38 protein-coding genes and 1 pseudogene (1 of these 39 only partly in view) are annotated in these 57,671 nt (G+C 34.7%); 33 read left to right on the top strand and 6 right to left on the bottom strand.

Annotation, left to right across the window (positions count from 1 at the left end):
• The 14 genes from nrfA to C1H87_RS02265 all read left to right on the top strand — a co-directional run.
• On the top strand, positions 1-148 hold the end of the coding sequence (gene nrfA / locus C1H87_RS02330) for an ammonia-forming cytochrome c nitrite reductase (protein ID WP_102754275.1). The gene continues 1,349 nt to the left of window position 1, outside the view; the window shows 148 of its 1,497 coding nt (coding positions 1,350-1,497); its start codon lies off the left edge, out of view; its stop codon occupies positions 146-148.
• A 130-nt stretch (positions 149-278) separates the two neighbouring features.
• On the top strand, positions 279-3,431 hold the full coding sequence (ccsA, locus tag C1H87_RS02325) for a cytochrome c biogenesis protein (protein WP_102754274.1): 3,153 nt from the start codon (positions 279-281) through the stop codon (positions 3,429-3,431).
• Between the two features lie 321 nt (positions 3,432-3,752).
• Positions 3,753-4,511: a Crp/Fnr family transcriptional regulator gene (locus tag C1H87_RS02320; RefSeq protein WP_102754273.1), complete on the top strand. Its 759-nt coding sequence runs from the start codon at positions 3,753-3,755 to the stop codon at positions 4,509-4,511.
• Between the two features lie 393 nt (positions 4,512-4,904).
• Positions 4,905-5,327 (top strand): globin family protein, encoded by a 423-nt coding sequence (locus C1H87_RS02315; RefSeq protein WP_102758147.1) that lies wholly within the window; start codon positions 4,905-4,907, stop codon positions 5,325-5,327.
• An 18-nt stretch (positions 5,328-5,345) separates the two neighbouring features.
• Entirely contained in the window at positions 5,346-6,170 is an 825-nt protein-coding gene (locus C1H87_RS02310; protein ID WP_102754272.1) for a c-type heme family protein, read from the top strand.
• A gap of 333 nt (positions 6,171-6,503) precedes the next feature.
• A complete protein-coding gene (locus tag C1H87_RS02305) occupies positions 6,504-6,983 on the top strand; it encodes a hypothetical protein (RefSeq protein ID WP_102754271.1) in 480 nt (159 codons plus the stop codon).
• Positions 6,984-6,995: 12 nt separating this feature from the next.
• Complete coding sequence (locus C1H87_RS02300) at positions 6,996-8,024, top strand: ferredoxin--NADP reductase (protein ID WP_102754270.1); 1,029 nt, start codon at positions 6,996-6,998, stop codon at positions 8,022-8,024.
• 223 nt (positions 8,025-8,247) lie between these two features.
• The gene (locus tag C1H87_RS02295) at positions 8,248-8,961 is read left to right on the top strand and encodes a cytochrome c3 family protein (RefSeq protein ID WP_102754269.1); all 714 of its coding nucleotides are present in this window, start codon (positions 8,248-8,250) and stop codon (positions 8,959-8,961) included.
• A gap of 292 nt (positions 8,962-9,253) precedes the next feature.
• A complete protein-coding gene (locus tag C1H87_RS02290; protein WP_102754268.1) occupies positions 9,254-10,639 on the top strand; it encodes a CmpA/NrtA family ABC transporter substrate-binding protein in 1,386 nt (461 codons plus the stop codon).
• 70 nt (positions 10,640-10,709) lie between these two features.
• Positions 10,710-11,816, top strand: coding sequence for an ABC transporter permease (locus tag C1H87_RS02285; RefSeq protein ID WP_102754267.1), 1,107 nt, complete (start codon positions 10,710-10,712; stop codon positions 11,814-11,816).
• Positions 11,817-11,911: 95 nt separating this feature from the next.
• Positions 11,912-12,757, top strand: coding sequence for an ABC transporter ATP-binding protein (locus C1H87_RS02280; protein ID WP_102754266.1), 846 nt, complete (start codon positions 11,912-11,914; stop codon positions 12,755-12,757).
• A gap of 14 nt (positions 12,758-12,771) precedes the next feature.
• Positions 12,772-13,599, top strand: coding sequence for an ABC transporter ATP-binding protein (locus C1H87_RS02275; RefSeq protein ID WP_102754265.1), 828 nt, complete (start codon positions 12,772-12,774; stop codon positions 13,597-13,599).
• 148 nt (positions 13,600-13,747) lie between these two features.
• Entirely contained in the window at positions 13,748-15,028 is a 1,281-nt protein-coding gene (locus C1H87_RS02270) for an alginate export family protein (RefSeq protein ID WP_102754264.1), read from the top strand.
• A 273-nt stretch (positions 15,029-15,301) separates the two neighbouring features.
• Entirely contained in the window at positions 15,302-19,132 is a 3,831-nt protein-coding gene (locus C1H87_RS02265) for a M48 family metallopeptidase (protein WP_102754263.1), read from the top strand.
• A 255-nt stretch (positions 19,133-19,387) separates the two neighbouring features.
• On the opposite strand, the gene C1H87_RS02260 is transcribed toward C1H87_RS02265, so the two are convergent.
• From C1H87_RS02260 to C1H87_RS02245, 3 genes are all read right to left on the bottom strand, one after another.
• Positions 19,388-20,029, bottom strand: coding sequence for a response regulator transcription factor (locus tag C1H87_RS02260; RefSeq protein ID WP_102754262.1), 642 nt, complete (start codon positions 20,027-20,029; stop codon positions 19,388-19,390).
• 2 nt (positions 20,030-20,031) lie between these two features.
• A complete protein-coding gene (locus C1H87_RS02255; RefSeq protein ID WP_102754261.1) occupies positions 20,032-20,781 on the bottom strand; it encodes a sensor histidine kinase in 750 nt (249 codons plus the stop codon).
• 622 nt (positions 20,782-21,403) lie between these two features.
• Positions 21,404-21,895: a hypothetical protein gene (locus C1H87_RS02245; protein ID WP_102754259.1), complete on the bottom strand. Its 492-nt coding sequence runs from the start codon at positions 21,893-21,895 to the stop codon at positions 21,404-21,406.
• A 322-nt stretch (positions 21,896-22,217) separates the two neighbouring features.
• On the opposite strand from C1H87_RS02245, the gene C1H87_RS02240 reads away from it, so the two are divergent.
• The 6 genes from C1H87_RS02240 (at position 22,218) to C1H87_RS02215 (ending at position 33,094) form a co-directional block, all read left to right on the top strand.
• Positions 22,218-22,961, top strand: a complete 744-nt coding sequence (locus tag C1H87_RS02240; protein ID WP_102754258.1) for a hypothetical protein — start codon at positions 22,218-22,220, stop codon at positions 22,959-22,961.
• A 694-nt stretch (positions 22,962-23,655) separates the two neighbouring features.
• On the top strand, positions 23,656-26,376 hold the full coding sequence (locus C1H87_RS02235; protein ID WP_102754257.1) for an Ig-like domain-containing protein: 2,721 nt from the start codon (positions 23,656-23,658) through the stop codon (positions 26,374-26,376).
• Positions 26,377-26,420: 44 nt separating this feature from the next.
• Positions 26,421-28,898: a CBM96 family carbohydrate-binding protein gene (locus C1H87_RS02230; RefSeq protein ID WP_102754256.1), complete on the top strand. Its 2,478-nt coding sequence runs from the start codon at positions 26,421-26,423 to the stop codon at positions 28,896-28,898.
• 290 nt (positions 28,899-29,188) lie between these two features.
• Positions 29,189-30,721, top strand: coding sequence for a T9SS type A sorting domain-containing protein (locus tag C1H87_RS02225; RefSeq protein WP_102754255.1), 1,533 nt, complete (start codon positions 29,189-29,191; stop codon positions 30,719-30,721).
• Between the two features lie 169 nt (positions 30,722-30,890).
• On the top strand, positions 30,891-32,426 hold the full coding sequence (locus C1H87_RS02220; protein WP_102754254.1) for a YifB family Mg chelatase-like AAA ATPase: 1,536 nt from the start codon (positions 30,891-30,893) through the stop codon (positions 32,424-32,426).
• Between the two features lie 125 nt (positions 32,427-32,551).
• A complete protein-coding gene (locus C1H87_RS02215) occupies positions 32,552-33,094 on the top strand; it encodes an REP-associated tyrosine transposase (RefSeq protein WP_102754253.1) in 543 nt (180 codons plus the stop codon).
• Positions 33,095-33,446: 352 nt separating this feature from the next.
• On the opposite strand, the gene C1H87_RS02210 is transcribed toward C1H87_RS02215, so the two are convergent.
• Entirely contained in the window at positions 33,447-35,984 is a 2,538-nt protein-coding gene (locus C1H87_RS02210) for a M14 family zinc carboxypeptidase (protein ID WP_102754252.1), read from the bottom strand.
• 326 nt (positions 35,985-36,310) lie between these two features.
• On the opposite strand from C1H87_RS02210, the gene C1H87_RS23640 reads away from it, so the two are divergent.
• Entirely contained in the window at positions 36,311-36,445 is a 135-nt protein-coding gene (locus C1H87_RS23640; RefSeq protein WP_262497900.1) for a hypothetical protein, read from the top strand.
• A gap of 259 nt (positions 36,446-36,704) precedes the next feature.
• On the opposite strand, the gene C1H87_RS23705 is transcribed toward C1H87_RS23640, so the two are convergent.
• On the bottom strand, positions 36,705-36,914 hold the full coding sequence (locus C1H87_RS23705) for a helix-turn-helix domain-containing protein (RefSeq protein ID WP_158655101.1): 210 nt from the start codon (positions 36,912-36,914) through the stop codon (positions 36,705-36,707).
• Between the two features lie 215 nt (positions 36,915-37,129).
• Here C1H87_RS23705 and C1H87_RS02205 point away from each other — a divergent pair.
• A pseudogene (locus tag C1H87_RS02205) lies at positions 37,130-37,825 on the top strand (ATP-binding protein); the annotation flags it as partial.
• 83 nt (positions 37,826-37,908) lie between these two features.
• Here C1H87_RS02205 and C1H87_RS02200 read toward each other — a convergent pair.
• Positions 37,909-39,855 carry a hypothetical protein gene (locus C1H87_RS02200; RefSeq protein WP_102754251.1) on the bottom strand — a complete coding sequence of 649 codons (1,947 nt, stop codon included), beginning with the start codon at positions 39,853-39,855 and terminating at the stop codon, positions 37,909-37,911.
• A gap of 707 nt (positions 39,856-40,562) precedes the next feature.
• Here C1H87_RS02200 and C1H87_RS02195 point away from each other — a divergent pair.
• From C1H87_RS02195 to C1H87_RS02140, 11 genes are all read left to right on the top strand, one after another.
• On the top strand, positions 40,563-43,373 hold the full coding sequence (locus C1H87_RS02195) for a TonB-dependent receptor plug domain-containing protein (protein WP_102754250.1): 2,811 nt from the start codon (positions 40,563-40,565) through the stop codon (positions 43,371-43,373).
• Positions 43,374-43,383: 10 nt separating this feature from the next.
• Positions 43,384-44,805: a hypothetical protein gene (locus C1H87_RS02190; protein WP_102754249.1), complete on the top strand. Its 1,422-nt coding sequence runs from the start codon at positions 43,384-43,386 to the stop codon at positions 44,803-44,805.
• A gap of 796 nt (positions 44,806-45,601) precedes the next feature.
• On the top strand, positions 45,602-47,143 hold the full coding sequence (locus tag C1H87_RS02180; RefSeq protein WP_102754247.1) for a sulfatase-like hydrolase/transferase: 1,542 nt from the start codon (positions 45,602-45,604) through the stop codon (positions 47,141-47,143).
• A 351-nt stretch (positions 47,144-47,494) separates the two neighbouring features.
• On the top strand, positions 47,495-48,367 hold the full coding sequence (locus C1H87_RS02175; protein WP_102754246.1) for a hypothetical protein: 873 nt from the start codon (positions 47,495-47,497) through the stop codon (positions 48,365-48,367).
• Complete coding sequence (locus C1H87_RS02170; RefSeq protein ID WP_102754245.1) at positions 48,367-48,702, top strand: hypothetical protein; 336 nt, start codon at positions 48,367-48,369, stop codon at positions 48,700-48,702. Before C1H87_RS02175 ends, C1H87_RS02170 begins: the two co-directional genes overlap by 1 nt.
• Positions 48,703-49,046: 344 nt before the next feature.
• Complete coding sequence (locus tag C1H87_RS02165; RefSeq protein ID WP_102754244.1) at positions 49,047-50,180, top strand: DUF2891 domain-containing protein; 1,134 nt, start codon at positions 49,047-49,049, stop codon at positions 50,178-50,180.
• Positions 50,181-50,277: 97 nt separating this feature from the next.
• On the top strand, positions 50,278-53,511 hold the full coding sequence (locus C1H87_RS02160) for a S41 family peptidase (RefSeq protein WP_102754243.1): 3,234 nt from the start codon (positions 50,278-50,280) through the stop codon (positions 53,509-53,511).
• A gap of 34 nt (positions 53,512-53,545) precedes the next feature.
• Positions 53,546-54,775, top strand: a complete 1,230-nt coding sequence (locus C1H87_RS02155) for an Nramp family divalent metal transporter (RefSeq protein WP_102758146.1) — start codon at positions 53,546-53,548, stop codon at positions 54,773-54,775.
• Complete coding sequence (pxpA, locus tag C1H87_RS02150; RefSeq protein WP_102754242.1) at positions 54,775-55,515, top strand: 5-oxoprolinase subunit PxpA; 741 nt, start codon at positions 54,775-54,777, stop codon at positions 55,513-55,515. Before C1H87_RS02155 ends, pxpA begins: the two co-directional genes overlap by 1 nt.
• A complete protein-coding gene (gene pxpB / locus C1H87_RS02145) occupies positions 55,512-56,243 on the top strand; it encodes a 5-oxoprolinase subunit PxpB (RefSeq protein WP_102754241.1) in 732 nt (243 codons plus the stop codon). The genes pxpA and pxpB overlap by 4 nt, the downstream gene beginning before the upstream one ends.
• Positions 56,236-57,102, top strand: coding sequence for a 5-oxoprolinase subunit C family protein (locus C1H87_RS02140; protein ID WP_102754240.1), 867 nt, complete (start codon positions 56,236-56,238; stop codon positions 57,100-57,102). Before pxpB ends, C1H87_RS02140 begins: the two co-directional genes overlap by 8 nt.
• Positions 57,103-57,671: the final 569 nt, after the last annotated feature.

Genomic DNA, 57,671 nt, shown 5'->3' with positions numbered 1-57,671 from the left:
AAAAGCTCAAGAATATATTGGTTTAGATGTTGAAAAAATGAAAGCAGATAAAGAAGCATTTAAACAAAACTTAGTACCACAATGGTTAGAAGAAGCGAAAACACGTGAAGCTGGCTATGGTGCTCAAAAAGTATCAATGAACAAGTAAGGTTTTTATAACCTGCCTTTGTTGTAATTAATATTAAGAGGCTGTCTCTAAAGTCGTTGTAGTTTAATTTGTCAGGAAATGACATTGTACTTACTTTTGGAGACAGCCTCTTCTTTTTTAAGATAATCTCATGCAAAAATTATATAAATTACTATCATCATCAAGTTTAGCATTATTGCTATTGTTAGTTTTTGCAATTGCCATGGCAGTTGCCACCTTCGTAGAAAATGACTTTGGTACAGCAACTGCATGGGTTGCTATTTATGATGCCTGGTGGTTCGAAGTTGTTATGGCAGGACTAGCTATCTCGTTTGTAGCTAACATTTTTAAATATAATTTATTGCGTAAAGAAGCATGGGCAACATTATTGTTTCACTTAGCCTTTATTGTTATTATTTTAGGGGCTGGTATTACAAGATATTCCTCTTATGGAGGTATTATGAGGATTAGAGAGGGCGCATCATCTAACATCATAATATCTGATACCAATTTTTTATCGGCAACCATAAGTGATGGCACCACTACCAAGACCGTAAAAGAAAAATTAGCGTTTACACCTATAAGTAATAATGACTTTACTATAGAAACGCGTTTTAATGATAAGCCTATCATTATTTCATATAATAACTTTATTGCAGATGCTGTTCCAGAAATAGTTAACGATAGTGTTTCGGGCGAACCGCTTTTAGAAATGGTTGTAACCGTTGGTAATGGTAGAAATACAGTGTACCTTAAAAAAGGTGAAATTGAAAAGATAGGTCAACATCAACATGAAATAGGCTTTAATTCCAATAAGGAAGGCATTATTAATATTTTAGAAAAGGATGGCGCATTTAGTATTAAAACACCGCACGATTTAGACTTTTTTATCATGTCTTCGCAACAAGCAGGGAAAGTTGTTAAAGATAGCTTGCAGCCCATTACATTAAGAACTTTATATAGAGATGGCGATATTTCTTTTGTGCCACTGGTTTATCACGAAAAAGGAAAGTTTCAATTAAAAAGTGTGTCAGATAAACCTAAGGACAACGATAAAACTAAAGATGATGCGTTAATTGTTAACGTATCTGTTGATGGTGAAAAACAGCCCGTAAATATTCTATACAGGCAAGGCTTTTTACCGACGCACCACGATATAGAAATTAATGGAACAAAAGTCGTGCTTTCTTATGGTGCAGCAGCTATAAAAACACCTTTTTCAATTCAGTTAGACGATTTTCAATTGGAAAGATATCCTGGGTCTTCAAGTCCTTCGGCTTATGCTAGCGAGGTTACCATTCTAGATAATAACACGAAAACACCTTTCAGAATTTTTATGAATAATGTTCTAGATTATGAAGGCTTCCGTTTTTTTCAAGCCAGTTACGATACCGATGAAAAAGGAACTGTACTTTCTGTTAACCACGATTGGCTAGGCACCAATGTAACCTATTTAGGGTATTTGTTAATGATCGTTGGTATGTTTTTTACCTTTTTTGGAAAAAACTCAAGATTTAAATTCATCAATAAAAAATTAAAACAACTCAAAAAGAAATCTGTTGTAACGGCTTGTCTGCTTCTTTTTGGCGCAACCTATGGTTTTACACAAACGCCAACAGATTCGTTAACTATAGCAGTTGAAAAGGCTTTAGAAAGTCAGGAAATTGATAAAAATCATGCCGATTTCTTCGGCAGGCTTTTGGTACAGGATTTAGATGGGCGTATAAAACCTATAAACACTCTGGCATCGGAATTTCTTAGAAAAATCTCCAGAAAATCTAAATTCACTTATCCTCTCGATAATAAAAAAATAGTGCTAGATGCCAACCAAACCTTTTTGGCCATGCACATGTTGCCTCAAGTATGGCAGCGCGTACCCATTATAAAAGTAGATTTTGCTAAAACAGGAACCCTGTTCAATAACATTCCTAAAGGTAAAAACAACTTAATAGCCTTTACCAATTTGCTAGATGAAAACGATGCGTACATGTTAACCAGTCAAGTTGAAGCGGCTAATAAAAAGAAACCCTCGGAGCGTAATGAGTTTGATAAAGAAGTTTTAAAAATTGACGAACGTTTCAATATTCTTTACAATGTTTTTATAGGGAATTACCTGAAAGTTTTCCCTAACAAAAATGATGCTAATAACACTTGGTTTAGTTATACACATCATTTTAAGGATTTTCCAGATGAAGATGGTCAGTTTGCAAAAACAATTATCCCGACATATTTTAATGACATAGCTATTAATGACTATGAGAGCGCTCACGAAAAACTAGAATATATTAAAAAGTATCAAGAGGTTCTAGGTGCCGAGGTTATACCAACACCAGAGCGTATTGAGGCTGAGTTATGGTATAACAAAGCAAATATAAACTTCTGGCTGTTTCAGGTGTTTTTTACCTTAGGTTTTGTTCTGTTGGTTTTAGCCATTATTAGAATGTTTTCGCAGAAAAAATGGACAGAGGTTTTAAATAATATATTTATTATTTTAACATTGGTGTCCTTTTTATGTTTTACAGGAAATATTTTGCTGCGTTGGTTTGTAGCACAACATGCGCCCTGGAGTAATGGATATGAAATGCTCATTTTTGTAGCTTGGGTATTGGTATTATGCGGACTAATTACATTTAGGAAATCAGATTTTGCGTTGCCTCTATCAACGCTATTCTCAGGAGCTTTACTGCTTGTTAGTTATTTGGATTGGTTAAGTCCGGAAATAACCAATTTAATGCCCGTATTAAAGTCGTACTGGTTAAAAATTCACGTGGCTACTATTGTGAGTAGTTATGCGCCTTTGGCTTTATCTGCTATTTTGGGGCTTATGGCATTGTTGCTCTTAATCTTTAAAACACCCAAAACAAAAGCCATTATAGATATTAAAATCAAGGAGCTTACTTATATTAACGAAATAGCAATGACGATTGGTTTGTTTGTATTGGCAGTAGGAACGTTTTTAGGTGGTGTTTGGGCAAACGAATCTTGGGGACGCTATTGGGCGTGGGATCCGAAAGAGACCTGGGCACTAATAAGCATTATCGTATATGCCATTGTTTTACATTTACGTTTTATTCCAAAATTAAATAACAGTTATGTGCTTAATGTAGCCAGTATGTTTGCCTTTTGGGCTATTATAATGACGTCGTTTGGTGTAAACTATTATCTCTCCGGTTTACATAGTTATGCAGCAGGAGACCCGTTGCCTATACCGTCATTTGTTTACGTTTTAGCAGTATTTATGATCCTTGTGGCTGTTGTAGCAGCTGTTAGAAATAAAAAGGAGCAGGTCGTTTCTACTAAATAAAAATTAACGTAAATCTTGCTTTAGAGCTCAAGTTGAGCTCCCAACTAAACGAGTTTCTTCCTTTTTTAAAGGGAGGTGGATTCCGATGAAATCGGAATTCGGAGGGTTAAAACAACTCTTTTCCAATTTTAATTTATTATTAACGTTTTATTCTGAGAATATGATAATTATCCATAACCGAAATTACCTACTTGTGAATTTGAATAGCGATTTTTGGTTATCTCTCAAAAGTGCATGTCTAGGTTAAAAACATAAGTATTAATACTTATATTTGTTTTAAAGACCAAAAGATTTTTTAATCTTAAAAGATACTTTTAAAATATGCAAGCCAGAGAAAAAACAACATATAACGCTAAGTCAAGAGCAAGGTTGTTGTCTGGTGTAACTTGCAGTTCATGCGATAATTCTAACTGCTTAATAAAAAGAAATTTACCAGTTTTAGAAAGTTCAAATTTCCCCGATCATAAGAATAATATTAAATGTAAAAAAGGACAACAGTTTATTATTGAAGGTGCACATGTAACCGGGCTGTTTTTCATTTTAAAAGGAACTGTTAAGGTATTCAGGACAGGAATTAATGGAAAAGAGCAGATCGTTAGGTTTGCTAAAGAAGGTGAGATTATAGGACATCGTGGTTTTGGTACAGAGGAGTATTATTCTATTGGAGCTATTGCTATAGAAGATACTACATTGTGTTATTTTTCAAAAAATATTTTACAGGAAACCTTGCATAAAACTCCTGAGTTTACATACGATTTAATGCTTTTTTATGCCAATGAGCTTAATAGAAGCGAATCTAAAGTGAAGTCGTTATCTCAAATGACGGTTCGGGAACGGGTAGTAGACACCTTACTTTATATACACAGAAAGTTTGGCGATGTTAGAGGGTTTTTAAACCTTCCGTTAAGCAGAAAAGAATATGCCGATTATGCGGGTACTTCAGAAGAACAGGTTATTAGGGTATTTTCAACTTTAAAAAAGGAAGGGCTTATATCTGCCAGCGGTAAAAAAATAGGTATTATAAATATCAATCTTCTTAAAAAAGAGATTAGCGAGCATAACTTTTTCTTAGACAGCTAATCATGAGGTGTTAAGACACGAATTAACACCAATAAAATCTCAATATGATGGAAATTCCCCCATACTTACCTTTACAAACTTTATTTACTAATCAATAAACTTGTTTTATTTTTTAGTAAACAACTAGTATCTGTTACAATTAGTGATAATTCGTGAAATTAGTGTCTTTCCTTATTATATTTCGGTTAAGGTTGAAATCTAAAATAAAACCTGTTGTAAACGCAGTTTTATTTATGTTGTTTTTTTAGGTTTTAAACTGTTCTAAAAAGAGGTTTTCTTCTGTTATTAACCATTTTTATTCCAATAGAGTCGTAGTAGTTTTGCTTTGTATTTAAGTATTAATACTTACATGAGTTTGTAAGTATAATGTATAACAAAACAACTATATGGATTATGGAAGAAAAAACAATTACTCTTGTACAAGATTCTTTTGAAAAGGTAAAACCAATAGCACCGGAAGCTGCCGAAATATTTTACTCTAAACTGTTTGAATTGGATCCGGCCTTGCAATCATTATTTCCCAATAGTGACGAAGACATGAAAATACAGGGTAATAAGTTAATGTCTATGCTGGGATCGGCCGTAGCAGGATTGAACAACTTAGACGCCTTAATACCGATTTTACAAGATTTGGGAAAACGTCATTTAGACTATAAGGTAGAGGAGTTCCATTACCAAACAGTTGGAGAAGCGTTGCTAAAAACCTTAAAAACAGGCTTGGGAGATGCTTTTACACCAGAAGTAGAAGAGGCTTGGGCAACAGTATATAACACTATGGCAGATGTTATGATACGCGCTTCATATGTTAAACTATAAACCATTAAAAGTAAGATTATGGAAAAGATTATAAAAATTTATAGTGTTATATGTATCATAGCTATTACCATGAGTTGTTTTTTTTCCTGTGGCGGCGTACCAGAAGATAAAAAAGCTTCAGCAGGTACAGAGAAAGCATTTTCGGTAGAAGAAGTACTCGAAATGGTAGCAAAAGAAAATGATGTTACACGTACCCTATATACAAAGGCCATAGTTGGAAAAGGAAAGAAACAGGGGATGAAGTTTGATGAAGACTGGAGAAAAGATGATGTTGAAGCAGGACCGTTACCAGCTTTATTTTTAAGAGGTGTAGCAACAAGTATCAAGAAAAGTCCTGTGCCACTGGGACTTTACCTAGGGTCTGACTTTCCTATTAATGCCGCTAATAAATTTGAAGGACAACAAGCTGTTTTATTCGAGCAGATCAAAAAAGACCAAAAGCCTCAATTCTTCTATGATGACGACCAAAAGTTACACACGGCCATGTTTGTCGATTTAGCAAGTGCGGGTGCGTGTGTGACTTGCCATAACGATCATGCTCAAACTGCAAAAAGCGATTGGAAGCTTGGAGATGTTATGGGAGCTACAACATGGCAATACCCTAAGGACTCGTTAAGCTATAAAGAAACCGTAGCAGTATTAAACTCTTATGCAAAAGGTACAGTAGATATTTATATGGAATATCTGGATGAAATAGAAGCTTTTGAAAAAAGCGAAAAACCGGTTATTGGAGATAAATGGCCGGAAGAAGGAAACTATTTGCCTACAGCAGAAGTTTTTCTAGATAGTGTTAAAAAGCTATCGTCTTACGAAACAATGAAGCATTTAGTAGCAGCGAAATAGTAAGTTTAGTTTTTGTTAGTTACAATTATGTCCATAACTAATGCCCCATATTATTTACGGTTATGGACTGGTTGTAATGAAAAGCAAATCAGATTATAAAATACCCTTTGGGTTTACCAAGGAGGTTCAAATTGTCGTTTTTCATATAGTCGAATAACCAAAGTAAACTACAAGGAAGCGATAATATAAGATATAGATTTAGGTATTTGAAATTGAGGAGTTAATAATGAAACCTGAAACCAACAAGCCTAGGTTTAGCATGGTTGGAGCTTATTTTATGATTTCGCCCCAAATAGTTGGTTTCAGGATTTTCTCAGAATTTAACATTAGTTTATGGTAACAAGCAACAAGTCCACCATTTTAGGTGTAGCTTTTCTAGCGCTTTTTTTTCTTCAGTATTTTTTACAACTGGAATGGAATTGGTTATTAGAAAACCAACAAGACGAAATGTATAAACGTTGGTCTGGATTAGCGATTGCTTTATTAATAACATGCCAATGGTTGTTAACCGTAACTAGAGTTATTAATAAATGGCGGCCTTACTCAATAAAAATGGCAACAATGCATAAATGGCTTGGTGCTTTAAGCCCTGTGTTTTTTTATGCACATAGTATGCATCTGGGGTATGGATATTTGCTTTTATTATCCTATGTATTCCTTTCAAACGCCCTGTTAGGTTATATCAATCTGGATGTTATTAAAAATAATAGTGATTGGCTGTTTAAAGGATGGATGATTGCTCATGTGGCATTTTCCATAATAGTATCCATACTCATGTTTTTCCATATAGGAGCGGTTTTCTATTATAAATAAATATTAACGCATATGAAACTACAGATAAAAGATATTATAAAAGAAACCAAAGACTCGGTAAGTCTGAGTTTTAAAAATGGAAATTTATTTAAGAAGGTATCCTACAAACCGGGGCAATTTTTAACAATTCATGTGCCTATCGATAATGTGGTACATAAAAGAGCTTATTCATTTAGCAGTAACCCATACACAGAGAAGGATTTAAAAATAACCATTAAGCGGGTTGAAAAAGGTTTAGTGTCTAACTACGTACACGACCATCTTAAAATTGGGGATAAATTAGAAATTGATAAACCCACCGGATCGTTTTATGTAGAGCCCAGACCAGAATTAAAAAAACAATATGTTCTATTTGCAGGAGGAAGCGGTATAACGCCTATTTATTCCATAATAGAAGCCGTTTTGGTAAAAGAAATTCATTCTAAAATTTTATTGGTATTTGCCAATCAGAATATAGAGTCTATTATTTTTCATAATGAAATAGAAGCCTTAGCAAAGCAATACCCGGATCGATTTTGTGTCGAACATATTTTGTCTACAAACATAAAAGAAGCGGAGAACTACCATGCAGGTTTGGCAAATAAGACATTGTTGGATAGTATCTTTTTAAAGCACGAGCTTAAATATGAAGATCATACCTATATGATTTGCGGGCCTTTCGGGTATATGGAAAAAATAAAGGAACTATTAAAAACAAATGGTATTTCCCGCGAACAAATTAAAGTAGAAGTATTTAAAAGTCCGGAAATAAAGCTATCGGGCAAAGACCTTATAAGCGATGTAACCTTAAAAGTAAATGGAGAATCGCATCAAATGAAGGTTAGGGGAGATAAGTCCATATTATGGCAAGCCATGTCCGATAATATTGTATTACCCTATTCATGCCGATCTGGTATGTGTTCTGCCTGTAAAGCAAAATGTGTTTCTGGAGAAGTGAAAATGGTTGAAGGCCATTTACTCTCTGAAAGTGAAGTCGCTAACGGCCATATTTTAACCTGTGTGAGCTATCCGGCAAGCGAGCAGGTTGTAATTGAAGTTTAATCGTAATAGAATTAAAGTACTGTGATGATACATAAAAAGTATTTAATAATTTGATTTTATGATCAATTGAGACCTGTCAGGTTTTTAAAAACCTGACAGGTCTGACTAAAGTACTAAGAAGTAAAGAAATTTTTATTAGTAATTCCCTGGAGTGAGATGAACTCTTATTTTGAACATAATCAAATTATGTTTCAGTAAAACTGGGAATCTAAAATTTAATCATATGTTTAAAGTAGGTTCGTTAAGACAAAGACAGTATATAGGAGGTATTATAGGTTTAGTATCCGGTGTTTTGCTATTCTATTTTTTAACGTTGGATACCTCAGAATCATATCGATCTATAGGCCCTATGAATGCAGGACATCAGGATTTAACTTGCGTGGCATGTCATGCAGATGCCAAAGGGAACCTAATGCAACAAATACAATCAAATATATCTCATGCTGTCGGCACCAGAGAAAACGGTGTTGATTTCGGAACTCAAGATGTTACGGTTACCAATTGTTTAGAATGTCACGATAGACCAAATGACAGGCATCCTAATCATCGCTTCTCTGAACCCAGATTTAAAGAAGCGATAAAAAATATCGACGCAACTACATGTATTACATGCCACTCTGAACACCATGAAGAACGCGTAACCGTAGCATCAATTGATTATTGTATGAATTGCCATGGAGATCTGGTTGTTGAGAACGATCCGTTGGATATATCTCATAAAGACCTCATTGCAAAAGAAGAGTGGTTTACTTGTATACAGTGCCACGATTTTCATGGAAACCACAAATACGATGTTCCAACAGAATTAAAAGATACCATCCCAATGAAAGTTATTCAGGCATACTTTAAAGGTGGTGAAGATCCATATGGTACCAATAAGAAATATATTGGCTTATCTCAAACCGAATGGATGAAACAATTGGAAAAAAACCAATAGTTTTTTTGACGGATAGTTACTAATATATTGAATATTTCTGGCTTTCACTAAAAATTTTTCATTAAATACCTAGTATTAATTAGTAGCTATCCGTCTACTTTATCCCAATTAAGTATATTTTAAATTGTTGTTTTTCAGCCTCTTATTATGCTAACCTGTTTTTTAGCAGGTTTTGTTATGGTGTAAAAAGTGTTACGCATATGCTGTTAATCATGAGCGATAAGTGTTTGTACTTATATATTTGTCAAAAAATAAGTATTTATACTTAGTAATCATCTAAAAGAATTAAATTATGAGGACACTAATAACAAAAACATTGTATGCTGTAGCACTTTCTTTACTACTAGTTGGTTGTGGAGGAAAAGAAAAAAAGAAAGCCAAAGAGGAGGTTGCTGCTCTAGCGACTCCAACCTTAGAAATAGAAAAGCCACAGTTAACATTTGGTTTTATTAAACTAACAGATATGGCACCTTTAGCTATTGCTAAAGAAAAGGGTTTTTTCGAAGACGAAGGTTTATTCGTATCCGTAGAAGCACAATCGAACTGGAAAAACATTCTGGATCGGGTAATTGATGGTCAGTTAGATGGTTCGCATATGTTAGCAGGTCAACCTATTGCTGCTGGTGCCGGTTTTGGTAGACAAGCAGAATTAGTGACACCATTTTCTATGGATTTAAACGGTAATGGTATTACAGTATCTAACGATGTGTGGTCTAAAATGAAACCTAACGTACCAAAAGGCGAAGATGGAAAACCAATACATCCTATTAAAGCAGACGCTTTAAAACCAGTAATTACAGAATATAAAAATTCAGGAAAAGCGTTTAAAATGGGTATGGTATTCCCGGTATCAACACATAATTATGAAATTCGTTATTGGTTAGCAGCAGCAGGTATTCATCCTGGTATGTACACAGCCGAAAACGTACAGGGACAAATTGATGCAGAAGTTTTATTATCTGTAACACCGCCACCACAAATGCCAGCGACTTTAGAAGCAGGAACTATTTATGGTTACTGTGTAGGCGAGCCATGGAACCAACAAGCCGTGTTTAAAGGAATTGGGGTACCGGTAACAACGAATTACGATATCTGGAAAAACAATCCGGAGAAAGTTTTTGTAATGACTAAAAAGTTTATCGAAGAAAATCCAAATACAGCAGTAGCAGTAACAAAAGCCTTAATTCGTGCGGGTAAATGGTTAGACGAACCAGGAAACAGAAAAGAAGCTGTTAAAATACTTTCTATGCCACAGTATGTTGGTGCAGACGAAGTGGTATTAGCAAACTCCATGACAGGAACGTTTGAATTCGAAAAAGGTGATAAACGCGAGATGCCAGACTTTAATGTATTCTATAAATACCATGCAACATATCCGTTTTATTCAGATGGTATCTGGTTCTTAACTCAAATGCGTCGTTGGGGACAAATACCAGAATCTAAACCAGCAACATGGTACGAAGAAACCATTAAAGATATCTATCGTCCGGATATTTGGAAAAAAGCAGCCGATATTTTAGTATCCGAAGGAAAAATTCCAGCATCAGATATTCCAAATACCGATGGCTATAAACCAGCAACTACTGATTTTATTGATGGCAATTCATACGATGCCAAAGATCCTATAGGCTATATAAACAGCTTTACTATAGGAAATAAAGATGACAACTCGATTTAATAAAATCAGTTTAAACAGAAATTCACCTTAAACAAAAACTAATAACAAAAACTATTAAATCTATAGAGCCATGAAGCAGAGTGTAACATTAAACAAAGTAACCAAGTTTATAGGTCTTGGCTTTTTTTCCACACTAAAAGCACTTTTTACAGGCAAATTAGAAAAGGAAGATTTTAGAGATTTCTTGCGTAAAGTAGTCGTACCTATTCTTTCTATAATTTTATTTATAGGGCTGTGGCATGCGGGCGCTAAGAAGCTCTATAATATTGAAGCAGAGTACAAGATCAATAAAGCTTTAACAGAGCAGGGGCAAGCAGAAGCAGACGCTATGGCAGCATGTATTGCTTCAGGCGATGTTAGTTGCCAGCCTAACACATTACCTTCTCCAGTACAAGTTTGGGAATCTTACAGATCCTTGCTTAGAGACCATAATATTATTAGTGCAGACAAGGCAGCTTTTAAAGAAAAAACAGCTGCTTTAAATGCCAAGCGTATTGCAGATGGTAAAGATCCTATAACCTATACGGGAAGACCATCGTTTGTCGATCAAATATTTACAAGCCTTAAAACCGTATTTGCAGGATTTCTATTAGCCTTGTTAATTGCTGTTCCTATTGGAATTATTATTGGGTTGAGTAAAACACTTCGAAGTTCTTTTAACTGGCTCATACAGATTTTTAAACCTGTATCTCCAGTAGTTTGGTTGTTATTAGTGTTCATGATTGTTAAAACCATGACCAAAGATTCAAATTCGGATAGTGCATTCATTATCTCGTTTATTAGTGTTGGTTTATGCTCTATGTGGGCAACATTGGTAAATACGGCCATGGGTGTAGCATCGGTAGATAAAGACTACATTAACGTTGCTAAGGTTTTAAAATTAGGAGCATTCCAAAAGGTATTTAAAGTCATACTGCCATCGTCATTACCATTAATATTTACTGGTTTACGTATTACCTTATCGGTAGCATGGATGGTATTGATCGCTATCGAACTATTGGCGCAAAGCCCAGGGTTAGGATCTTTTGTTTGGGAAGAATTCCAGAATGGTGCTAACGATTCGAATTCGAAAATAATCGTTGCCATGTTTGTTATAGGAATCATCGGATTTTTATTAGATAGATTGATGTTGACCGTTCAAAATATGGTGTCGTTTAATAAGAATGATGGTATATAATTATGTTGAATCGCTGAACCGTTGAATCGTTTATTTGTTGAATTTAGCAAATAAACGAATCGACAAATCAACAAATAACAATTAAACAACAAAAAATGGCTTATCTAGAATTAAATAATATATGTAAAACTTACGGTCAAGGCGATTATGCTACTGAGGTGCTTTCAAACATCAACTTATCTATTGATGAAGGAGAGTTTGTAGCTATAGTAGGGTTTACAGGAAGTGGAAAAACAACCTTGGTGAATCTAATAAATGGTTTATTACTACCCACTAGTGGCGAAGTATTGTTTAAAGGGGAACCAGTGGTTGGTACCAGTCATGAACGAGGTGTTATTTTTCAAAATTACTCATTGCTTCCATGGTTAACAGTAGGACAGAATGTATATATGGCAGTTAAAGAAGCTTTTCCAAAAGAGAAAAAATCTGTTTTAAACGACATTGTTAAAAACTATGTAGAAATGGTAAGCTTAACACCAGCTATAAACAAACGTCCTAAAGAATTATCTGGAGGAATGAGACAGCGTGTTGCCGTGGCAAGAGCATTGGCCATGAAACCCGAAATGATAATTATGGATGAACCCTTGGGAGCATTGGATGCTTTAACCCGTGGGAATTTGCAAGACGAGATTTTGAATATATGGAATAAAGACAAGCGTACTGCTTTGTTAATTACCAACGATGTTGATGAAGGGATTTATATGGCAGACAGGATTATTCCGTTGCGTCCGGGGCCAAATGCTACATTAGGACCAGAGTTTAAAATTGATATCGAACGTCCAAGAGATAAAACAGAGATGAACGATAACCCTAATTACAAGCAAACTCGAAATGCTATAATTGAGTATTTAATGGATATTGGGAATGAGCGTAAGTCGGAGTCTCAAGAAGAATACGTTTTACCAGATTTAACCCCAAAAAGCTTTGTTGGACGCTTTTAAAAAAACGAATAAGTATGAAAACTATAGATTATAAAGCAACAGATATCCAAGCAGAGAATGGCATTGTTTACCCTTCCAGAGTTATGTTGGATCTAATTAACATTAAAAAAGTGTACCCAACGCCCAAAGGTGATTACACCGTTTTGGAAGATTTAAACCTTCAAATAATGAAAGAGGAGTTTGTAACTATTATTGGGCACTCTGGTTGTGGTAAAACAACCATGCTTTCTATGATAGCCGGACTTAATGCTATTTCTGGAGGTAATATATCGGTTCTGGGAAATCATATTAAAGGACCTGGACCCGATAGAGGTGTTATTTTTCAATCTCCTAGTTTAATGCCCTGGATGACTTCGCTTCAAAATGTTTTACTGGGTGTAAATCAGGTGTTCCCAGACGCTACCAAAGCACAGCGTAACGATATCGCAAAATACTATTTACAAAAAGTAGGATTAGAAGATGCCTTTAATAAAAAAGCATCCGAATTATCTCAGGGGATGCAACAACGTGTTGGTATTGCCAGAGCTTTTGCTATAAAACCCAAGGTGTTATTGTTAGACGAACCTTTTGGGATGTTGGATTCTTTAACAAGAGGGGAGCTTCAAGATATTCTTATTGAAATCTGGAACAAGGAAAAAATTACTGCGGTTATGATTACACACGATGTAGATGAAGCTATTTTTCTGGCAGATCGTGTAGTAATGATGACCAGTGGTCCAAAAGCAAAAATAGGAGATATATTGGAAATAGATTTTGAAAGACCACGAACAAGAAAAGCTGTTCTGGAACACGAAAACTATTATAAATATAGAAAGCATTTAATAGACTTTTTAGAACATTAACCAATAAAATAATTCAAAAAACCATAACTTTTAAAAAGTTAGGTTATATGAGATTTGTCATAAATAAGATGTTTTTGTCTTTTTAAATTTGACAAACCTAAATTTGAAAGTAAAATTAAATTCAAAACAAACTTAAAAACAACTAATAATGAAAAAACAATATTTATTACTAACCATCTTAGCTTTAACAATTCAATTTGCTCAAGCTCAATTTACACTAGATGGCGAATTTCGCCCACGTACTGAATATCGTAATGGTTTTGGAAGCCTAATCGCAGACGATGCAGATGCTGGGTATGGTATATCTACAAGAATACGTTTAAATGCTGGGTATAAAATAGATGCTTATAAAGTGTACATAAGTTTACAAGATGTTATGGTTTGGGGTGAAAACAGACAAATTTTACCTTACGACCAAAACAACTCATTTGCTGTTTTTCAGGCTTGGGCAGAAATTAATTTAGGAGAAGGTTTTTCAACAAAATTAGGACGTCAGGTACTATCTTACGACGACCAACGTATTTTAGGGGGATTAGATTGGGCGCAACAAGGTCGTAACCACGATGCTGCATTACTTAAGTATAAAAAAGGTAATTTTATGCTTGATTTTGCTGCAGCCTTTAATCAAGATTATTCACATCCAACAGGCTTTGTTTCAACGGGAACGGCTTATAGTACAAGAGGTTTCTTTTCATATAAAACCATGCAGATGCTATATGTAAAACAAGCATGGGAAAACTTTACAGGAAGTTTATTGTTAATGAATAACGGATTCCAAAAATTAGATACTAATAATGATCCTATCGATGGCGTAAACAATTTACAAACATTAGGAACACACTTAAAATATAAAAAAGGAAGTTTTGGTCTAGCTGCAAATGCATTTATACAAACTGGAAAAAGACAAACAGATGTAGATGTAAAAGGAGCGTATCTTTTAGGTTTGGATGCAACGTATAAAGTATCACCTAAAGTTACTTTAGGAGCTGGTGTTGAAATGATTAGCGGAAACGATGCCGATCCTGGAGAAACAGGAGCTTTCTTCCCGTTATACGGAACCAATCATAAATTTAACGGATTCATGGATTATTTCTACGTAGGAAACCATGCAAATTCTATTGGTTTATTTGATGTACATGCAAGCGCAAACTTTAAATTTACCGATACATCAAACCTTATGGTTAAGGTTTTAAACTTTAGTGGAGAACAAGATTTACCTAGCGGTGAAAAATCATTAGGAACAGAGGTAGATTTGGTTTTCAAAAAGAAGTTTAAAGGCTATGCCTTAGTTGTTGGATATTCACACTTATTCCCAGCAGATGGTATGTATGAGTTAAAAGGTATTACAGAAGCTGCAGCTTCTGATATTCAAAATTGGGGATGGGCCATGTTAGTATTGAAACCTAAATTTTTAAATGGAACTAAATAAAACTAGATAAAACTGGCTATTTCAATTTTTAAAGTCCCGCCTTGGCGGGACTTTTTTTATTAGTCACGCTAAAGGCTTGGCAGGAAAATTCAGTTTTGAGAACTCAAAATTGTAAGTAGTACTACGTATTAACAAAAAAAACATCTGTTTAGTATAATAGTCTTTTATTCAGTGTGTTAAAAGTTTTTATTCTGGCTGTTGTTACGGGAGTTGAAAAATAATTAAACAAAAAGATCAATAATTATACTATATTTAAATACAAATACATAATTAATGAATAGCTTTTACACCCCAATTTCAGCTAAAGTACCCGCTAATTATACAAAACCCACGACTTCTTTTACGAAACATGTTTGGTTATCAGTTTTTGGCCTGTTACTTTTTATCGTTTTATACTTAGGATTAACTATTTGGTTTGGCAGACTTGCTTACAATCTATTTTTAGATGCCAGTAATTTCGATGGTCATTTTTCCAATTATTTCTTGGCCGTAGGCTTTGGATTTTTATCCATATTTATGGCAAAATCCTTATTCTTTTTAAACAAAAGAGAAGAAAATCCCATAATTAAGTATATCAATGAAAAGGAAGAACCTGTATTATTTGATTATTTACACAAACTGGCGGACGAGGCCGGAGCACCCAGACCACATAAAGTATTTTTAACCGACCGTGTAAATGCGAGCGTATCTTACGATATATCGCTTATAAATCTATTAATACCATCTAAAAAGAATTTAGAAATTGGCTTAGGTTTGGTTAATGTACTCAGTTTAGGAGAATTTAAGGCCGTTTTGGCTCACGAGTTTGGTCACTTTGCCCAACGTTCCATGTTACTGGGACGTTATGTATATGTTGCACAGCAAATAGCATCCCGAATAGTCGGTAAGCGTGATGGATTCGATACGTTTCTTGCAGGACTGTCCAGAGTAGACTTAAGAATCGCATGGATAGGCTGGATTCTTTCCATATTAGTTTGGGCTATCAGGTCTTTAATAGAAACCTGTTTTAGAATTGTGGTTGTAGCAGAACGAGCCCTGTCTCGTGAAATGGAATTTCAGGCAGACTTGGTTGCTGTTTCCTTAACCGGAAGTGATGCCTTGATACATGCACTGTACAAACTTCAAATAGCAGATGAAGCTTATGATAATGCTATAAATTGCCTAAATGAAGAACTGGCAGATAAAAAAGCTGTTAAAGATATGTATACCCTACAATCTAATTATATACAGCAAATGGCAAAAACTTTGGATGAACCTAACTATGGTAAATCGCCGGAGTTGCCTAAAGAAGCTTTAGAAAATCATAGAATTTTTACATCAAAAAAATATAATCCACCAAAAATGTGGTCTACACACCCCGCAGATGTAGACAGGGAAAACAATGCAAAGCAGGTATATATTTATGAACCGGTAGATGGTAAATCATCATGGGATTTGTTTTCCGATGCCCAATCGTATCGTGAGGATATGACGGAGAGGCTTATTAAAACAGCTAAAGTAGAGACAACTGTAATAAACAATGAAGAAGCGCTTAAAAATCAAAACAACGAGTATTTTAACTGGACATTTTTAGATTCAAAATATCATTCAGCGTTTTTTAACAGATATGCCTTTTTGCATTTCAAGTCTCCAGAAACACTGTTTGAAAGTAATATAAGTGATGCTTCTTTAGAAGAAAGTTTCAAAAAGATATACCCGAAAAATATAAGCGAAAAAATAAAATACACACGCGAGCTTGAAGAAGAAATAGCAGCACTTATAATTAGCGAAAATGAATCGTTAACACTTGAAAAAAGGCGGGTTTGGCATCGTGGAAACCAGATTAAACGAAAGGATATTCCGAACATATTAATTGGTTTGAAAAAAGAGCTCAAAACGTTGCAAACCGAACTAGGAGATCATGATGCATTGTGTAGAACATTACACTACAAATCAGCAGAAAAAATAGATAAGAATTGGGGTGTATATTTAAAAAAGCTTACCGGTTTAGTGCACTATAGCGAGCATAGTATTTCTAATATAAATGATGTAGCAAGAAAGTTCAATAATGTATTAAACATAGCTTTGGCAGATGGTAATGTATCATCGTCTGAGTTAGTAGATATAATAAATGTTTCCAATGAATATTATAATGTGTTAAGACGTATTTATAAGCATTCCGAAACAATAAATTTAGACTCAAAATTACTTGAAAATATGAAGGTTGAAAACTATCAATCTTTATTCGAGGAATTTAAACTCCCATCGCCGACTAAAGAAAATATAAACGATTGGATAAATGTCGTTAGTGGTTGGGCGTCGCTAGCATTAAGAGGGCTAGAAAAGTTGAGAAACGAGTCGTTAGAATTGCTTTTAGATACCGAAGAGGACATTAAAGAAGCTTATTTAGATAATAAAAGTTTAAATAGTATACCAACAATTACAGGTGTACCAGAAGACTACCAAACACTTGTTCCCGGTAGCGAAAGAAACATTCAAAGAAAACTAGGAGCATGGGATCGTTTTGCTACTGGCGATGGATTTGTGCCATCTGCTGCAAAATTTGGAATAGCAGGAAGTATTTTATTTGCAGCCATCTTTTGGGGAAGTCAATCCCAAAAGCTACCATTCTATATATACAATGGTTTGCAAACCCATGTCAATGTGAATATTGATAGTAGAACGATAAGTTTAGAACCCAATGAAAAAGAAGAAATACAGTTGAATTATGGTACAACATACGATATAACAACAACTTCTAATGGTTTAATTGTTGAAAATGAGAGTTTTGAGTTTACCGAGCACGATACTTATATTTACAATATTGCCAATGCAGCCGTTTTTATACAAAACCCCATTTTTTATGGCTATAAAATAACTCCAAATGGCATAAATGACAGTGAGATTTTAGGTGCTAAAAAACTGTTTTCTGTAAAGGCCGATTACATTTTAGAAGAACCACCAGAAACCATATCAATGCCAACCGGAAGCATAGGGGAACGTAGAGAGGCTATTTCAGCTTATAGTAATGTTGCTCCTGAGAATTTAACATCCGTTATTGAAAGCTCTGAAGATTTAGAAAAAATCATTAAATCTCATAGTATGTGGGACGATCGCAACAGCAAGAATGTACTAAGTTGGATTTATTATTTAAAAAATGTTGAAGCGGGTACAAAAGTGATAGAATCGCGTTTAAGTCGAAACCCTAATGAAGCAATAAGTTTAAGGGCTATGCAGGACCTTTCAGATTCATTAACACATAAAAGTGTTTGCGAAAAACATATACAATTATCACAAGACAATCCCGACAATGCTACGTTTTATTATTTAGCTACGCGTTGCATAGAGGATGAAGATTTAAAGAACCAACGATTTGTTTCCGGGCATAAAAAATGGAAAGACCATGATTGGTTAGCTTATGCATCAGCTTATGTTTACATAGAAAGGGGCGATTTAAGATCGGCCTACGATGCTTTTAAGGTTGTTTCGCAAAACAATGAATCGTTAGCCGAATTAATTGCCATTGAGGCAGAACGTGTTAAGCGCATATTAAACATTAAAGAAAATGGGCGTTATGAAACCATTGTAAACAACCCGGATATAGATTTTTATAATGGTATTGAAAATGGTGAGATAGAAGGGAAGGAGACCAATTCGGATTATGTTTATTATTTAATTCAAAAAGGAAATTTAGAAGAAGCGTATAAACTATCTCAGAATTTTGAAAGTATAAAAGACTACGCACATTGTTTAATTGCAAGTTCAAAAGGTGCTACTAAACAAATGAAAGATGCCATTTTTAATGATAAAGAATTGTCAGGTCTTAATTTAGGTTCTGTTTGGTCAGTTTTAGGGCTGGCAATTAAAGAAAACAGAAATTACAAAATGTATCTGGATACTTTTGATCTGTTAGAATTAGAAGACGGTTTTATAGTAAAGCTTATTAATTTAATTAAAACTAAAAATTATACCGAGGTAGATAACCATATAAAATCCTTAAGCTTAAGGTGGAAAGCCCATACCTATGTTATGGCAAGCATTATTTTAGATGGTAACATTCCTTTAAAGTGGAAACAGGTATACAAAGCAGGACTGTTTGCTAACGAAAAGCCGTTTTTGAATTAGTATGAGATAAAGTTCGTCATTCAGAAAGACTTCATGGCTCATTACACTAAAGTATAAACAAATATAATCCAACTAAGCCGAAAAGAGACCTGTCAGATTTTTAAAATCTGACAGGTCTGTATTTGGTTGTTTATTAATAAGTAAATATTGTTTGTTTATTTGTAAATAATTTTTGTTAAGGTTAAAACCCGTAAAACATTGATTTGTAAATGTTGCAACTATGCTATCTGGTAGATTCCTGCCTGCGCAGGAGTTTTACATCTTATAAATACCATTTTTAATAGCATATAAAACAAGGCCTATTCGGTTTTTAACATTCAATTTTTGAAAAAGGTTGTCCCTGTATCCATCAATGGTTTTTGGGCTTAAAAACATCTTTTCGGCTATTTGCTTATAAGTCATTTCCGAGCAGGAATGTTTTATAAATTCAATTTCCCTATCCTTTAATTGAATCTTGGTGGAATTATCATCATTTAAAGAATTAATCAAAATATTAGAGACATCTTTAGTGTGGTAATACCCATGTTTTATGGTTTCGTTTAAAGCTAATTCCAAGACATCTTTTTCAACGTCTTTAAGTAAATAACCTTTAGCTCCAGCTTTAAGCATTTTTATAATAGTAGTATCGTTTTCTTCTACAGAAAGTGCAATAACATTAACTTTAGGATATTCATTTCTTACAATTTCGGTGGTTTCTATACCATTTAAAATAGGCATATTAACATCCATAAGTATAATATCAGGAATATTTTCTGGTGTTTTTAGTTTGGTAAGGAGCTCTTTACCATTTTTACAGGTGTAGAGTACGTTAAAGTTGTTAAAGGAATCTACCAAGCTTGCTATAGCTTGAGATAACAAAACATGATCTTCAACAATTACTACGGTATGTGTCTCCATATTTAAAGTTTAAATGTAATGGTTAATTCGGTTCCTTTATTAGGTACCGATAAAATAGTAGCATCTGCATTTACCAATTTAGCTCTATTTTTTATGTTAGTTAATCCAATACCAGAATGGCATTGTTCGTTTAAATTAAACCCCAAACCATTGTCTTTTGCCTTAATAACTAATGTGTTGTCTGTTTGGTAATCCAGCAAAATATCGAGGTGAGTCGCCTTGGCGTGCTTTATGGTATTTGAAAAAAACTCTTGTAAAATTCTAAAGAATACAATCTCAATCTTATTATCAATTTTTACCCGATCTCCTTTAACAGTAAGGTTGGCTTCTATAAAATTAAGTCTGTTAAACCTGCCAATCTCATCGTTTATGGCCTGTTCCAAAGACATGTTTTTTAAAGCGTCTGGATTAATCAATTTAGATAAAATTCTTAGCTCCTTAAGGCTCGTATTAAGCGTTGCTTTTACATCCTCAATGGGGGAGTTGTTTTGTAACTGTATTTTTGCTAAGGTTAATAATTGCCCGATATTATCATGCAATTCCCAACTAATATTTCTAAAGGTTTCTTCTCTAATTTCTATTTTGGCTTTGGAAATTTCTTGTTCAAACTGCTTTTCGGCAAATTCATTTTTTAAGAGCAGGGCATTTTTTCTTTTTTGAAAAAGGAGAAAAAGAGAAATCATTGTAATCATTAAAATAAGTAATACTACAGAAGATATAATTAAAAATGATTGTATTTCTTTTTCGTCCATGTGAAACCTATTATATAACAGCCATACAAAACCATATTTAGGAAAACCAAGATAATGGTAAATGCTGAATTATTAATTAGAACATTAAAATATTTAGACAATAACATAAATGGTATCATACTTATATTAAAAAGTACAAGAGCTGTTGTTATCCAGAAACTTAGTTTGTATTTTATTTTTAAAGTATAGCTCGAATTAAATAATTGATGTAGGTGAAATACGGCTAAAATTAGCAAAAAAGAGGCTCCTATTACGAAACTGTATTCTTGATATTCGGTATATAGTCCATTTAAAATATACAGAATCACGAATACAGCACTTAGTGCTATTGTTATCTTTTTATACATATTATGTATTAAAATAGAATAGTACCACCTGTAAAAAAACAAAAAACTTATACCTGTATAACTGTAATAAACCCATGTATTGTCGATTTTAAAATAACTAAGCAGTGCACCTAATATGGAATCTACTAAAAAAGTGAACCATAAGAAATGTAAAAAATAACGTTCTGTTGAGTGAGCATATTTTTTATAATGGATTAGTGCAACAATTGCCGTTATGAATTCAAGTAGGTCAATGGTATATAGGTATAAGTTATTCATTTAAAGCATTAAAATTTTTAATCTACATCCTTTGGAGGTCTTCCGGCATGCCCATAATTATAGGCTGGAATATTAGTAATATTATCATCACCAACTGCTGTAGTTATTGGCAAAAAACTTGCTTTTGAATGTGTTTTATTTCCTGTAGGAACTAAAAAAACCGTAGAATAACCAGGATCAGGATATCTGTCATCCTTTGGGTAGGCGCCGTTATAAATACGAATACCTAAATTTTCGTAGCCTAATTCTTTGGCTTCCTGTTCTACAAATTTAATGTACTGTTTTAATCCTTTTAAGTCAAACCAGAACTCACGAGCGTCATCTATTTGTAGATATTCTCTAATAGCAACACTTCGTGTTTTTTTATACTCTTCTTCTAAAGTATTAGCATATTCATAGTCGATAATTTGTTTCGGAGGCTTTACTTTTTTCTTTTCTTCACATGATTGGAAGAACAATGCCATAATTAATAAAATGATAGCCAGTTTTTGATTCGATTTTGTTTTCATCTATGTTTTTAATTAAATGGTTACTTTCAAAAATACATATTAAAAATTGAATTTTATACGCTATTAAGATGTTATGTCGAACACGTTTTTATTGTAAGTATTTGTTTTTCAGTTTTTTATATGTTATTTGCTTTTGTTTATAGGGGTTATCTTGTTAAAAAAAGGGGAAAAACACCCTTGTTTAAAAATAATACACCTGACATTTTTTAGAATATTCTCCTGTCTGGTTTTCAAGTATTTCCCTCTTGAGTTAATACGTTTTTAGAAATAGTTTTGAGCTATAATACTCGACAATCAAAATAAACCGTAAAAGTCTCTCAAGATGGAAACCACTCAAAATATTTTAACCTTTAAAAATACCATCGATGGTATTTGGATTAATAATGATAAAAACACAAAAAAAATAGCAAAGGTTATTATATCTAACAATGGAAAAAATGTTCAGGTGTTTGATAAATATGGTTCGAATGATAGTGACTGGGGTGTAAAAGTACTAACTCCGGAAACCAACAGCACGGACATGTACTGGACTATTTTTTATAGCCGTTTAGTAAAATCCATATTCATATTTACCATTAACAGAAATATAATGGAAGTAAGGTATGAGCAAGATTATAAATCGTCATCAAAAGAAACGGAAAGCTTTGTGGAAAACTTCACAAAACAAGATGAATGTTTAAATGAGTCTATTGATACGACAACGTCTGTTAAAAACCGGATACTTTCAACAAGACAGTCGGAGGAGATGTTTCCAGAGCAGCTAGATCATGCACCCGTTTTATTTACAGATGATTTAGTTTCCGATCATAATCTTAAAACTTTTAAAGGTTCAACAGTTGTAACGGAAGAAGCTATTTACCCTATTAGTAAAACTAAACCCAAAGGCTTCTCTTATTTACGCAGGGCTTATCACTTTAATTATGGAAAAGATTATGGGTTACGTAAAAGGTTATTGAGCGTATTTGCATTTATTGGTTCGATTATAAACAAGGTGGGTCATGCAATTTCTACTCGTAGGCTTACATCATTAATAAGTACAGCTTCTCAACATACCAACTCGCTATAACATTCGCGAAACAGTGACTATTTGAATTACTAAAACAAGAAAAGTACTTGGCATATTTCATAATTAGGATGGTTATAACTTAAGTTATGCTAAGTATTAATTAAGGCCTCAAAATTATTTTGAGGCCTTATATTTTTAAAACTTAAATTTTTTCCAAAATTCCCCAATAATGTAATTCTTAATTGTGAGGCAAATTCATTTTTCGGTAAAAATGAATATAAATTTGTGTGTTTTAATTTTCAATTAAATAAAGATTAAAACTTTATAAGCAATTGCAAGTAAGCATAGTTGCTTTCAGGAAATTCTCATTCTAATCATGGTTTTAGCTACATACGACAAACGGTCGTTTTACAACTTAATAATTGAAATAAATATTTGATTATTAGGATGATATATTCTTTTTTTTATATATTTAAATCACTTACCTAAAGTAATAGTAATAAAAATTATAGCACAATTTTTATTACTACACAAAATTAAAACCAAATACTATTTGGTATTGCTACATAGTTGGTTTTTAAAAAAGCCAATATATCCAATCCCATTAATGTGGAATATGGGGTGGTAAAAAATTTAATAAGATGTCACACTGGCATTGACATTTACACATTGATAAAAATTCTAACCGATTTGACGCTTACTTGTATTGAAGTATACAAGAGGAAAACGTAAACGAATTTAACATTTTTATCAAATGAAACGTAAAGTTTTACCAATTCTTATGTTGGTCTTAGCGACCGCATTTACACAAATTTTTGCTCAACGACCTTTTTTTAACAAAAACACTGACATTTTAATTGCTCAGTTTGATAGTAAACCAGACCCAGACGACATTCATGCGCAAGCAGCATTGGGTTGCATGTTAGCGCATCCAGACCTTGCCGGTGTTGAGTATTACGCCGTTGCAGGAGCTGTAGGAATTCAGAATGGACAGTTTATCGACTCTGATAACTTGTTCAATATGGCATTTGGAAGTAGCAACTGGACAGACGCAGATGCCAATTGGTCTGCATCGGTTACCAATATTAAAAACAAGGTAGTACCTATTCTACAAGCAGGGGGAAAGGTATGGGTTCAGGAAGCCGGGCAATCTAATATTACGGCAGATTGGATTGCACAAGTGCTACAAACCGTATCTGCCTCAACAGTTAAGAACAATGTTATTGTTGTTCAGCATAGTAACTGGAATGAAAACCAAACGGCTTCTTCCGATCTGAACTATGTAAAAGATAAAGCCAAATATTTTGCTATTGATGATGGTAATGCACCATTTGGTGCGGGTTGGGGAGATCGTGGTCCCTGGGAAACTCCTGAGTATAGAAGTAAACAAAGTACCTGGATTGCACAAGCTAAAAGCTCGGTGAATCCAGTTGCAAGTCAGCTTTGGACAGAAGCAGATAATATTATTGATACACTATGGCCCAATGGATATCCTCATGATTGGTCTTATATTCATTTTGATGGGGTTGATTATTCCGACTGTGCCGAAAACTGGTGGATTTTTAATATTGGATCGAATGCCGATAGCACTGCTAAGTTCTGGAGTAGATATGTAACCAATACACCTAGTGGTACCGTTAATGTAACAAGTATTACGGTTTCACCATCGGCATTATCAATTAATGTAGGAGATACAGGGACGTTAAATGAAACCGTTTCACCATCCAATGCAACAGATAAATCGGTGTCGTGGTCTTCTAATAATACAGCAGTAGCTACGGTTAACTCTAGTGGTATGGTAACAGGAATAAGTACTGGTACGGCAACAATTACCGTAACAACAAATGATGGCGGATTTACAGATACCTCTACTGTTACCGTGTCTAGTTTACCGCCTGGCACTATTTCTATCGGAAATCCAACAAATACTAATGCGGGGATAGATGGTTGGAAGTCCAATTTGGTTATTAATGAATCGGAAACATACACAAATACATCTGGAGCCAGCCAAACACTTAATGTCAATCAATTTGTATTTTATGCCAATAGAAAAGCCGACCCGGTTACACCATTTGTTGTAAAAGTTAATGCCAATAATGATTTTACGGTATTGGCTGTGGGAACGTCTCGAGCTTCCTCGGCATATAACGTAGGAGAGAATACAGTAGCATTTAATACAGGAACAGCCAAACAGATTACATTAGCTAATGGAGAAACTATCGCACCTGGTTTTCTGGATGCTAACGCCAATGGTTCCGGGGGGAGTGTAGGATCGGTAATACCATTCGATTCGAACAGTCCCGCAGACGAGATCTGGTATAGTGGAGGTTCAGCTAGCGGTAATTCAGCCAGCGTATCAGAAGGTTCAGCTCCAACAGGAGGGCAAAGTACTATAACAAACCTAACAAGAAACTACAGGTTTAAGATCAACCTTTCCGTAAATACAGGGAATCCGGGCGTTAGCGTAACCGGAATAACCGTAGCGCCAACCTCACTTAACTTAACCGTTGGTAATTCAGGAAATCTAACAGAAACCGTTTCACCTTCTAATGCATCAAATAAAAGTGTTAGCTGGAGTTCAAGCAACACATCGGTAGCAACAGTAAATAGTAGTGGCGTTGTTAGCGCAGTGGCTGTAGGAACCTCGGTCATTACAGTTACAACAGCAGATGGAGGTTTTACTGCCACAAGCAATGTTACGGTTACCGCTGGAGGTGGAGGATCAACAACCGTTACACTGTCACCCATTCACGATGCTTACTTACAAGGTTCTACTAACTTTAATAACAATATTATTAGAATAGAATCTGGAAATAGAGTAGGGTATCTTATGTATGATCTAAGTGGTGTTACGGGAACAATAACCAATGTAGATCTTAAAATGACTTGTAATAGTGATTCAGGAAATGGTAACATCAATATTAACCTCGGTACATCCAACAATTGGACGGAAACCACGCTTTCTAATTCAAACAAGCCTGGCTTAGGTACATTATTGGGGAACCTTAATAGCACTTATAGCATCGGATCGACTTATACCTGGGCGTTAAACGCAAATGCCTTAAGTGGAGGTGGTAATGTAAGTTTGGTCGTTTCTGCTACAAGTGGTAATGATGCGGCATTTGCTTCAAAGGAAAATAGTGTAACCGAACCTCAATTGGTAATTACCTATAACTCTTCTAGTGCAAGCAAGGCGGTTAAATCGGCAGCTTTAAGTGTCATTAAATCGAACAGGCCTGAAGCTAAACTTTTGCCTAATCCAATTTCTAATGGAGCATTTAAAATTAACTTTTACAAGCATAATGGCCCTACAAATATTACCATATTTGATGTTATGGGACGATTGGTTTACAAAACAAAAACTTCTGAAAACCAGTTAATCCTCGACTCAAATATTTTTGCTTCAAAAGGATTCTATTTTATCAATGTTTTAAGTGATAATCACCGTCAAACCATAAAAGCGGTTGTCGAGTAAAGTAACAAAAACTGAAACTTTATAAAACATAAAATAGTTACGATATGAAAATTAAAAAATTAATACTAGTTATAAGTATACTCTTAATTGGTAAAACGGGTTTTGCAGATCCTCCAACAGCGCCCCCGGGTTATAAGTGGCAATTATCGGCAGTATATTCAGATGAATTCAATGGTAATAACCTTGACCTTACCAAATGGAGAAAAGAACATCCTTTCTGGAATGGTAGGAGGCCTGCATGGTTTAATCCTGCTTCAATTTCGGTGGGAGATGGATACATGAAAATTACAAACGGTGTTCTTAATCAACCTTTTGATGGATATGAAATTTACGGAGGAGCTGTGACTTCTGTAAACGAAAACACCAAATTCGCTTATTACGAATGCCGATTAAAGGCTTCTTCCACCAGAATGTCAACCACGTTCTGGTTAGAAAACAGAAAAGCACCTTTACCGGGAGGATGTGGCGGAGATAGTTATAGTCAGGAGTTAGATATTGTCGAGACGATTGGAGATGCTACGAATAACCCTGTTTTTGCCACGCATATGAAATCGAACACCCATTTTAGATGGAAAAATTGTAGCGGTGGTAACGAGCAGTTCTTTTCCAGAGGCACAACTACGGGACCTATAAAAGCTCCTAACGGATCTAATCAGCAAAGCGACGAAGGATTTCATACCTATGGTGCTTGGTGGAAAGATGCTAATGAAGTGACATTTTACCTTGATGATCAAGAAGGAGAAACCGTGCAGTTTAGAACAGATAAAACATCGACGCCTTTTAATCGAGGTATGTTTATATGTATGGTAACCGAAACGTACACTTGGGAACAGCGGCCTACCGATGCATCGCTTACAGACCCTACGAGAAACACGTCATACTATGATTGGGTAAGGGTTTGGACGTTAGTCCCTGATGATGGTAGTCCTGTAGCAGTAACGGGTGTATCAGTTTCACCATCCGCGGTATCAATGAACGTAGGTGAAACAGAGCCGTTAAATGAAACCGTATCACCTTCAAACGCAACCAATAAATCGGTATCATGGTCTTCGAACAATACGTCAGTAGCAACCGTTAATTCTAACGGAGTCGTAACTGGAGTATCGGCAGGAACAGCAACCATTACCGTAACAGCAGCAGATGGTGGATTTACAGACACCACTACAGTTACGGTATCGAATGCTCCTCCCGGAGGTGGTATTTCTATAGGAAATCCAACCAATACCAATGCAGGGATAGACGGTTGGAAGTCTAATTTGGTCATCAATGAATCAGAAACATATACGAACAATACAGGAGCGAGCCAGACCCTAAACGTAGACGAATTTGTATTCTATGCCAACAGGAAAGCCGACCCCGTTACCCCATTTGTAGTAAAGGTAAATTCCGATAACAATTTCACAGTGTTAGCAGTAGGGACATCTCGAGCCTCATCTGCCTATAATGTAGGTGAAAACACGGTAGCATTCAATACCGGTACAGCCAAGCAGATTACCCTAGCTAACGGAGAGACCATCGCACCAGGATTTTTGGATGCCAATGCTAATGGCTCTGGAGGAAGCATAGGATCGGTAATACCATTCGACTCCAATAGTCCCGCAGACGAGATTTGGTATAGCGGTGGCTCAGCCAGTGGTAACTCAGCCAGTGTCTCAGAAGGTGCAGCCCCTACAGGTGGATTGAGCACCCTAACAAACCTGACAAGAAATTATAGGTTTAGGATTAACTTGTCTGTCGATTCTCCTGGCGGAGGGTCACAAACAGTAACACTATCACCGATACATGATGCCTATACTCAGAATGGTTCGAATAATAACAATAACCTTATTCGGGTGGAAAATACAAGCAGGGCTAGAATAGGCTATTTGCAGTATGACTTGAGTGGCATTAATGGTTCGATTACGTCGGCTCAATTAAAAATGACCTGTAATTCCGATGCGGGTAATGGATCGTTGTCTATTTCGGCAGCCTTAGCAAATAGTAATAATTGGACAGAAAGTAATGTGTCTGGTAGTAATGCACCTTCGTCCAGTGGCACACTAGCAACCAAGCAAGGTCCATTTAACCCGGGAAATACTTATACTTGGGACTTAAATACCAGTTCGTTGAGTGGTGGTGGTAATGTGAGTTTAATTCTTACAGCATCGAGCGGTAGTGATGATGTGGCTTTTGCTTCTAAAGAAAATAGCGCTACAGAACCTCAGTTAGTTATAACCTATAATTCGGAGTTAGCGAGTAAAAGGCTTAAAAAACAGGAAGATACTTATCCGTTAACTTCTGTATTGAGAGCTTATCCCAACCCAATTACTGGAAGTACCTTTACGGTTGATTTAAGGAGATACGATAGCGATGTTCAAGTCAGAATATTTGATATTCATGGAAGACTTTTATACAACAAAAAGGCAAGTCCGAAGAAATTGAAATTAAAATCCAATATATTCCGAGAACCTGGAATTTATATGATTAATGTTAAAAGCATGTCTTCAGGAGAAACGAAATCATTATTAATGACCTTTCTGTAGTTTGTTTGTAAATGGGTAAGTGAATGATTTATGCCATCATGTTTTGCATGGTGGCATTTTTGTGCGTTTTAGTTTCTTAACAGTTGGAAAACAATTACATACTTAAAAAAGCTTTTGGAAGTTTTGTTTACGGTTTGGAATCCAAAAATTACCAATATTAATTTTAATGAGAATTCAGGAATTTTTGTGGTAAAATAAAAGCAAAATACTTGCTTAAAATCATACAAGAAAAGGTATTTTCGTACCAACTTTATGACAGCTTCTAAATTAGAAAAACATCAAAAAAATATATGAAAAATATTTTATTACTAATTGCATTGATACCTTTTACAATACTATCGCAAACACAAATAGGTGTTGATATTGATGGGGAAGCCAGAGGTGATGAATCAGGAGACAGTGTTTCTTTATCTGCCGATGGTAAAGTAGTGGCTATTGGAGCACGACTTAATGATGGTAATGGTGTTTCTTCGGGACATGTTCGTGTTTATAGAAATATGGGTTCAACCATGGGGTGGGTTCAAGTAGGCAGTGATATTGATGGAGAAGCAGAAGGTGATGAATCTGGAGGAAGTGTTTCTTTGTCTGCCGACGGTAAAGTGGTGGCCATTGGTGCAAGATTTAATAACGGTAATGGTACATTTTTAGGGCATGTACGAGTGTATAAAGATATGGGAACTCCTTTGGGATGGATTCAAGTGGGTGACGATATTGACGGTGAATCAGCATTGGATTTTTCAGGAGACAGTGTCTCTTTATCTGCCGATGGGGCAGTTGTAGCCATAGCTGCTCGATATAATGATGGTAATGGGCTAACTTCTGGTCATGTACGTGTGTATAAAGATATGGGAACATCTTTGGGGTGGATTCAAATAGGTAGCGACATTGATGGGGAAACAGAAGGTGATGGATCAGGAGATAGTGTTTCTATATCCGCTGATGGTAAAGTAGTGGCTATTGGTACACGAGGGAGTGATGATAACGGTATTTCTTCAGGTCATGTACGTGTATATAAAGATATGGGAACTCCTTTAGGATGGGTGCAAGTGGGGAATGATATTGATGGTGAATCTGCTGTAAATGAATCAGGAGGAAGTGTTTCTTTATCAGCAGATGGGAAAGTGGTGGCTATTGGCGCACGATATTATAACATTGATGGACATCCTAAACGTTCTGGACATGTGCGTATCTATAGAGATATGGGATCTTCTTTAGGATGGGTTCAAGTAGGAAGTGATATAGTAGGGGAGTCAATATATGAAGAATTAGGTACTAGTGTTTCTTTATCTGCAGATGGAACTGTAGTGGCAATTGGAGCACCAGGAAGTAGAGATTATAGTGCTTCTCGTTCAGGTTATGTACAAGTGTATAAATATAGAGATATCCCTACAGGTTGGGTTAAAATGGGAAATAGTATTGTTGAGGAAGCATCTGGTGATGCTAGTGATGATGATAATTCAGAAGGAAGTGTTTCTATATCTGCAGATGGTTCAGTCGTAGCCATTGGAGCACGACTTAATGATGGTAATGGTGTTTCTTCAGGCCATGTGCGTGTATTTGATTTAAATAATGTTTTATCCAGTGATAATTTTATGAAGGAAGAACAGGTTGGTTTTTATACAAACCCTGTATCTAATACTTTGCAAATTACTTTTAAAGAAAACTTGAGGTTAAAACAAGCAGCTATCTACACGGTTTTAGGTACTTTGGTAAAAGTATCAACAACAGACCTAATAGACGTTTCTACACTTGCAAAAGGAACTTACTTTGTAGAAATTATAACAAATAAAGGGAAAACTACTAAAAAAGTTATAGTAAAATAATAACCCAATAGTGTCATAACTATTTTAAATACTTCGAAAGTATCTGGTATTATTCTTTAGTATAATACTAATTCTAATGCGGTAAAAATAAAACCTGATGGATTAAAAAATATCTGAATTTTATATTTAGGTTAATTTTCCTACATTTAGCCGTTAATAGAATTATTGTATGCTCAAAAAAGTCTTCGGAAGTGCCGTTTTCGGCGTAGAAGCCACAACAATAACCGTTGAGGTAAATGTAGATTCTGGAATAGGTTACCATTTAGTCGGATTGCCAGATAATGCCATTAAAGAAAGTAATTATCGTATTGCAGCAGCTCTCCAAAACAATGGTTATAAAATCCCCGGAAAAAAGATCACCATAAATATGGCGCCAGCCGATTTACGAAAGGAAGGAAGTGCATACGACCTTACTTTAGCCATCGGAATTCTTGCTGCCTCAAAACAAATTCAGGCTGAAACTTTAGAGAAATATTTAATCATGGGGGAACTTTCCCTTGATGGAAGTTTACAACCCATAAAAGGCGCTTTGCCTATAGCGGTTAAGGCACGAGAAGAAGGTTTTAAAGGTTTTATTTTACCGGCAGCCAATGCTAAAGAAGCTGCCATTGTAGATGGATTGGAAGTTTATGGTGTAGAAACCATTAAACAAGTTATAAATTATTTTGATAAAGGAGAACCACTTGAACAAACCATTATCAATACTCGTGAGGAATTTTATAAAAACTTGGAGTTTCCGGAATTCGACTTTTCCGATGTTAAAGGTCAGGAAGGTATTAAACGCTGTATGGAAATTGCAGCGGCTGGTGGACATAATATTATTTTAATAGGTCCTCCGGGAGCTGGTAAAACTATGTTAGCGAAGCGCTTGCCTAGTATTTTACCACCAATGACCTTGCATGAAGCTTTAGAAACAACTAAGATACATTCGGTGGTGGGGCGAATAAAAGATTCCGGACTAATGGCTCAACGTCCGTTTAGGAGTCCTCATCATACAATTTCTGACGTAGCACTCGTAGGTGGTGGTGCATTTCCACAACCCGGGGAAATCTCTTTATCTCATAATGGTGTGTTGTTTTTAGATGAATTGCCAGAATTTAAGCGAGGTGTTTTAGAGGTATTGCGACAGCCGTTGGAAGATAGAGAAGTGACGATTTCACGTGCAAAGTTTACAGTAACTTATCCATCATCGTTTATGTTAGTGGCAAGTATGAACCCAAGCCCTGGAGGTTATTTTAATGACACTAATGCACCTGTAACCTCAAGTCCGGCAGAAATGCAACGCTATTTAAGCAAAATATCAGGGCCGTTATTAGATCGCATCGATATTCATATTGAAGTCACTCCTGTTCCTTTTGATAAGTTGTCTGATGATAGAAAAGGAGAAACCTCGGTAGATATTAGAAAGCGGGTTACCAAAGCCAGAGAAATTCAAACCGATCGTTTTAAAGAATCTGATGTTGTGCATTATAATGCGCAAATGAATACTAAGCAAATTAGGAAGTATTGTTTGTTGGATGAAGCTTCTAAAGAATTATTAAAAACAGCTATGGAGCGCTTGAATTTATCTGCACGCGCTTATGATAGAATTTTAAAAGTTTCTAGGACTATTGCAGATTTGGAGGGCGTAGAAGGCGTTAATGGTTCGCATATTAGTGAGGCGATTCAATATAGGAGTTTGGATCGTGAGGGGTGGTTGGGGTGATGAATTCCAGCGTTGTATGCTGAACTTGTTTCAGTAAGGCAGGAATCTTTTAATATTAGTGTTTATAAGGAGCAACAGCTAGTTCGAATGTCGAGCTCTTGATATTAGAAAAGAAATATAGTTTTATGAGTAGAAAATATAAATTCCATAACAAACAAGGCGCATATTTTATAAGTTTTGCAACGGTTTACTGGTTAGATGTTTTTATTCGTCAAATTTATTTTAATGTTTTAGAAGAAAGTATAAATTATTGTAGAGCAGAAAAAGGAATGGAAGTGTTTGCCTATTGTTTTATGCCAAGTCATGTTCATTTAATATTTCGTTCTAAAAATGAAGATCCGTCAGGGTTGATTAGAGATTTTAAAGGTTTTACTGCTCGGAAATTAATAAAAACTATAGAAGAAAATTCGCAAGAAAGTAGAAAAGAATGGCTATTGTGGATGATGGAACGAGCAGGAAAGAAAAAAAGTAATGTAAAACGACGTCAATTTTGGCAACAGCATAATAAACCAATTGAATTATGGAGTGATAAAGTAGTGCAGCAAAAGATAGATTATATTCATAATAACCCTGTTGAAGCAGGTTTTGTTACGAATCCAATCGATTGGAAATATAGCAGTGCAAGAAATTATCAAGAAGATCAAACTATTTTGAAAATTGATATATGATCTTAAACTAATATTTTGCTAGCGCGAGCGTCATGCTCGTGAAGGCATGAGTAAGAAATAGTATTGATTTTGATATTTTAAAGCAAATCTTTAACGGCACGAGCAAGATGCTCGCGCTAGCAGGGTGATGAATTCCTACATGGTCACTGAGCGTAGTTGAAGTGAAGGCAGGAATTTAAATACAGATATTAATCTAAATTAAAATGAATTAATTGTTTTTGCTTACTCTTGTCTCCACTAGTTTTTAAACTAGCAGTAGCGGTGTACTTCAATCTAAAAACCGAACAGGTTCAATCAAAAAAAAGCTTCCGAAAGATAAATCTTCCGGAAGCTTCTATTTTACATATAAAAATCACTTAGTTATAATAAACTTTTTGGTAATAGTCTTGTTGCTTGTATTTACTTCTAAAAAATACATCCCATTAGATAAACGCGCTACGTTAATTTTATCTCCCGATAATTGATTTTTCATAATCGTTTGCCCCACATAATTAACAATTCTGAAGGATACATTTTTTTGATTCATGTTTTTTATAAATAACACTCCTTCTTTTATCGGATTTGGATACAATATAAAATCATTTATCAAAGAAGGTTCATTTCCTTTAGAAAGTAAGGTGGTACTAATATTTACACTATAATCCTCTGCTTCTTTTATCGGATTTGGATGCAATATAAAGTCATTTACCAAAGAAGCTTCGTTTCCTTTAGAAAGTAAGGTGGTACTAATATTTACACTATAATCCTCTACTTCTCCGTAGGTAAAAGTTTCACATGGCGCCGACGCTGTACTATATTTCATAGACACACGCATTCTTGTATTACCTAATAAAGCTGTAGCAGGAACATCAAAATTAAAAGATTGATTAGCACTACTATTGGACAAATTTGATACAATCTGCTCTTCAGTATCAAAGGTGCCATTCTGATTATAATCAATCCAAACACTCCAATATTCGCTGTATGCCACATTTGTAAAACCGGCACTTACTACAATTGTATTTGTTCCGGTTCCGATATTCGCTACTAAATTGGTGAAATCTCCATATCCTGCATTTGCAGCTGTCGTATTAGTAATACCACCTAACCCTACATAATCTATATACTCATCACTTACATTAGTTCCTTTAGAAGCACAGTACGTAATCGAGGTATCCGTAGTTGTAAAGTTCATTAAGGGACCATAAGGAGAACTTGCTCCCCCTCCACAATTGCTTCTTACCTGAGCTTCATATTGAGTTGTAGCAATTAACCCAGTTATGTTAATCGTATTTGTATTTGAAGATAAGGTTGTCCAATTCGAACTTCCTATTACGCGATACCTTACATTATATGTGGCTCCAGAATTAACACTCCAGCTTAACGTTGCTGTAGTAGGCTGTACATTTGATGCTGTTAATCCTGTTGGTGCTACTCCACCTATAGGTGTTAATTGAACGTTTTTAATCACCGCAGCATAGTCTGCTACTGTTACTCCTGTTAAAGTAAGGGATTCATAACATTCTGCTTCATACAAAACATTGTAAGTTCCTGCCTTTATAGGTCTGTAATAATCTCCTTCTGGTAATTCTGTTGGTGTCCAGGAATCATAACTCTCACGACCAACAACTGTTACTTTAGCTTGTATCGGTTGGTTGGTTACTGCATCAGTTACTACTCCATGGATACCATAATTTACTTGTTTCAAAAATGCAAGAAGAGCATCTCTATTATAGTTCCAAAAATTCACTAATTGATTGGAAGCAGGCACTTTATTGTTTGACAATTCAACAGTTACTTCCCTCCCTTTCTGATTATATATCTGGTAATCCTGTCTTCCTCCTTGTACTTCATACCAGGCATAACCATTCGTAATTCCGTTATTTAATGCATCAAAATATCCGGAAGGACTATTCGCCTGACAGTGATCTCTATATTCTTTAGAAATATGTAGAAAATAATCCTCATCAGGATGTGCTCCAGCATATGTATCCCATGGGTAATTGATTAATTCTATTCCTCCATGAAAATTAGCAGATAATACAAAATGTTTAGTATCTGCAAAATTCATAAAAGCAATGGTCTCTGTCTGATATGTATTTCCATCAGGATGAGCACCATCATCAGGATCAGGATAATTCCTATTTAAATCTACATTATTAGCATTTCCTCGGGTAGCATTAGCGACAGATGTGTTATTAGGACTATTGCGATACGTACCATCAGGATTTGCCAGTGGATTAATCCAAACCTCACTATTATCCAAAAGATTTTTGATCTCGATATGTTTTGGATGACTTGTATTCTTGTATGCTCCAAGTAAATAGTCAATAAGATTAAGCATCATAGGATACCCTGCTATTTCATCACCGTGCATAGAGGAAGTATACATTACCCGAGGTTCTTGCTCATTTTGGTTTACATTATCTGATAATTTCACAAATAGTAGTGATTTATCTCCTTCGCCTGTAGCTCCAATATTTTCTACTTTACATAAGGACGGATTACTGGTGGCAAAATCATTCATCATTGCTACATAATCAGCATATGTTGGGTATGCCGTAAGTGGAAACGTAGTGGCTTTAATAGGTAAATCAGAAGTCATAGTTCTATACCCTACGATGTTATCTTCTGAAATGACTGTAAAAGCAACGTTTTTTTGTAAAAAAGATGAAAACTGATTTTTATTTGCCATTACTTTAACGCTATTGGTCTTTTCATCAAAGTGAACAATAGCTAATTCCTTTGTAATAGTGCTTAATTCTGCTTTGTTGTTGATTGTGAAGCTAAAAATCACTTCCCCTTTTAGGTTCAGGTATTCATTGGCGAGCTCTTTATTACTTTTTTGTGCAAAAAGAGAAATGCTCATGGTGCAATACACCAACAGCATTAACATAATATTGTTTTTCATTGGTTCCAAGGGTTATTTAAATTGAGTTAATATTTAGGTTTTAATAATATCTATGTGTGTAAAAGAGATACAATTTCAGAATAGTCAACAATCTCTTGATGACATCTTCATAGACTATTTTAGAGCGTATCATATCATGTTTTTTTGATATACTAAAGGAATAGATAATATTTGTCCTCTGTATATCTCTAAGGGATAAAAATTTAACTCTAACGGATTTTTTACTTTAATTCACTTATAGATAGCATTATATATGGTTTCATGGTCTTGAGAAATGTTTGTAGCGGTTCTCTCTGCGCTCTGAATCCCGTTATGTTAAGCATGTTATGTTCCGTGCAAAAATAACAAGTATTCAAAGTTGCGCCAGAGGGCTTCGTCATGATTTTGCCGTTCATGCGGTTACAAAAGTTCTTATTACTATGGTAAAGAAATGGCTTGATGCCACATTGGAAACAACATAAATTTACCTAAATGTTGTGGGCGTTGAAAAAAGAGAAAATTTGCTAAAAATTTTTGATAAATTCCCTAATGACATATAATAGCAACCAAAGCTATTTCTCTGTTAAATTTCTAATAACCTTATCAATATTATTAATGGTAATACTCTCATTATCTTTACAAATAATAACCTGTACTTCTGTATATTCTTCGACGCATTGCAAAGCTGGACTTGCAACAAAAAACTGGACAGTTAGTTGAGAGATTAAAGTAGAAAAATGGTTATATAATATACTCTTCAATTCTTTTAATCATCTTTTGAGAAACTAATATTTTAGATTTTTCAACTCGTTCAATAATTCCATTACTGACACCAATTTGTTCAGACAATTCTGTTATTGTAAGACTATGTTCAATACGGTAAATTAAAACCCTATTTGCAAGTGAATTTATTTTATCATCCCAATAGTTAAACCCTAAAAAACAATTCACTTTTTTCCTATTTTTTGTATGAGGACTTATTTGATTCCATTCCCACTTTTAATAAGAATCTTTTAGTACTTGAAAGTGCTGTGCTGTGTATTCCTGTATCCATTCTAGGGCTAAACGCCGCCTTTTTAACTCCGCTCCGAGTGAATGGTCGGTTTCGTCTAGAAAAGGCAACAAGCTCGGCTTTTCAGCCTTGAGTTGAATGTTACAAATGGCAACACACCATAAGCGATGTAGCACTTGTAGGCGGCGGAGAATTTTCTCAACCGGGAGAGATTTCTTTATCTCATAATGGTGTTTTGTTTTTAGATGAATTACCCGAATTTAAGCGTGGGGTTTTAGAAGTGTTGAGACAACCGTTGGAAGATAGGGAAGTGACTATTTCTCGTGCGAAGTTTACGGTGACTTATCCATCGTCGTTTATGTTGGTAGCGAGTATGAATCCGAGCCCGGGTGGTTACTTTAATGACCCCAATGCGCCGGTTACTTTAAGTCCTGCGGAAATGCAACGGTATTTGAGTAAGACTTCTGGTTCATTATTGGATCGAATTGATATTCATATTGAAGTAACACCTGTACCCTTTGATAAATTATCTGATGATAGAAAAGGTGAATCCTCTGTAGATATTAGAAAGCGGTTACAGAAGCTAGAGAGATTCAAACCCATCGTTTCTCTGACTCTGGTGTTGTACATTATAATACGTAGATGAATACGAAGCAGATTCGGAAGTATTGTTTGTTGACTGTCAAAAACTACTATGGAGCGTTTAAATCTTTCTGCTCGGGCCTATGATCGTATTTTGAAAGTTTCTAGGACGATTGCAGATTTAGAAGGTGTAGAAGAAGTTAATGGTTCTCATATTAGTGAGGCTATTCAATATAGGAGTTTGGATCGTGAGGGGTGGTTGGGGTGATGAATTCCTGCGTAGGCAGGAATCTCTTAATAAATAAGTTAATATATTTCTACGAAGTCACAGACTTCGCAGAGCGGGGATATTTACTCAGGCTTACTCTTGTTTCCACTGGTTTTTTTACTAGTGGAAGCGTAGGAATCTCTTGATATTTGTTTTTCGTGAATTTTTGTTCCAGTAATAATAACCCTGTCTTCACGCCACTTATAAAGATTAAGATACTCTAGATGGTCTCTACTTAGTGCATCTTTATATACTTCTTGATCACTAATGTTGCGATCGAACTTTTTGTAATCTTCTGCAAGAATAATATGTCTATAAATATTATTATTAAGCTTTTTCATTTCTTCCTCTATCACGTCTTCACTTTTCTCATTATTTATAAGTCTGTAACCAAATTTTTCACGTGTATCTTCTTGAAAAAACTCAGCCCCTGAAAGCATAAGAATTCTATTTTCTTCTTTATCATATCTTTTACTGAGCCAATCGAAATTACCTGCCTTGACCATAACTTGACCTCCTAAATCTTTTAGAAGGTTCGGGTTCATTTTGAAATTGTATCTTACATATCTCGTTTTTTCAAAGTTGTTTTTTACATCTTCATCATCAACTAAAAGAAAAATCCTGAAGTCTATTTTTTCTAAAACTTTTTCTTTTTTAAAATCTCTTAAAACAGAAATAATCGTAGAGTTTACAACAGTACTAAAACCTTGAGTTAAAAACACTATTTTCCCTCTGTGATTAGGAGTTTCGCTATCAAGAAACTCTCGTTTTATATACTTTTTAAAATTAATGCATAAGTTTCTCCTTTGAAGAGAAATATACTCATCAACGATCGACATTATATTCCCCAATTCCTTTGATATTTCTGCGTTTTCATCTGTCGCTTTTAATTTGGTTGAATTTAATGAATATATTTTTTTTAATGAGGCTTCTACTTTTGTGTTGTTAGTAGCTGTATTTAAATCTTCTAATCGAGCCAAATTCATCAACGAAATATGGGTGTCAAATCCTGGGTACATTCTCCTTTTATGAAAGAGAAATTTTATTTTATCAAATTTATCATTATCATTTCCATTAGAATTTAGGATTGTATTAAATCCTAACGCATAAGTTCTTAATGCACTAGAGGCTCCATTAGTATCAGACATACCAATGATAAAATTATGTAAATCAGAGTGTTTAATAATACTTTCTTGGAAACCTTTTAACATCAGAATAATATCAAAGAAATCTTTAACTTTTGAAGCTCGTTTTTCTTGTATATTACAATTGTTAGATGCAGTATCTTTTCTTGTAAGACATATTTCTTCTAAAGCATTGGAAACTCTTCTGAATTCTGAAGTAAAAATATGTGGATTAAATTGAAAAAAATAGTCGCTTAATCTAACAATAGGAATATTAAGAGAGTTAGAGAGTCTCTCTAAAGCATATCTAATTATTTCTTGATTTTCTAATCTTTTATCAACAGATTTGTTAAAAGCCCTAACGTATATTATAGTTGAAGCTTTCCATTTAGAAACATTAACGACCCCTTTTGCATTTATAAGGGCATCTAATTTAGAATATAAGTTTCTATGCGATTTTACAAAAGCACATTCTTTCCATATTAAATACGAAGTGTACATTAACGCATCTTTTGCTTCACGACCATCTATACTAAACTGGGAATATTGTTCAGGGGTTTGTTTTTTGAAAAAGTATCTGCCACCAATAACGGCTATTATGAAAAGTATTATTAATGTTATCCAATTGAATTGATTTACTTCTAGCATGAAATCATACGGTAAATGTACAATATTACCTTCATTTTTGGATACATAAACCGACAACCATATTGTAATTACACCTATAAATAAACTTGGTAATACTGAAGTGTTTGTAATGAGTCTAGAAAATTGTAAAGTACGATTTGAAAAATACCATCCATATGGTTTTATTTTTAGAACACCCATTTTAAATTTTTCTAAAAAAAATATTAGACCTATATATAGTAATAACAATTGACTAAGTATATTATAAATTCTATTCATTTATTTGGTGTTTTAATACTGCGAAAATAATCATATAACTATAAAAAAGTGTAAAAATATAATAAAAATATAATAAAAATGGTTTTTTTGTAAGAATTGTGTAATTTTTTTACGTAAAAATGATCTCATTTTTGAAAACAACTTATCAGAAATAGTAAAAAATGAAATAACTCTCCTAGTTACTGTTTTCGATTATTTATTTTCTTGATTAATAGTTGTTTTGTCAAGAATTTCGTTCTTTATACTCAGGCATTTTTTATGTTTGAAACAGCTTATGTCAATTAATTAACACAACAAAAAATAAATAAGGGTGGTATATAAATTAAAAAAAATAATACTTTAGTTTATATATGTCAAAAAAAGTTTTTTAATAGAGTTAGAGTTTCCTTTGCTGATGCGAGTATCTTGCTCGTGAAGGTATGATCGAGAGATAGTTATATTTTAATATTTTAAAGCAAATCTTTAACGGCACGAGCAAGATGCCCGCGCTAACTTGGGGATTTCTTGCCTCAACTAGTTTTTAAATTAAAAGACTCTCATTTCAATACTTCAACACATCAGAAAACACTATGTATTTTAATAAATTCTTCCGATACAAGACTTTATCCTTTTAATACAAATCTAAATCCTTTTAATACAACCTGTTATCCTTTTAAAGTAAGTTTTGTCCCCGAACTTATTAGTGACTAATTCAAAATAATTATAAAATGAAAAAAAAGTTTAGCAGTGTTCTAACGCTATTACTAGCGTTGGCAGTACAACTTGCATTTGCGCAAGACAAGACAATTTCAGGTACGGTTATAGACGATTCTGGCTTACCGTTACCTGGAACTACTATTCTGGTGAAAGGTACCAGTTCTGGTACAGCAGCAGATTTTGACGGTAAATATTCAATTAAAGCTAATGAAGGAGCCACCCTTGTTTTTAGTTTTGTAGGATATCTAACTAAAGAAGTTACCGTTGGAGTTTCCAATATGGTAAATGTTACCATGAAGGAAGATTCACAAGCGCTAGAAGAGGTTATTGTAACAGGACAAGGTTCTGGTATTCAAAGAAGAAAACTATCAACTACGGTTGATGTGCTTTCCGAAAAAGAGATTGATAGGCTTCCCGCTACACAAATAGATCAACTCTTACAATCTACAACACCAAGTGCTCAAATTCGATTAAGTTCTGGTCAACCCGGAACCGCCTCCATTATTAGAACTCGAGGGCCAATTTCGGCAAATTCATCGTCAACCCCTGTCATTATTGTTGATGGTGTTCGCGTCGATAATCTAAATTCAAATCCAGACCGAGGAATCGGTACGGGCGGCGCGGATGTATCGGCTTTAGCAGATATTCCTACGGAATCTATAGAAAGAATTGAATACATTAAAGGAGGTGCAGCAACAACATTATACGGAGCTGATGCTGCAAATGGGGTTATTCAAATAATCACGAAAAAAGGAAAGACTGGTGTTGCTAGGGTTTTCTTTGAAAGCAGATTAGGTGTTATAAGTGCTACAAAAGATTACCTGAAATACAAGAGAACAAGTGAAGCTATTTTTGAGCCTGGTATTATTCAACAATACAAAATAGGTATTAATGGAGGTTCTGAAAAAATAACATATAATTTTGGTGGAAGCTTATACAAAGATGATTCGTATAATGATTTAAACGAACAAATTAGAAGAAGTTTCTCTTTTGGTTTTGGAGCTCAGATAACGGATAAATTTAAATATCAGGGGTCTTTTTCTTATGTTGGGTTTGACTCTAATTTAGATTTTAATGCTAACACAAGTTTTTCGAGATTTTCGGCATTTGAAGGTGGGGGTAGAGGAAATTTAGATGAACTGTCTGAAGCAGAATGGATTGAAGAAAGAGACCGTGCCAGAAAAATTGGTAGCTTGGTTGATGTCTCAAGTGTAACAAATCGTATTACAGCTTCAAATAAATTTATCTACGATTTTAATGAATCCTTCCAAGCCAATGCTACCGTGGGTATCGATACCAGATCTACGGTTCAAGAAGAGAACGACACAAACGCTTTATTAATAGCAATAGATTCAGAGCCCGAAGGAACTACCGATCAAGCTAGTTTTATTAGAGTTTTAAGGAATTCTTTTATAGTAACAGCAGATTTAAACTTTACACACAGAGCAGAAATAAACGATTTTTCTTTTGTAACAATCCTTGGAGGTCAATTTTTTAGAACTACAGATAGACAAACTAGAGTTGTTGGCTCTGGAGGTGTAGATGGAACAAAATCTATAAACACATTCCCAACCATTACAGCTAGCGACTTTATTTTAGAAAATGCAAATTATGGATTGTATTTTCTTGAAAATGTGGGGGTTTATAATGTTGCTTTCTTAGAGTTTGGTGGACGTTTGGATAAAAACACATCGGCTGGAGATAACACTTCGGCACTATTTTTACCAAAAATGGGTGTTACTTATAACATTTCAGATCATGATTTTTATAAGAGAAGTAACCTCCACAATATAGTCTCCAATATTAAACTTCGAGCTAACTATGGGGAAGCAACAAACTTTGCAGAACCTTTTTCACAGGATAAGACTTTTGGGTTAGAATCCTTTTTAGGAGCTCCAGCTTTTCGATTTGATCAGCCAGGGAATAAAGACTTAATTTCAGAAACCGTAAAAACTACAGAATTTGGTTTCGAATTAGGGTTTTTAAATAATAGATTTAATATTAGTGCCACACGTTACAAAGCTATTACAGAAGATGCTTTATTTACACCAACACAACCACCTTCTTCTGGACTTTTAAACCAAGTACAAAATATAGGGGAAATCGAAAATACAGGTTGGGAATTTGCTTTAAAAACAAATATTTTACAAACAGAAAACCATAACTTAAACATCTCTGCTTCTTATAACACCAATGATAACTTAGTAAAGAGTACAGGTGGAGCAGCTCCATTTATTGTAGGAGGGTTTAATGTTGTTGGTTCATGGGTTGAAGAAGGTAAGAGTTTAGGGTATTTAAGAGGTACTGTGGCTGCTCCTAATGGAGATGGTACTTATACTTTTACACCAAACTCAGTACTTGGAAAAACCTTTGCCCCTAATTTTGGTTCTTTCGGATTGAATTATACATGGAAAGATTTTAACTTCTTTACCACTGGCGACTACCAATTTGGAGGTAAAAGTATTGAATTAAGTTTTTTACTAAGGCATAGAAGAAAAGTCGATAACACAGGTATTCCTGAGGATTTAGTGGGTACAACCTCACCTTTCGATTACGTAAATTACTTTACATTCGACAGCGATTTTGTTAAAATAAGAAACATAGGTGTTTCTTATAATTTTGGCGATAAATTAAAAATATTTACCAATGTTAGTTTTGGTATTACTGTAACAAATCCATTTAACTGGGTCGCAGGATCGTTTGACCCTGAAACTACAGGCTCTGGTATTGGAAACCAAAATGGATTTAGTAGTGGAGGGTTTGCCTTTGGAACAGAGTCTCCTCCAAGAACTTTTATAAGTTCTCTTAAATTTCAATTTTAAAAAAAAGGATATGAAAAAAATAATATATTTAACGTTTTCACTAATCTTTATTGCCAGTTGTACTAAAGATTTTAATAGTGTTGTTGATTTTACAGATGTAGAAAACCCCAACTTACCTGAATCGTCGATTGTAGGACAACCAAATTCTTCAACAATATGGGCAACAGGTATAGAACGCGAAATAGCCAGAACCTTTAATGAAATATTAATTTTAGCAGAAGCCGGTTCTGATAATTACAAAAACGACCAAACGTTTTTTACTCAGTTTTTAGATGGTTTGGATATTCGAATAACCGATCCAGATATTCGCGATACACAAAATGAAATTGCACGTGTCGCAAAAATGGCAAAATTTGGATTAGAGCAAGTTGGTCCCAACGACCCAAGTTACACTTCCGAATTAGAAGCTGAATATAATTTTTATTTAGGCATGTCGAGATTATTTGCCGGAATGTACTTTTCTGCTTTACCTCAGGAAACCCTTGGAACTCCAGTTACTTCTGCAGAAAATTATACCAGTGCTATAACATCATTTAATGCTGCGGTAGCAATATCGGCAAAACCAGAGTATTATTTAGCAATAGCACGGGCACATTACTATTTAGGAAACAAGACAGAAGCTGTAACGGCAGCATCGGCAGCACTGGCCATCAGTACGACATTTACGAGATTTGCTAATTTTGATGAAAAAGAAAACCCAGATAATACCTTAGAAGATGCTTTATTTGAAAGAAAGACTTTTGATGATTTTCAGCCATTACCAACTTTAGATTTTTTAGATCCTAAATATTCATTCGTATCTAATGAAGAAGATGCTCCAGTTCACTATTTAAAAGCTGAAGAGGCATACTTAATTTTAGCCGAGGCAAATTTAGCAGACAATAATCTTACCAGGGCACAAACCAATTTAACCGATTTGTTAACCTTGATAGGAACCCGTGAAGTTAGAAGTATAGATGATAGATCAGAAGGAAGAACGCATTTTGATGAAGGTTCACGACCAGATAAAGCAACGGTTATCGTAAATGGCAGATCGGGGTTAGTTTTAGACAGACAAGCTGGAAACGTAAATATACCTGCGGTTTCTGGAACATCATTAACCAATGCCGATGTAGCTGCAATGACACTTGGTGACGCCGCATTAGAACTTTTATACAGAACAAGGCAAGAGGTATTTATAGCTGAAGGCCTTAGATTTGTTGATATGGGGGTAAAACTGGTGATTAATGAAAATGAAATTTTACAAAACGCTAATGTTTCAGTAGGTGATTTTGGTACCACTCCGATTATCCCCGCATTTATTAATGCAATAGCTGCCAATTTGGATGCTATTACATATAATGCAGATACGGGAATAGCTACAACTGTAATTGATTTAAATGAAATTTTAGTAGCTAATAAAGCTGCTACAGAAGTTTTGCCTTTTCATTAAATAACTAAGGATAAGCTGTCTTAAAACAATTATAAATAGATAGAAATGGGGGCACTAAAGGTGCCCTCTAATTTTTGAGGCTTTCAACGATTTAAATAGTGCTATTCATCTATCTTTTGATAATTCGAGAAATCAATTACTAATGTTTCTTAAGCACAGTAAGGAAAACTCAAGTTTACAAATTTGTAAACCAACTTTATCTATGCTTATTACACGGATGTAGATTTAATAGGCCTGATTATTAACTTCTTAACAATTTATAGATTTGGTTTTTGTCTAAAAAAACGACTTCAACTATTTTAGATCATTTTTTAAGGTGTGCTAGTAACATATACAGAATGTAGGCTTCACAGGTTTTAGTTTTAGTAATTTGTACTTTATATCTCGTTAGTGTTTCCAATAAAACAATAACACAAAACCACTCAGTTTTCAGGTTGTTAAAAACTTTATTTGTAAATAAAGGATTACATGTTGATTTTTGAATACAAGATTCAAAGCATTCATTATATAACAACGATTCTAAAAATTCCATCATTACCCACTTTGAAGGCATTACTGTATCCAAAGAAGATAGTTATGATATGTCAGCAGATTGGGAACGCATATGGGACACGACTAGGAGAATCATTTGCAAATGTAAAACGGAACCCAAAAGAATCCTTAGTTATATATAAGGAACAACCACATCTACCAACACAGCCGATAGAAATAACATCTTAAACGCCTATGTTACAAAAGGCACCAATTACTAATAATAAAACGACATCATCATTCAAAACTAAAATAGAACAGTAAAATGAACACAATCAAACAAAAACTATCTCAAATAGGTGAAAAGCCAGATATGATTTTAATCATTACAGATGAGCAACGCGCAACCCAGCATTTTCCAACGGGATGGGAAGAAAAAAACCTTCCAACACTTACTTTCCTTAAAAAGAATGGGTTTAGTTTCGATAGAGCTTTCTGTAATACCTGTATGTGTTCACCCAGTAGGGCTACATTATTTACCGGCGTTTATCCTGCTAAACATGGCGTTACGCAAACTTTAACCGAAGGAGGACCTTTATCGCCGTCTGAGGTAACTCTCGATGCATCTATACCAACAATAATGAATACCCTATGGGCAGATGGTTATAATGTACAGTATAGAGGAAAATGGCACTTGAGCAAAGGGGTGTCGGCTAATGGCGCTACGACAAATTACGATCAGCTTAACTCCGAAGATGTAGCACTTTTCTCGGCTATGGGTTGGGAAGCACCAGATGCTGGAGAAGATGTAAACCCATTGAACTTTGGTGGCGGCTATACCAATCATGATGCAAAATATACAGCACAGGCTGTAAAGTTTCTAAAAGAAGTAAGAGAGCAAAGAGCAAAGGGCATACATCAACCTTACTGTCTTGTACTTTCTTTAGTTAATCCGCATGATGTATTGGCTTATCCAAACACAGCAGGAACCTCAGGATACCATTCAGATAGTTGGTCTGGTAGAGATATCGGACTTCCAAAAACAGTTAATGAGGAGTTATTAAGGAACAAAAAACCCATGGCACAAGAGCAGATTTTATTAGCTATGGGTGCAGGGTTAGGTGCTTTACCTACTGATGAAAAGAAACTGGATTATATCAATTTTTATGGTTATTTGTTAAAACATGTCGATAAGGAAATAGGAACTTTTATTAATGAGCTATACGCAGAAGATGCTTCAGGTAAAAGATTAGCAGATTCGGCCATAGTAACCTTTACTTCCGATCATGGGGAAATGGGACTGGCGCATGGCGGTTTGCGACAAAAAACCTATGTGGCTTACGAAGAGGCCATACGAGTGCCTTTGGTAATCTCTAACCCTATATTGTTTAATAATCACAAGGTACAGGGCTCGATGGCCTTAGCTACTTTGGCAGATATATTTCCAACATTTATAGAAATGGCGAATGTTCAAAATCCACCTACTGGTCTTGCAGGTAAAAGCCTGTTGCCAGTGTTGGAAGATGGAACGCCGGTTCAAAAAAGTATTTTGTTTACTTACGATGATACAAAAGCAGGATCTAGTGTTACCTGGTCTACAGTAAAAGCAGCTAATCGTATTCGTTGCATTAGAACAGAAAAATGGAAGTTCGATATTTACTTCGATGCACTAGGCGCTTATTATAATCAATATGAGCTTTACGATCTTGAAAACGATCCGGAGGAAATAACCAATTTAGCTTACGATCCAAATTATAAAGATATCAGGGAGAAGTTGGAAAAGGAACTTCATGAACTGGAAATAAAAAATCTAAGAAATGTGTCTATTAATCAAAATAAAGAAGCCCCTGTACTAACAAACCACTGACATTTTAGCCTATTCTCTCTATCGTTTATAGGGGGAATAGGTTTGCTGTCCTGAAATAAGATCATATACAACCGGTTTTTTTATGAAAAAGAAATAGGAGAATCTTATAATTTTAAAACCTGTAGTGTATGTTTAAATATTAAAAAAATAAGCGAACTTCTTTCTGTAATTTCACCACCCATTTTTGTTTTTAATTGTATTAACTTACGAACAGGCACTTGGAATTAAAAAGTAAATAACAGCAAAAACTTCTGCCCTAGACTTTCCAAAATACTGCATAAAGAATAAATCGTAACGTATGATCTTTAGTGTTCACTTGAAAAATAGCCCAGATAAACCAAAAGGTATTTCATGAAAAAAACAATTCTAATTTTAAGTTTAACGTTTGGGGTATATATAACATCATATTCTCAAAACTTCTTAGGGCATAATGTTATTCAATTAAATGAATTTTCAATAAGTAAAAGGTATAACATTTCTCAGAAGAAATCGATTAAAGTAGGGAGTATAGAAAAGGAATGTCATTTTCTAAATGAGCTTAGAGGCACAAATGGGGAAAAATTAGTTAATACAGAAAATAGTAGTTGTTGCGCATTTAAACTGAAACCTGCAGTACTTAATAAAGGGCTTCTAGATATTTATAATATAAGGCATGAGGTGAGGCAGCCCATTTCATATCATTTTAACAAGTGTGACTTTGAAGATATAAATACTAAAACAGGAATTACTTCAGCAGCCTATAAGAGCGAATCAATAAAGAAGATAGTAGATTGTGATACCGAAAATATATTTTCTGTAGATGACTTCTTATTGAAAATGGCCGTAGGTAAACTAAAAAATCCCGATATAAATCCAGAGTACAAAGGAGGGATTGAAGAGCTTAAAAAATACTTTTCGGTAAACGCGCTTACAGATGAAATAGCGCGAAACTATATTTTCCGAACCTCAATAGGTTTTAAGGTTAATTGTAAAGGTGAAGCAGGAGATTTTCAAATAGTAACAAAAGGTAAAGGCGATTTAAGAGAACTGGCAAATCAAATTTTAGAAATTGTAAGTAATATGCCTCTGGGGTGGATTCCGGCTGAATCTGATGGGCAAAAGGTTGATTGTTATCAAATTCTTTCCTTTACGGCAACTTATGGGAGTTTAGAAAATGTATCATACAGACAATCCAAAAAAGGTGAAGCCGTAGTGCAAATCAAAAACTTACTAAAAGAAGATTAATGGAAGAAATTAAGACCAAATGGACCAAAGAAGAACTCGAAATTTACATATTAATCTATTGTGCCAATGCCAATTTTTCAGAAACGAAAATGGAAATAGATTTTATTAAGTCGAAAATCCAAACAAGTAATTTTGAGAAGATCCATAGTGAGTTTAAAAACGATAACGATTATCAAAGTATTCAAAAAATACAGTCGTCAATTAAAGACCATGGATATACCAATGACGACAAAGACACTTTGTTTAAAGAAATAAAAGCACTCTTTTTAAGCGATAACAAGTACGATATTTTGGAGCAAAACCTATATCGAGGGTTGGGGCATATTCTTAAATGATTATGAACTAATATCAAATTATTGATTTTACCCTGATTCAAAAAAGGTCATAAATTAGAGTTTAGAATAGAAACTGCTTTAAATAAAGGTAGTATATATGAGAAGGGGCTTTCTACTAAATACAAATCCTGCAAGGCAGTTTCTATTCTAAGCTTTATTTTTTTGTATAATTAATCTTACTCGAATTCATTTTGTTATTAAATATAAAAGCTTAATAAAGAAGAATTCTTCAAAAATTATTAGTTTTAAGAGGTTATACCTTAAACTTCTTAAAAATAATCTGTTAAACTAAAAAATGTGTTGTTTGTCGATGTATTTAAGAGTTCAATTCTTAAATTTATGGCATGCAAAAATACATACTACTACCCGTAATAGCTTTAGTATTTAGTTGTAATACTTCAGAAAAGGAGAAGCAAAATGAAGAATCAGTTTTTACCATTGCTTCAGCATCTAATGACGAGTTTAATTATAACATTCCAAAACTTGATTTAAAAAGTGCCAATACGCTAGCAGAACTACCGTTGCATTGTATAAATATAGAGTATCCAAATAAATTATCGCAAACCTTGGGAGGTGACGAAGATTTAAAATCGCCCAATGTACTACATCCGGCTTTCTATGGTTGTTTCGATTGGCATTCTGCTGTACATGGACACTGGAGTTTGATAAGTTTAATAAAATCGTTTCCAGAAATGGAAAAAGCAGAGGAGATAAAGCAGCGATTACTTCAAAACATATCAAAAGAAAATATAGAAGCAGAAGTAGCCTATTTTATGGGAAAGCATAATAAATCGTACGAACGTACTTATGGCTGGGCATGGTTGTTAAAATTGGCAGAGGAGATACATACGTGGGATGGTCCAACTGGAAGAGAACTAGAGGCTAACCTAGAACCTTTAACCAGCTTAATTATTGAACGATATATAGAATTTCTTCCTAGGTTAAATTATCCAATTCGTGTTGGCGAACATCCAAATACTGCTTTCGGGTTAAGTTTTGCATGGGATTATGCCAATACAGTAAACCATGTTGAATTAAAAAAATTAATAGAACAGCGAGCCAAAGACTTTTATTTAAAAGATACTGATTGCCCGATAACTTGGGAACCTAGTGGTTACGATTTTTTATCGCCGTGTTTAGAGGAAGCTGCTTTGATGAAGCGGGTGTTAAGCACAGCAGAATTTAAAGTATGGGTAAATCTGTTTTTCCCGCAGTTAAGAAAAAAGAACTTCGAATTAGAAACAGGAAAGGTGTCTGATAGAAATGACGGGAAGTTGGTACATTTAGATGGTGTTAATTTTTCGCGAGCCTGGAGTTTAAATAAGATAGCAGAAGGGTTGCCAAAATATGAACATCTCAAATATATAGCAAATAGGCACATAAATTATTCATTGTCAAGTATCATTGACGATGGTTATGAAGGGGGACACTGGTTGGGTAGTTTTGCTATTTACGCTTTGAATTCTGTTAAAGAATAATCAAGGTATATTTATAATTGTTAAAGAATACCTAATTATATGTCTTTAAATTATAAATCTGTTAGTTTTGGTGTGTATTTAACCAATCTAACTAAAAATGAGATTATTTTTAAGATCAGCATTAATACTTAGTATTCTTTTTGTTAACACAGCCATTTCTCAAAACCCCTTAATCAATGCTCCGGCAATAAGTCCTAACGGACAATCACTAGCCTTTAATTATCAGGGAGACATCTGGACTTCGGATGTAAACGGACAAAACGTAAGGCGCTTAACCATCCATGAAGCTTACGATACCAATCCGGTTTGGAGTTTCGACGGTAAATCTATAGCATTTAAAAGTAACAGGTATGGAAATAACGATATATACGTTATAGCATCTACCGGAGGTGTTCCGAAGCGAATAACTTACCATTCTACAAATGATGATATTACAGATTATACTAAAAATGGTGATATTCTTTTTTCAACACGAAGAAATTTTGCGCAGGTAGAACGGGAAAACGAAATACATATTGTTAGCGATAAAGGAGGGACGCCTTACAGGTATATGAATGCAGTTGGTCGTCAAGCAACAGTATCGCCAAATGGTAAGTTTATAGCTTTTGTAAAAGGGAGCTGTAGAATACAGCGAGAAGCTTACAAAGGCTCAGCAAATAATGATATTTGGTTATATAATATAGAAAAAGACACCTATACACAATTGACTACATTTGAAGGTCAGGATTTTTTTCCACAATGGAGTAACGACACCACTATTTATTTTCAATCTGCCAGAAGCGGAAGATACAATGTACATAAACTAGAGATTAATAGTGCCGGAGAAAAGCAAGGTGAAATAACTTCAATAACATCTTTTAAGGATATGGGGATATTTTCGTTTCATATAAGCAGAAATGGAAAAGACCTTGTAGTGGCTAAAGGAGATAAAGTGATATTGGTAAATGCGACTTCAAAAAAACAACAAGAGGTTAAAATAAACTTAGCTTCAGATTACAGGTTAGACCCCGTTGAGCATAAAACTTACAGTAATGGTATTAGAAGCATAGCATTGTCTCCAAATGGTAATTATACAGCTTTAGTAATTCGAGGAGAAATTTTTATTAGAGAAAACAAAAAGGAAAAATCGAGAACCGTTAATGTTTCCAGGTCGTCTTACAGAGATAGAATGCCAGTTTGGTTAAATGACAGTACGTTGGTTTTCGTATCAGATAGAGACGGACAAAACGATTTATATTTGGTGAAATCTGATGATGATAAAGAGGCCAATTTATTTAAAACATTAAAGCATAAAGTAGTCAGGTTGACCAAAACAAATGCTGAAGAGTCTAATCCCGTACTATCACCTAACGGAAAATCGCTTGCTTTCAATAGAGGTAGAGGGAAGCTCGTAGTGGCTAATATCGACAGTAAAGGAAAACTATCAAACGAGAACATACTATTGGATGGTTGGAGTACAGCCAGAAACGTGTCTTGGTCTCCAGATTCAAAATGGCTAGCATATGGTTTGCAGGATCTAAATTTTAATGCAGAAATATATATTCATAAAGCAGATAATAGTAGAGAACCTGTAAACATTTCTATGCACCCTAAACAAGACGGTGGACCAATTTGGAGCCCTGATGGAAAAAAACTAATGTTTTCATCTAATAGAAACAATGGCGATTACGACGTTTGGTTTACATGGTTGAATAAGAAGGATTGGGAAAAAACAACCCGAGATTGGGAGGAAGACTCCGATGACGAAGATGCCTCAAAGAAAAAAGACAAAAAAGAAACCGATAAAAAGGATAAGGATAAAAAAGAGGTAAAAGATGTGGTTATCGATTTTCAAGATATTCATGAGCGTCAAGTACAGGTGACTTCATTTGTAGGAGGTGAGTTTGGTAGAGCGTTTTCTAAAGACGGAAAAACCATCTATTATACTACGGGGAGGAGCAATCGAGGCAATGCTAAAGTTGATTCCGATTTGTTCAAAATTTCGTGGGAAGGAAAAGACAAAAAAGCTATAACAACAAAAAATAGCAGACCTTCTAGCATAATAGTAAATAAAAAGTATACTAAACTATTTATGACGAAAAGTTTTGGAAAACTTACCAGTATAAACCTATCGAACGATAAATCTGAAAACCTTTCAATAACAGCTAAGTTAAGTATCGATTACAATATAGAATCCAATCAAATATTCGAAGAAGCATGGAAAGCCATTAACGATGGTTTCTACGATCCTAAGTTCCATGGACAAAGTTGGGAAGGGCTTAAAAAAATATATAAGCCTTTAGCTATAAAAGCATCTACACGTACCGATTTTCAAAATATGTTTAATTGGATGTTAGGGCAGGTAAATGCAAGCCATATGGGCTTTAGAAGTGGAGAGCAAAGAGAAGATTTACAAAAGGAAAATACGGGATTATTAGGGTTGGAATTGGTTCCAAACAAAGACGGAAGCCTTCAAGTAAGGTCTGTTGTAGGCAATATGCCAGGAGATAGAAGTACAAGTAGAATTCTCTCAGGAGATGCTATAACTGAAGTTAATGGCACAAAACTTACTAAAAACCTGAACATTTATAAGTTGTTAGAAGGTACTTCGAACGAAAAAATTTACTTAAAAGTAAACAGAAAAGGAGCTGTTAAAGAAATAGTTATTAGACCAAAAAGTAGCAACCGAACAGAAAACTATAATGCTTGGGTGAAAGAACGGAAACAATTAACCGATAAGTATTCTAATGGGAAGTTAGGCTACATCCATATACAAGGGATGAACTGGACAAGTTTTGAACGTTTCGAGCGCGAACTTACAGCAGCTGGTTTAGGTAAAGAAGGTGTTGTAATTGATGTGCGTTTTAATGGTGGGGGATGGACAACCGATTATTTAATGGCGGTACTCAATGTAAAACAACATGCCTATACGATACCAAGAGGAGCTGCTAAAGATTTAGAAAAGGAACATAAAAACTTTAAGGAGCATTATCCGTTTAGTGAACGGTTACCATTAGCATCATGGACAAAACCGTCCATAGCCTTGTGTAATCAATCCAGTTATTCCAATGCCGAAATATTTTCACACGCTTACAAGGCGTTAAACATTGGTACCCTAGTTGGTGTGCCTACCTTTGGAGCTGTTATTTCTACAGGAAGTACATCACTTATAGATGGTTCTAGGGTTAGAATGCCTTTTAGAGGATGGTATGTAAAAGAATCTCAATCTAACATGGAATTTGGGCCAGCTGTGCCCGATGTAGTGGTATTTAATAATCCAGATGATAAATCTAAAAAAGTAGACACGCAACTCAAAAAAGCAGTAGCGCTTTTATTAACCCAAATAAAATAATATCTTTAGACACCATCGTTAATTTTTGAACAGTCTGAAGAAATTTTTAAAAAATATAGGACCAGGACCATTAGTTGCAGCTGCATTTATTGGACCTGGTACAGTAACTGTTTGTACATTGGCAGGTGTAGGCTTTGGGTATTCGTTACTATGGGCAATGCTATTGTCTATAGTAGCAACTATCGTACTTCAGGAAATGTCTGCACGTTTGGGAATTATTTCTCAAAAAGGCTTATCTCAGATTATACGAACAGAAATTAAAAACCCAATTTTAAAAGGCTTTACGGTTATACTAATCCTATCAGCTATCGTAATTGGTAATGCAGCTTACGAAGCTGGAAATATTACAGGAGGCGTTTTGGGCTTACAAACCGTTATTGGAAACCCGAATATAGAAATAGGCGGATTTTCAATAAATACGCTAAGCATTGTTATAGGAGCATTAGCATTTGTTTTGTTATATATAGGCAACTATAAGCTTTTAGAAAAAGTGCTGATAGGTTTGGTAACATTAATGAGCTTGACTTTTTTAATTACCGCTATTATGACAAAGCCTAATATTTCTGATATTTTCATGGGCATTTTTGTTCCCAAGTTTTCAGGTGATAGTATACTAACAGTTATAGGGTTAATTGGAACAACCGTAGTGCCTTATAATTTGTTTTTACATGCATCTTTAGTAAAAGAAAAATGGCAGAACAAAAGCGATTTAAAATATGCACGAAACGATACCATAATAGCTGTGGTCTTGGGCGGTTTGGTTTCTATGTGTATTATTATTTCGGCAGCCGCTATACAATCTCAAGATATAAGTAGCGCATCAGATCTGGCAAAAGGGTTAGAACCCTTATTTGGCAGTTTTGCAAAATACTTTTTAGCTCTAGGGCTGTTTGCAGCAGGCATCACCAGTGCGATTACAGCGCCATTAGCGGCAGCTTACGTAGCAAGTGGGTGTTTGGGGTGGAACTCCAATTTAAAATCGAGAAAATTTAGAGCCGTGTGGGCGTTCATTTTATTGTTGGGCGTTTTGTTTTCGTCATTGGCAATAAAACCTATTGATATTATTAAGTTTGCTCAAATTGCTAATGGTATTTTGCTACCCGTTATTGCTGGTTTTTTAATTTGGATTATGAATAAGTCGTCTATTCTGGGAGTACATAAAAATAATACAAAACAGAATATTTTTGGGTTTCTTATTCTTGGAATTAGTATCTTGTTATCTGTTGCAACGCTTAACAAAGTTTTTCAGTTAAATATATTTTAGTGATACCAAATGCTATCGATATTAATGCAGATGTAGGAGAAGGAGTTGGCAACGAGTCACAGCTCATGCCCTTTATTTCTTCATGTAATATCGCATGTGGTGGTCATGCCGGCGATAAGGAAACCATGCGAAGCGTTATTAAGCTGGCTAAAGAACATCGCGTAAAGATTGGAGCGCACCCTTCCTTTCCGGATAAAGAGAATTTTGGCAGAGTTACTATGGAAATGTCCTGTACAGCTTTGTTTAAAAGTATCATAGGGCAGATTAACGACTTAATGCATATTCTTAAGGAAGAACATCGTGCTTTACACCATATAAAACCACATGGTGCTCTATATAATTTGGCGGCTGTAGATGAAAGAATAGCTAACATTATTATAGAAGTTATGAAAGCGTTAGTGTTACCTGTTAAACTTTACGTACCCTTTGGATCTGTTGTTGAAAAACTAGCCATATCCCATAATATCCCAATTATTTATGAAGCTTTTGCTGATAGAAACTACAATGATGACTTAACATTGGTTTCAAGAAAGAACAAGTTAGCTTCAATAGATAATGAAGACCTTTTATTCGATCATATTTTTAATATGATTTCAAACCAAAAAGTTAAGACGATTACCGGTAAGGATATTGAAATAAAAGCTCAGACATTTTGTATTCATGGCGATAACCCTAATGCAGTAAATCTAATTAAAAATTTAGGGAAACGTTTAAAAACTCATGGCATTCAAATAAGGTGATTTACGAACTCACATATAAAACATATGGCGAGCGCTCTATTTTAATTGAATGGCCTATGGCAATTGATGAACATATACTTTCTGACATACTTCGATTTAAGGAAAAAATCAAAAATAGAAGTATTGAAGAGTTAGTTGAGGTAAGAAGTGCATATAATTCATTATTAGTTGTTTACAATTATGAATTTTTATCGTTTAATGATGTAGTCTATAATCTCAAAGAATTATACAGCGAAATAAACCAACATTCTAAATCTAAAAGAAAACAATGGAAAATACCAGTATGTTATGATGATGTTTTTGGTATAGATTTAGAAGAAATGGCTTTGGAAAAAGGGCTGACTAAAGAAGCGATTATCACGTTATATTCCAAAGCTGTTTATACCGTTTATTTTATTGGTTTTTTACCGGGGTTCATGTACTTGGGCGGACTGGATAAAAAACTTCATACTCCAAGAAAAGCAACTCCTAGATTAAAAATAGATAAAGGAGCTGTTGCTATAGGAGGAGAGCAAACTGGTGTTTACCCGAGTGAAAGCCCAGGCGGTTGGAATATTATAGGCAATTCTCCCATAGATTTCTTTAATCCCAAAAATAAAGCGCCTTGTTTTGTAAATGCCGGAGATACCATTACGTTTAAACCCGTATCTCTTAAAACGTATAATGATATTAAAACATTGGTTGATGCTGGCGTTTATCAAATAGAAAGCGAGGTGATTGATGGTTAAGGTTTTAAAATCAGGGTTATATTCTACGATTCAGGATTTAGGACGTTATAGTTATCAGGAATATGGCGTACCATATTCTGGAGCTATGGATGCATATGCGGCTTCTTTGGCCAATATGCTATTAGGAAACGATAAAAATGCTGCCGTAATGGAGATTACCATGATGGGACCAACTCTCGAATTTAATTGCGATACTGGTATTTGTATTTCTGGAGCAAATCTGTCTCCCAAGTTAAATGAGAAACCCATAACATTAAACCAACCAACTTCAGTAAAAAGAGGTGACAAGCTATCTTTTGGCAAACTCATTTTCGGATTTAGGTCTTATATAGCAGTTTCAGGAGGTTTCAAGACAGAAAAAGTCATGAATAGTTATAGCATGTACCAAGGCATTACTGAGCAATCTACGGTGTTAAAAAACAGTGATTTGTTAATTGATGCTTCATCGAAAAGTTTTGACACAAAACATGCTGGAGTTAAAATAAGTGACTCACATTTTTCAACAAAGCACATTGAAGTTTTTAAAGGCCCTGAATTTGATAAGCTTTCAAAAGCCCAGCAAGACTTATTATTTTCACAACACTTCACAATAGCCAAGGAGAATAACAGAATGGCCTACCAGTTGGTAGAACCTCTGGAAAACAGTTTGGAACCTATTATTACGTCTTCGGTATTGCCGGGAACAATTCAATTAACACCTTCGGGAAAGCTTATCGTTTTAATGAGGGATTGCCAAACCACAGGGGGCTACCCAAGAATTTTACAATTAAAGGAATCTTCCATCAATATTTTAGCCCAAAAGTTCACGGGGAATTCGATTCAATTTTCCATTCCTGCCTTTCGTCTTAGCTCAAGATAAACTACGGCAGAAATCTCATGATTTAGAACTAAATAAATAATATCATTTACAAATAATTTAAGACACGTATTGCACAAATTTACATGAATAGCATCCCAACATAGAAAATGCCCTCTTTATAATGATCATAATCACAAATCACATTATGCTTTGATATGTAATGTTTATAAATTAACGTATTCTAAGATAAAACATTTTGTATTTAAAAACACCCTCCTTAACCCTCCCCAATGTCATTTAGTTAAGGCAATTTATGTCTGTTCGATTTCGCAGTCGAGAACTTTTTAGCATCAATGAATAAAGAGGTTTCGACTTTAGCCTGTCTTGAGCGTAGACGAAAGGCTCAACCTGACATTGAGAACTTAAAAACTCTTAACTAAATGGCATTGCCCTTGAGAGGACTTTAGGGGGATTTTCAATGTAACTAATTGAAAATAAATGACTATTAAATCGATTTACGTTAAATTAGTAAACACGGTTTAATTATTAGTAAAATGTATATAGGTGATGCAATTCGTGAGAATTCGTGAAATTAGTGTCTTTACTTGTTATAGAAGTATATTAAATAG

This window comes from Flavivirga eckloniae (assembly GCF_002886045.1).
GTDB classification, from domain to species: Bacteria; Bacteroidota; Bacteroidia; order Flavobacteriales; family Flavobacteriaceae; genus Flavivirga; species Flavivirga eckloniae.
The sequence above is the reverse complement of the archived record's forward strand: the minus strand, read 5'-3'. Positions and strand labels throughout refer to the sequence as shown.

What these genes read in the sequence shown, in the direction of transcription:
- C1H87_RS02160 (WP_102754243.1), top strand. Translation starts at nt 50,278, where the DNA reads ATGAGATTATTTTTAAGATCAGCATTAATACTTAGTATTCTTTTTGTT.
- C1H87_RS02320 (WP_102754273.1), top strand. Translation starts at nt 3,753, where the DNA reads ATGCAAGCCAGAGAAAAAACAACATATAACGCTAAGTCAAGAGCAAGG.
- C1H87_RS02255 (WP_102754261.1), bottom strand. Translation starts at nt 20,781, where the DNA reads ATGGACGAAAAAGAAATACAATCATTTTTAATTATATCTTCTGTAGTA.
- C1H87_RS02180 (WP_102754247.1), top strand. Translation starts at nt 45,602, where the DNA reads ATGAACACAATCAAACAAAAACTATCTCAAATAGGTGAAAAGCCAGAT.
- C1H87_RS02230 (WP_102754256.1), top strand. Translation starts at nt 26,421, where the DNA reads ATGAAAATTAAAAAATTAATACTAGTTATAAGTATACTCTTAATTGGT.
- C1H87_RS02290 (WP_102754268.1), top strand. Translation starts at nt 9,254, where the DNA reads ATGAGGACACTAATAACAAAAACATTGTATGCTGTAGCACTTTCTTTA.
- C1H87_RS02240 (WP_102754258.1), top strand. Translation starts at nt 22,218, where the DNA reads ATGGAAACCACTCAAAATATTTTAACCTTTAAAAATACCATCGATGGT.
- C1H87_RS02215 (WP_102754253.1), top strand. Translation starts at nt 32,552, where the DNA reads ATGAGTAGAAAATATAAATTCCATAACAAACAAGGCGCATATTTTATA.
- C1H87_RS02260 (WP_102754262.1), bottom strand. Translation starts at nt 20,029, where the DNA reads ATGGAGACACATACCGTAGTAATTGTTGAAGATCATGTTTTGTTATCT.
- C1H87_RS02310 (WP_102754272.1), top strand. Translation starts at nt 5,346, where the DNA reads ATGGAAAAGATTATAAAAATTTATAGTGTTATATGTATCATAGCTATT.
- C1H87_RS02305 (WP_102754271.1), top strand. Translation starts at nt 6,504, where the DNA reads ATGGTAACAAGCAACAAGTCCACCATTTTAGGTGTAGCTTTTCTAGCG.
- C1H87_RS02285 (WP_102754267.1), top strand. Translation starts at nt 10,710, where the DNA reads ATGAAGCAGAGTGTAACATTAAACAAAGTAACCAAGTTTATAGGTCTT.
- C1H87_RS02235 (WP_102754257.1), top strand. Translation starts at nt 23,656, where the DNA reads ATGAAACGTAAAGTTTTACCAATTCTTATGTTGGTCTTAGCGACCGCA.
- C1H87_RS02170 (WP_102754245.1), top strand. Translation starts at nt 48,367, where the DNA reads ATGGAAGAAATTAAGACCAAATGGACCAAAGAAGAACTCGAAATTTAC.
- C1H87_RS02220 (WP_102754254.1), top strand. Translation starts at nt 30,891, where the DNA reads ATGCTCAAAAAAGTCTTCGGAAGTGCCGTTTTCGGCGTAGAAGCCACA.
- C1H87_RS02175 (WP_102754246.1), top strand. Translation starts at nt 47,495, where the DNA reads ATGAAAAAAACAATTCTAATTTTAAGTTTAACGTTTGGGGTATATATA.
- C1H87_RS02195 (WP_102754250.1), top strand. Translation starts at nt 40,563, where the DNA reads ATGAAAAAAAAGTTTAGCAGTGTTCTAACGCTATTACTAGCGTTGGCA.
- C1H87_RS02315 (WP_102758147.1), top strand. Translation starts at nt 4,905, where the DNA reads ATGGAAGAAAAAACAATTACTCTTGTACAAGATTCTTTTGAAAAGGTA.
- C1H87_RS02270 (WP_102754264.1), top strand. Translation starts at nt 13,748, where the DNA reads ATGAAAAAACAATATTTATTACTAACCATCTTAGCTTTAACAATTCAA.
- C1H87_RS02190 (WP_102754249.1), top strand. Translation starts at nt 43,384, where the DNA reads ATGAAAAAAATAATATATTTAACGTTTTCACTAATCTTTATTGCCAGT.
- C1H87_RS02265 (WP_102754263.1), top strand. Translation starts at nt 15,302, where the DNA reads ATGAATAGCTTTTACACCCCAATTTCAGCTAAAGTACCCGCTAATTAT.
- C1H87_RS23640 (WP_262497900.1), top strand. Translation starts at nt 36,311, where the DNA reads ATGTTCCGTGCAAAAATAACAAGTATTCAAAGTTGCGCCAGAGGGCTT.
- ccsA (WP_102754274.1), top strand. Translation starts at nt 279, where the DNA reads ATGCAAAAATTATATAAATTACTATCATCATCAAGTTTAGCATTATTG.
- C1H87_RS02200 (WP_102754251.1), bottom strand. Translation starts at nt 39,855, where the DNA reads ATGAATAGAATTTATAATATACTTAGTCAATTGTTATTACTATATATA.
- C1H87_RS02140 (WP_102754240.1), top strand. Translation starts at nt 56,236, where the DNA reads ATGGTTAAGGTTTTAAAATCAGGGTTATATTCTACGATTCAGGATTTA.
- C1H87_RS02245 (WP_102754259.1), bottom strand. Translation starts at nt 21,895, where the DNA reads ATGAAAACAAAATCGAATCAAAAACTGGCTATCATTTTATTAATTATG.
- C1H87_RS02225 (WP_102754255.1), top strand. Translation starts at nt 29,189, where the DNA reads ATGAAAAATATTTTATTACTAATTGCATTGATACCTTTTACAATACTA.
- C1H87_RS02280 (WP_102754266.1), top strand. Translation starts at nt 11,912, where the DNA reads ATGGCTTATCTAGAATTAAATAATATATGTAAAACTTACGGTCAAGGC.
- C1H87_RS02300 (WP_102754270.1), top strand. Translation starts at nt 6,996, where the DNA reads ATGAAACTACAGATAAAAGATATTATAAAAGAAACCAAAGACTCGGTA.
- C1H87_RS02165 (WP_102754244.1), top strand. Translation starts at nt 49,047, where the DNA reads ATGCAAAAATACATACTACTACCCGTAATAGCTTTAGTATTTAGTTGT.
- C1H87_RS02210 (WP_102754252.1), bottom strand. Translation starts at nt 35,984, where the DNA reads ATGAAAAACAATATTATGTTAATGCTGTTGGTGTATTGCACCATGAGC.
- C1H87_RS02295 (WP_102754269.1), top strand. Translation starts at nt 8,248, where the DNA reads ATGTTTAAAGTAGGTTCGTTAAGACAAAGACAGTATATAGGAGGTATT.
- C1H87_RS02275 (WP_102754265.1), top strand. Translation starts at nt 12,772, where the DNA reads ATGAAAACTATAGATTATAAAGCAACAGATATCCAAGCAGAGAATGGC.